Source organism: Brevundimonas sp. AVps31 (genome assembly GCF_058681355.1).
Genome location: NZ_CM178736.1, coordinates 57672 through 115342, shown reverse-complemented (window position 1 = coordinate 115342; position 57671 = coordinate 57672). Strand labels below are relative to the sequence as shown.

The 57671-nt window shown below is 69.9% G+C and carries 36 protein-coding genes and 1 tRNA gene (2 of these 37 cut by a window edge); 21 read left to right on the top strand and 16 right to left on the bottom strand.

What is annotated here, in order from left to right:
* The 3 genes in view from ACW174_RS00425 to ACW174_RS00415 are tightly spaced (each overlapping or abutting the next) and all read left to right on the top strand, a layout consistent with a single transcriptional unit that may run on beyond the window.
* Positions 1–58, top strand: the 3' portion of a protein-coding gene (locus ACW174_RS00425) for a polyprenyl synthetase family protein (RefSeq protein ID WP_492015727.1). It extends 872 nt beyond the left edge of the window; 58 of the gene's 930 nt are visible here — the last part of the coding sequence; its start codon lies off the left edge, out of view; the stop codon is at positions 56–58.
* Complete coding sequence (locus ACW174_RS00420; RefSeq protein WP_492015726.1) at positions 39–959, top strand: ABC transporter ATP-binding protein; 921 nt, start codon at positions 39–41, stop codon at positions 957–959. The genes ACW174_RS00425 and ACW174_RS00420 overlap by 20 nt, the downstream gene beginning before the upstream one ends.
* Positions 956–2017, top strand: coding sequence for an ABC transporter permease (locus ACW174_RS00415; protein ID WP_492015725.1), 1062 nt, complete (start codon positions 956–958; stop codon positions 2015–2017). The genes ACW174_RS00420 and ACW174_RS00415 overlap by 4 nt, the downstream gene beginning before the upstream one ends.
* A 1-nt stretch (position 2018) precedes the next feature.
* Here ACW174_RS00415 and ACW174_RS00410 read toward each other — a convergent pair whose 3' ends face one another.
* Genes ACW174_RS00410 through crtY form a run of 3 tightly spaced genes read right to left on the bottom strand, consistent with a single transcriptional unit; the run spans position 2019 to position 5598 of the window.
* A complete protein-coding gene (locus ACW174_RS00410) occupies positions 2019–2951 on the bottom strand; it encodes a phytoene/squalene synthase family protein (protein ID WP_492015724.1) in 933 nt (310 codons plus the stop codon).
* A complete protein-coding gene (locus ACW174_RS00405) occupies positions 2948–4432 on the bottom strand; it encodes a phytoene desaturase (protein WP_492015723.1) in 1485 nt (494 codons plus the stop codon). Before ACW174_RS00405 ends, ACW174_RS00410 begins: the two co-directional genes overlap by 4 nt.
* Complete coding sequence (crtY, locus tag ACW174_RS00400; protein ID WP_492015722.1) at positions 4429–5598, bottom strand: lycopene beta-cyclase CrtY; 1170 nt, start codon at positions 5596–5598, stop codon at positions 4429–4431. The genes ACW174_RS00405 and crtY overlap by 4 nt, the downstream gene beginning before the upstream one ends.
* A 79-nt stretch (positions 5599–5677) precedes the next feature.
* On the opposite strand from crtY, the gene ACW174_RS00395 reads away from it, so the two are divergent.
* The 3 genes from ACW174_RS00395 (at position 5678) to ACW174_RS00385 (ending at position 7185) form a co-directional block, all read left to right on the top strand.
* A complete protein-coding gene (locus ACW174_RS00395; protein WP_492015721.1) occupies positions 5678–6472 on the top strand; it encodes a fatty acid desaturase in 795 nt (264 codons plus the stop codon).
* A 97-nt stretch (positions 6473–6569) separates the two neighbouring features.
* Complete coding sequence (locus tag ACW174_RS00390; RefSeq protein ID WP_492015720.1) at positions 6570–6845, top strand: hypothetical protein; 276 nt, start codon at positions 6570–6572, stop codon at positions 6843–6845.
* Positions 6838–7185, top strand: coding sequence for a DUF4440 domain-containing protein (locus ACW174_RS00385; protein ID WP_492015719.1), 348 nt, complete (start codon positions 6838–6840; stop codon positions 7183–7185). The genes ACW174_RS00390 and ACW174_RS00385 overlap by 8 nt, the downstream gene beginning before the upstream one ends.
* 141 nt (positions 7186–7326) lie before the next feature.
* Here the strand turns inward: ACW174_RS00385 and ACW174_RS00380 are convergent, their stop codons facing one another.
* On the bottom strand, positions 7327–9180 hold the full coding sequence (locus ACW174_RS00380; protein ID WP_492015718.1) for an ATP-binding protein: 1854 nt from the start codon (positions 9178–9180) through the stop codon (positions 7327–7329).
* 169 nt (positions 9181–9349) lie between these two features.
* On the opposite strand from ACW174_RS00380, the gene ACW174_RS00375 reads away from it, so the two are divergent.
* Positions 9350–9943 (top strand): autotransporter outer membrane beta-barrel domain-containing protein, encoded by a 594-nt coding sequence (locus ACW174_RS00375; RefSeq protein WP_492015717.1) that lies wholly within the window; start codon positions 9350–9352, stop codon positions 9941–9943.
* 284 nt (positions 9944–10227) lie between these two features.
* Here the strand turns inward: ACW174_RS00375 and ACW174_RS00370 are convergent.
* A tRNA-Lys gene (locus tag ACW174_RS00370) sits at positions 10228–10303 on the bottom strand.
* A gap of 173 nt (positions 10304–10476) precedes the next feature.
* On the opposite strand from ACW174_RS00370, the gene ACW174_RS00365 reads away from it, so the two are divergent.
* Both ACW174_RS00365 and ACW174_RS00360 read left to right on the top strand, forming a co-directional pair.
* Positions 10477–11892, top strand: coding sequence for an amino acid permease (locus ACW174_RS00365; RefSeq protein ID WP_492015716.1), 1416 nt, complete (start codon positions 10477–10479; stop codon positions 11890–11892).
* Complete coding sequence (locus ACW174_RS00360) at positions 11892–12245, top strand: Hpt domain-containing protein (RefSeq protein ID WP_492015715.1); 354 nt, start codon at positions 11892–11894, stop codon at positions 12243–12245. The genes ACW174_RS00365 and ACW174_RS00360 overlap by 1 nt, the downstream gene beginning before the upstream one ends.
* 59 nt (positions 12246–12304) lie before the next feature.
* On the opposite strand, the gene ACW174_RS00355 is transcribed toward ACW174_RS00360, so the two are convergent.
* The gene (locus ACW174_RS00355; RefSeq protein ID WP_492015714.1) at positions 12305–12661 is read right to left on the bottom strand and encodes a chorismate mutase; all 357 of its coding nucleotides are present in this window, start codon (positions 12659–12661) and stop codon (positions 12305–12307) included.
* Positions 12633–13457, bottom strand: coding sequence for a ferredoxin--NADP reductase (locus ACW174_RS00350; protein WP_492015713.1), 825 nt, complete (start codon positions 13455–13457; stop codon positions 12633–12635). The genes ACW174_RS00355 and ACW174_RS00350 overlap by 29 nt, the downstream gene beginning before the upstream one ends.
* A 516-nt stretch (positions 13458–13973) precedes the next feature.
* Between ACW174_RS00350 and ACW174_RS00345 the strand changes: the two genes are divergently transcribed.
* The 5 genes from ACW174_RS00345 to ACW174_RS00325 all read left to right on the top strand — a co-directional run bounded on the left by ACW174_RS00345 (position 13974) and on the right by ACW174_RS00325 (position 24617).
* On the top strand, positions 13974–16253 hold the full coding sequence (locus tag ACW174_RS00345) for a S9 family peptidase (RefSeq protein ID WP_492015712.1): 2280 nt from the start codon (positions 13974–13976) through the stop codon (positions 16251–16253).
* A 393-nt stretch (positions 16254–16646) separates the two neighbouring features.
* On the top strand, positions 16647–17948 hold the full coding sequence (locus tag ACW174_RS00340) for an amidase (protein ID WP_492017315.1): 1302 nt from the start codon (positions 16647–16649) through the stop codon (positions 17946–17948).
* A 230-nt stretch (positions 17949–18178) separates the two neighbouring features.
* Positions 18179–18646, top strand: coding sequence for a low affinity iron permease family protein (locus tag ACW174_RS00335; protein WP_492015711.1), 468 nt, complete (start codon positions 18179–18181; stop codon positions 18644–18646).
* The gene (locus tag ACW174_RS00330) at positions 18643–18912 is read left to right on the top strand and encodes a SemiSWEET family sugar transporter (protein ID WP_492015710.1); all 270 of its coding nucleotides are present in this window, start codon (positions 18643–18645) and stop codon (positions 18910–18912) included. The genes ACW174_RS00335 and ACW174_RS00330 overlap by 4 nt, the downstream gene beginning before the upstream one ends.
* 182 nt (positions 18913–19094) lie before the next feature.
* Complete coding sequence (locus ACW174_RS00325; protein WP_492015709.1) at positions 19095–24617, top strand: Calx-beta domain-containing protein; 5523 nt, start codon at positions 19095–19097, stop codon at positions 24615–24617.
* Positions 24618–24639: 22 nt separating this feature from the next.
* Here the strand turns inward: ACW174_RS00325 and cysC are convergent, their stop codons facing one another.
* Both cysC and cysD read right to left on the bottom strand, forming a co-directional pair.
* Positions 24640–26448 carry an adenylyl-sulfate kinase gene (gene cysC, locus ACW174_RS00320; RefSeq protein ID WP_492015708.1) on the bottom strand — a complete coding sequence of 603 codons (1809 nt, stop codon included), beginning with the start codon at positions 26446–26448 and terminating at the stop codon, positions 24640–24642.
* A complete protein-coding gene (cysD, locus tag ACW174_RS00315; protein ID WP_492015707.1) occupies positions 26448–27350 on the bottom strand; it encodes a sulfate adenylyltransferase subunit CysD in 903 nt (300 codons plus the stop codon). The genes cysC and cysD overlap by 1 nt, the downstream gene beginning before the upstream one ends.
* Positions 27351–27442: 92 nt before the next feature.
* Here cysD and ACW174_RS00310 point away from each other — a divergent pair, with 92 nt between their 5' ends.
* The gene (locus ACW174_RS00310; RefSeq protein ID WP_492015706.1) at positions 27443–28345 is read left to right on the top strand and encodes an ROK family protein; all 903 of its coding nucleotides are present in this window, start codon (positions 27443–27445) and stop codon (positions 28343–28345) included.
* A gap of 7 nt (positions 28346–28352) precedes the next feature.
* Here ACW174_RS00310 and ACW174_RS00305 read toward each other — a convergent pair whose 3' ends face one another.
* Positions 28353–29690 (bottom strand): sigma-54-dependent transcriptional regulator, encoded by a 1338-nt coding sequence (locus ACW174_RS00305; RefSeq protein ID WP_492015705.1) that lies wholly within the window; start codon positions 29688–29690, stop codon positions 28353–28355.
* Positions 29687–31507 carry a sensor histidine kinase gene (locus tag ACW174_RS00300; RefSeq protein WP_492015704.1) on the bottom strand — a complete coding sequence of 607 codons (1821 nt, stop codon included), beginning with the start codon at positions 31505–31507 and terminating at the stop codon, positions 29687–29689. Before ACW174_RS00300 ends, ACW174_RS00305 begins: the two co-directional genes overlap by 4 nt.
* Positions 31508–31811: 304 nt before the next feature.
* On the opposite strand from ACW174_RS00300, the gene ACW174_RS00295 reads away from it, so the two are divergent.
* The 5 genes from ACW174_RS00295 (at position 31812) to thrC (ending at position 51854) form a co-directional block, all read left to right on the top strand.
* Positions 31812–33101, top strand: a complete 1290-nt coding sequence (locus ACW174_RS00295) for a dicarboxylate/amino acid:cation symporter (protein WP_492017314.1) — start codon at positions 31812–31814, stop codon at positions 33099–33101.
* Positions 33102–33133: 32 nt separating this feature from the next.
* Entirely contained in the window at positions 33134–36220 is a 3087-nt protein-coding gene (locus ACW174_RS00290) for a TonB-dependent receptor plug domain-containing protein (protein ID WP_492015703.1), read from the top strand.
* Between the two features lie 74 nt (positions 36221–36294).
* Complete coding sequence (locus ACW174_RS00285) at positions 36295–37605, top strand: alpha/beta hydrolase (protein ID WP_492015702.1); 1311 nt, start codon at positions 36295–36297, stop codon at positions 37603–37605.
* Between the two features lie 130 nt (positions 37606–37735).
* The gene (locus tag ACW174_RS00280; RefSeq protein WP_492015701.1) at positions 37736–50422 is read left to right on the top strand and encodes a hypothetical protein; all 12687 of its coding nucleotides are present in this window, start codon (positions 37736–37738) and stop codon (positions 50420–50422) included.
* A gap of 61 nt (positions 50423–50483) precedes the next feature.
* Complete coding sequence (gene thrC, locus ACW174_RS00275; protein ID WP_492015700.1) at positions 50484–51854, top strand: threonine synthase; 1371 nt, start codon at positions 50484–50486, stop codon at positions 51852–51854.
* Here the strand turns inward: thrC and ACW174_RS00270 are convergent.
* Together ACW174_RS00270 and ACW174_RS00265 are read right to left on the bottom strand one after the other, a co-directional pair.
* Positions 51851–52798 carry a homoserine kinase gene (locus ACW174_RS00270; RefSeq protein WP_492015699.1) on the bottom strand — a complete coding sequence of 316 codons (948 nt, stop codon included), beginning with the start codon at positions 52796–52798 and terminating at the stop codon, positions 51851–51853. The two genes, thrC and ACW174_RS00270, sit on opposite strands and share 4 nt — an antisense overlap.
* Before the next feature lie 2 nt (positions 52799–52800).
* Entirely contained in the window at positions 52801–54543 is a 1743-nt protein-coding gene (locus ACW174_RS00265) for an amino acid kinase family protein (protein ID WP_492015698.1), read from the bottom strand.
* A 448-nt stretch (positions 54544–54991) separates the two neighbouring features.
* Between ACW174_RS00265 and ACW174_RS00260 the strand changes: the two genes are divergently transcribed.
* The gene (locus ACW174_RS00260) at positions 54992–55420 is read left to right on the top strand and encodes a DUF2141 domain-containing protein (RefSeq protein WP_492015697.1); all 429 of its coding nucleotides are present in this window, start codon (positions 54992–54994) and stop codon (positions 55418–55420) included.
* Between the two features lie 45 nt (positions 55421–55465).
* Here ACW174_RS00260 and leuB read toward each other — a convergent pair whose 3' ends face one another.
* The 3 genes in view from leuB to leuC are tightly spaced (each overlapping or abutting the next) and all read right to left on the bottom strand, a layout consistent with a single transcriptional unit that may run on beyond the window.
* The gene (leuB, locus tag ACW174_RS00255) at positions 55466–56566 is read right to left on the bottom strand and encodes a 3-isopropylmalate dehydrogenase (RefSeq protein ID WP_492015696.1); all 1101 of its coding nucleotides are present in this window, start codon (positions 56564–56566) and stop codon (positions 55466–55468) included.
* Positions 56566–57150: a 3-isopropylmalate dehydratase small subunit gene (gene leuD / locus ACW174_RS00250; protein ID WP_492015695.1), complete on the bottom strand. Its 585-nt coding sequence runs from the start codon at positions 57148–57150 to the stop codon at positions 56566–56568. The genes leuB and leuD overlap by 1 nt, the downstream gene beginning before the upstream one ends.
* Positions 57143–57671, bottom strand: partial view of a 3-isopropylmalate dehydratase large subunit gene (gene leuC / locus ACW174_RS00245; RefSeq protein ID WP_492015694.1) — the end only. Its footprint extends 929 nt past the window's final position; only the last 529 of its 1458 coding nucleotides appear in the window; its start codon lies beyond the right edge, outside the window; its stop codon occupies positions 57143–57145. Before leuC ends, leuD begins: the two co-directional genes overlap by 8 nt.

The following is a 57671-nucleotide window of genomic DNA, read 5'->3' as shown; positions in this document are numbered from 1 at the left end:
CGACCGCCTGGGCGACTATGTGCGGGGGCTGTTGTTGAATGTCGGCGCCGCTCGCTGACGGCGCGCCGGCGCTCCGGCTCGACCGCATACACGCCGGCTACGGGGACCGGACCGTGCTTGAGGGCCTTAGCCTGACGGTCGCGGCCGGCGAGGCCTATGCGCTGATCGGACCGAACGGCGCCGGAAAGTCCACCGCAGCCCGGGTCGCCTGCGGCCTCCTCGCTCCCCGCTCGGGCGCGGCGACGGTCGCCGGTCGGGGGCGGGGCCGGATCGGCCTGGCCCCGCAGGAGAGCGCCCTGTTCGACCGGCTGACGATCCGCGAGAACCTTGACGCCATGGCGCGACTGGGCGGACTCCGGCGGGCGGCGCGGCCAGCGGCCGTGGACCGCGCGCTGGACCGGGCCGGTTGCGCCGGGCGGGCGGACGAGCGGGTCAGCGCCCTGTCCGGCGGATGGCGACGGCGCGCCAGTCTGGCGGCGGCCCTCGTGTGCGGACCCGGGCTGCTGGTGCTGGACGAGCCGACGGAGGGCGTGGACGCCGCGACCCGCACCGCGCTCGCGCTCGCCGTCAAGACGGCGCTGGCGGAGGGCGCGGGATGCCTGATGATCAGTCACGACGCGGCTTTCGTGGCGGCGGTCGCGACCCGGGTCGGCGTGCTCTCCCGGGGGCGGTTGGTCGCCGAGGGCGCGCCGTCCGACCTGCTGTCCCGAGCCTTCGGCGCCGCCCTGCGGCTGACGGTCCGCTTTCCGGTGCGCCCGCCGCCCGGGCTGGAAGCGCAGATGCAGGACCAGGGGCTTGAGCGCGAGGCTGACACCGTGACCTGGCGACGCGTGGGGGACGACGTCGACCGCGTGTCCGCCGTCCTGGCGGCGCCGGTGCAGGCGGCCGGCGGGGAGTTGTCGATCCGGCGACCGGATCTGGATGATCTGCTCACGCGGCTGACGGGATCGGCGCGATGATCGCCCTGTTCATCGCCCTGGGACGGAGTGTCCTGCGCGATCGCGCGGGCCTCGTCATGACCTTCCTGCTCCCGCCGCTCGTCTTCCTGCTCTTCGCCGCGATTTTCGGGGCGAGCGCCCGCGGCGATGTCGATCTGCGGGTGGCCCTGTACGACGGGGCGACCGAGGCGCGGGGCGCGGCGCTTGCGCGCGGGCTGGGCGAGGCCTTCGGCGAGGGCCTGATCGAGGTCGCCAGCCTCTCCGAGCTCGAGACCGCCGTCCTCGACGGGCGAGCGGACGCGGGCGTGGCGCTTGGGGGCGGCGAACAGGCCGCGCCGTCGGTGGAGGTGCTGACAGCGGCGGGTCGAGAGGTCGCCGCCGCCGCGGTCGCCGGACAGGTCGGAGGCGTGCTCGAGGCGTCGACCGGCCGGGGCAGGGGCGACCCGGTCGCGCGACGCACGGTCGGCCGCGCGGGCGACGTCCAGGTCGTCTATTACGCGGGGGCGGTCAGCATCATGTTCGTCTTTTTCGCCGCCATGCACGGCGCGATGACCGGGCTGGACGAGCGGCGGTCCGGACTACAGGCGCGGCTGTCTTTGCTGGCGGGCGGTCTGGCGCCGCTGGTGGCCGGGCGGTTGCTCTGGCTGACCGCGGTCGGCGTGGTCCAGTCCGCCGTCGTCTTCGCGGTCGCCTTGCCGCGCCTGCCCGCTCTGGAGCCCTGGCAGGGCGCCGCCTGGCTGGCGACTGCGGGTCTGGCCGCCTTCGCGGCCGCCGGGGTGGGTCTGGCGGTGATCGGCGCCTGCCGCACCCGGGAGCAGGCCCAACCCCTCTCGACCTTCCTCGTCCTGCTGCTGGCCGCGCTCGGCGGGTCCATGGCGCCGCGCTTCCTGATGCCCGAGGCCTTCCGCCGACTGGGGTGGGCCACCCCCCACGCCTGGGTGATCGAGGCCTACCAGTCTCTTCTCTGGCGCGGCAGCTTCGGCGCGGCCGTGCTGTCGGCCTGGGCCGTGCTGGCGTTAACGGGCGCCGTCGGGTTCGGGATCGCCCTCACCCTGGAACGACGGCAGATGCGCGCCTAGGTCAGACGTGGGTCCACAGGGCGGGGCGCGGCGGCGGACGGCGCCACGCATCCAGGGTCTTGCTCCAGATGGCGATCAGTCCCCCGCGTCCCAGAAGGACGAGCTTGCCGGTGCGGTCGACCGAGGTCCGGCCGTCCCAGGCCCGGGCGCCGGCCCGGGCGACGTGGCGGCCGATGGCGCGATAGACGCCGCGCGCGGTGGCGATCGCCCAGGCGGAGCGAGGATTCAGATCCCGCAGGCCCCAGCGCGCCGAGGCGTAGAAGGGCTCCGCGGCGGTGACCAGCCGCTGGGCGATGCCGGCGACGGCGTCGCGATGCCGCGGCAGGCCGACCTCGTCGCGCGGGATTCCCGCCTCGTCGAGCCAGTCGCCCGGCAGGTAGACCCGGCCGCCATGGGCGTCTTCGACAACGTCGCGCGCGATGTTGGTGAGCTGGAAGGCGAGGCCGAGGTCCTGGGCGCGGCGGAGCGTCGGGGCGTCGGTGACGCCCATGATCCGGGCCATCATGACCCCGACGACGCCGGCGACGTGGTAGCAATAATCCAGGGTGTCCTCGAACGTGTCGTAGCGGCGGCCCAGCACGTCCATCTCGAAGCCGGTCAGGAGGTCCATGGTCTCGTCGGCGGGGATGGCGTGGCGCAGGGCGACCCGCTGCAAGGCGGCGAAGACCGGTTCGGACTGGGGAACTCCGGCGAGTGCGGAGGCGGTGCGCGTGCGCAACTCGGCGAGTTTCTCGCCGGCCACCACGGGATCGATGCCGACCGCGCCGTGGCCGAGAACCTGGCCGTCGATCTCGTCGTCGCAGTGCCGGCACCAGGCATAGAGCATCCAGGCGTCGTCGCGGATCTCCCGGGGGAACAGTTTCGACGCGGTGGCGAAGCTTTTGGAGCCCTGTTCCATCGACTGGCGGCTGTGGTTCAGGACGGTGTCGGTCATGCGGGGGCCCTGGCGTCTTCGATCATCAGGCCGGCCGTCGCCTTCGCAGAACCGACAACGCCGGGAACCCCCGCGCCCGGATGGGTGCCCGCGCCGACGAAATACAGGTTGGGGATCTGGTCGTCGCGGTTGTGCACCCGGAACCAGGCGCTCTGGGTGAGGATGGGCTCAAGCGAGAAGGCCGAGCCGTTGTGGGCGGCGAGCTGGTCGCGGAAATCGACCGGGGTGAAGATGCGGCAGGTCTCGAGGTCCGCGGTCAGGCCTGGAATGTAGCGCTCCTCCAGATAGGCGAGGATCCGGTCGCGGTATTTCGGGCCCTCGACCGCCCAGTCGAGATCGGCCGAGGCGAGGTGTGGGACGGGGGCCAGCACATAGAAGGCGTCGCAGCCGTCCGGCGCCAGCGAGGGATCGGTGCGGGTCGGGGCGTGCAGATAGAGGGAGAAGTCCTGCGACAGGTCGGGGCCGGAGAAGATTTCGCCGATCAGCTCGCGGTAGCGAGGACCGAACAGGACCGTGTGGTGGCGGATCTCGGGATGGGTCCGTCGCAGGCCGAAATAGATCACGAACAGCGACATCGAGTGTCGCTTGGCCGCGAGCCTGGCGCCCTCCTTGCGGCCGCGGGGCTCGGCGCCGAGCAGGCGCTGGTAGGTGGTCACCACGTCGGCGTTGGAGGCCACCATGTCGAAGGCCAGGGTCTCGCCGCCCACCACCACGCCGGTGGCCCGGCCGTCCGCGACCGTGATCCGCTCGACCGGGCTGGACAGGCGGACCTCGCCGCCGAGGTCCTCCAGCAACCGGACCATGGCCTGGATCAGGGCGCCGGTGCCGCCGCGCGGGAACCAGACGCCCCAGCGGCGCTCCAGCGCGTGGATTAGCGCGTAGATCGAGGACGTGGCGAAGGGGTTGCCGCCCACGAGCAGGGAGTGGAAGCTGAACGCCTGTCGCAGGTGCTCGTCCTGGATGAAGCTGGCGACCTTGTCGTAAACCGACCGCCACGCCTGCAGCCGCATCAGTTCGGGCGCGGCCTTGATCATGCTGGCGAAGTCGAGGAACGGCACGGCCCCGAGCTTCTCATAGCCCTCCTTGAGGAGCTCCTCGGAGTAGGCGAGAAACCGGCGGTAGCCCGCCTTGTCGGCCGGGTTGCGGGCGACGATCTGCCGGTCCAGTTCGGCCTGGTCGTTGACATAGTCGAAGACGTCGCCGTCTTCCCAGCACAGCCGATAGAAGGGCGCGACCGGCAGCAGCTCGACATAGTCGGACAGCTTGCGGCCGCTGAGGGCAAACAGGGCCTCCAGCGCCGACGGGTCGGTGATGACGGTCGGACCGGCGTCGAAGGTGTAGCCCTTGTCCTTGTAGACATAGGCCCGACCGCCCGCCTTGTCGCGGGCCTCGAACACGGTGGTCTGGATGCCGGCGGACTGCAGGCGGATGGCCAGGGCCAGGCCTCCGAAGCCGGACCCGATCACGGCGGCGCGGGTCATGCGCGCCCCCGCTCAACGAGACAGCCGATGGCCGCCGCCAGCGGGACCGGCGGCTTGCCACTGAGAATGCGGACCTTGTCGAAAGCTGTGGATCGCGCGGCGTAAAAGCGCGCGATCAGAGGCTCTGGCAGACGGTAGAACCGTTCCAAAATCCTGTATCTCCGTTCGGGTTGGGCGGCGCGGAACAGCATGCGGTTGAGAAGCCGGTAGAAGCCCCGCGCCTTCCATACGTCCGAGGCGTAGGTTTGGATGCTCGCCGACAGCGTCTGGCCAACGCCCGGGGGCGTCGCGGCGAGCCGATCCGCCAGCCGCACGGCGTCGGGCAGGGAATAGCCGGTCGTGGGATGGAACAGGCCGGCGCGCAGGCCGGACAGGGCGGTGGGCCCGCGACGTCGGAAATGCGCCGCCAGGTCGCCGTCCAGGGCCACCGGGAGAACACCGTGCTCCTCCCGCACGACAGCCTCGATCGTCCAGCCCTGCGCGGCGGCGTAGTCGGTCACGCCGCGCCTGAAAACCTCGTGATCGAGATCGGCGCCGTCGGTGTAGCGGGTATCCTCGATCAACAGTGTGCGCTCGTCGAGGGGCAGGGTGTAGACAAACCGGTAGCCCCCGTCCTGGCTGACCGAGGCGTCCATGATGATCGGTTCGGAAAGGCCGTGCGGCGCGCTCAGCCGCACCTCGAGACCGACGAATTTCTGGAACCCGAGCGACAGGTCCGGCATGGCGAGGGGGCCGCGCCCATCGATCACCGCCCGGGCGTGCAGCCGTCGCCCGTCCGTCAACAGCACGCTGGTCGGGGCGACCGTGGCCGCCGAACCCGTGACGATGCGGCCGGAAAGCGCCTCGGAAAGCACCGCGTTGAAGCGCGCGGACGTCACGCTGCAATAGCCGACGCCGAGGCGACGGAGGTGCCCGGGGAAACGGACGGAATAGCCGGGCCAGCGGTGGGCGATCAGCGGCTCTATCCAGTCCCGTTGCGCGGCGGTCAGGTCCGGTTCGAAGAAGGACCAGGTGTGGTCACCGCCCAGGACGCCCTGCGGCTCGAGAATTCGCACGTCGAGCTCGGGCTGGAGCTGGGCGAGTCGCCACGCCAGAAGCCCATTGGCCAGGCCGCCGCCGACGAGGAGGAGGTCCGGTTCTCGATCAGGGACGGCGTCCGCCTTCATGTTCAAGGGGTCGCACAATGCGACCATGGCGGCAAGCGAACAGGGTGCCGAAGTCGGCGAGGTGCGCTAATGTCGCGCCATGACGCGCGCGCCCTTGACCGAGACCGAGACCCGGCGGCAGACCCGGATCGGGCTTGGGCTCGCGGTCGCGCTCATGAGCAGCTGGCTGCTGATCCATGTCTACGGGGTCTATGGATATCCGTGGTCCGCCTGGAGCCTGATCGTGGCGCCGCTGCTGATCCTGCTGCAGACCTGGTTGTCGGTCGGCCTGTTCATCGTCGCGCATGACGCCATGCACGGGTCGCTCGCGCCCGGCCGTCCGGGCGTCAACACGGCATTCGGCACGCTCGCGCTGGGCCTGTACGCCGGGTTCCGGTTCAAGCGCTTGCGCACCGCGCACCACGCCCACCACGCCGCGCCGGGCACAGCCGCCGACCCGGACTTTCACCCGGGGGAGCCGCGCCGCTTCCTGCCCTGGTTCGTGCGCTTCTTCAGGACCTATTTCGGCTGGCGGGAACTCGCGGTCCTGACGGCGGCGGTGGCGGTGGCGGTCTTCGTCCTGCACGCCCGGATGATCAACCTGCTCGCCTTCTGGGCCCTTCCGGCCCTGCTGTCGGCCCTGCAACTGTTCGTCTTCGGGACCTGGTTGCCGCACCGGGTCTCGGACCGGGCCTTCGAGGACCACCACAACGCCCGCAGCAGCGCGTTCGGGAGCTGGATGTCGCTGGCGACCTGTTTCCACTTCGGCCGACATCTCGAGCATCACCTGGAGCCCGGCGTCCCCTGGTGGCGGCTGGACGCGCTGGCGTCCGCGCGCCAGGCCCGGGCGGCGTCCGCCGTGGACACATCCGGCCCTGACCCGATCCAGTCCTGACCGGGTCTTGTCGGGGACGGCGCTGACCAAGCCGGGCGGCGGCCTGTTCCGAGCGTGAGCGTACGGAACGGCCTGAGCCGGCGGCGATTAGTCCGCCATGAACCTGAAAACCTACTGCGTGACCCTTGTGTCCGACGGCGGCGCCACCCGCGATGTGCGGGTGCCTTCGCCCACCGATGTCCAGGCCGGAGACGCGGCCCGCCCCCTGATGAGCCAGGGTGAGCGCATCCTGTCCATCTCCGAGGTGAAAGGGGACGGCCAGCCGCTGGACGCCGCGCCGCCCCTGTCCCAGGCCGCCGAACTGGCGTCCGAAACTTCCGGCATGGCGGCGGCGCCGCAGCCCGGCGCGCGCGAGGGCGACGCGCATGGATGACGCCCGCCTCTGGGGATCCGAGGAAGGTCTGTGGACCGCCGATCCGGAGCGGTACCGGGAAATCATCGACGACGAATGTCTGATGGTTCTGCCGGACGCCCCCTATGTCTTCAACGGCGCCGACGCCGTCGCCGCGGTCAGCCGGACACCGCGCTGGCCCGAGGTCGCGTTTTCTTCTCAGCGCGTTGCAAGGCCGCAGGAGGGGTTGATCGTGATCGCCTACGCCGTCACGGCGCGGCGGGGCGAGCAGGCCTATTCGGCGAATTGCACCACGACCTATCGCCGCCTCGAGCACGACGTCTGGCGGGTGATCCAGCATCATCAGTCGCCGACGGGGTGAGGTCCGCGGGTCGCGCGATCGCCGATGGGCCAGGCCGAAAGACACTCGCGCTTCGCCAGTTGGCGGCGACTGACGGCGCCGTCCGTCTTTCAGGTGCGAGCGCCGGGGCGGAAGTCCTGACCGACCGCCGGCGCCCGCGCTCTATCCCGGGTTACGATTGGTAGCGGTGGACGGGATCGGGGCGTGCCCGTCTATCGCCGCTCGCTCGTGGCGTGAGGCCAGCCCCGCCTCGATCGCCGACACCAGGGCTGAAAGCTCGATCGGCTTGGTTACGACCTGATCCATACCCGCGGCGTAGCATTCCTCGACCTGGTGGCTCATCGCGTTGCCGGTCACCCCGATGATCACGCCCCCGGCCGCGTCCGAGCCGGCCGCGCCTGTTCTCAGCGCGCGGGTGGCGGCGAGGCCATCCATGACCGGCATCTGGACGTCCATCAGCACCAGATCGAAGGCCTGTTCGGCAAGTCTGCTCACGGCCGCAGCGCCGTCCTCCACTCCCTCGACGCGCCCGCCCAAATGTTCAAGCAGCGCGGTAAGGACGGTCCGGTTGGTCCCGTTGTCATCCGCCACCAGGGCTGTGAAGGACACCGGCTCCAGGTTCTCCGCGCTGCGGGCCGGCGCTTCGTGAGAGACGGCCTCCCTCGTCGCCGGGAGGCAGACCCGGAAGCACGTCCCGGCCCCCAACTCGCTCTCGGCGGTGATTGTCCCGCCCATGAGCGCGGTGAGCTTGGAGCAGATGCTCAGGCCCAGGCCGGAGCCTTCGTGCGCCCGGCGGTAGGATCCGTCAGACTGCTCGAATGGCCTGAATATCCGCTGCAGGTCGCCACGAGGGATGCCTGGCCCGGTGTCACGAACTTCGAACACGAGCCCCTCGTTCGCCTCTTTCACAGACAGGGAAATGTCCCCCCTGTCGGTGAACTTGATGGCGTTTCCGACCAGGTTGTCGAGGACCTGCCTCAACCGTAGGCCGTCGCCGCGGTAGGAGCCTGAGGCGCTCGCGTCGATCTCAACCTCCAGGTTGAGGCGCTTCAGGGCGGCTGAAGCGGCAAAGGCCGCCACGCTGTCCCGAACCAGCCGGGCGGGCTCAAAGACCCCATCGGTCAACTCGAGACGGCCAGCCTCGATGCGCGAGAGATCGAGTACGGCGTTCAAAGTCCCCATGAGACTCTCGCCGGACCGGCGAATGATCGCGATCCGTTCCTTTTGCGCATCCTCCAGAGGGTTCAAATCCATGAGCTGCGCCATGCCGAGTATTCCGTTCAGGGGCGTGCGGACTTCATGACTCATGGTGGCGAGAAAGACGGACTTGGCCTGCGATGCGGCGTCCGCGGCTGATCGGGAGGCCTTCAGAGCCTCGACCAAGGCCGCATTGTCCGACCATGCCTCCGCCCAAGCGGACCAGACCGAACCGACTTGCCGTCCGATCAGCGCCAAAATCGCCACCAGAAGACCGAGCGATCCCACCAATGCCGGGCCGGCGTCGCCGCGGAAATACGGCCACAAAGCCGCAACGACCGCGGTCAGGGGCGGGGCGATCGCAATCATGAACAGACGGGGAAGGGCGGAGAACTGCGCCAGCGCGACGCAGATCGACCAGGCCTGCAACAGCAGAACGACGGCCATGTTGGCCGGGGTGTGCTCCAGCCACAGAACCGCGAGAGGTCCAAGCACGCCCAAGGTGAACCGGGCGGCGACGATCGGCGCCAGCGCGCCGAGTCCGTGGTCTCGGCCTCCGACCGGATCCGGTTTGCGGGCCAGCGCGCGCAACCTTGCCTGGAAGCCCAGATCGGCGGCGATCCCGACCACGCTGCTCGCGACCCCGATTTTCCAGAAGCCTAGCATGGCCAGGACGGCGCCGGCGGCGAGCCAGGCCCCCAGTAGGATCCAGAGCTCGGTCCGCATCGCCGCCAGGGTGACGCGATAGCGGGAGGGCGGAGCCGCGCCGGGCTTCAGCTGCAGCGGCTCGGCAAAGAGCGCAAGTCCGGGTTTGAGCATCAGGGCCTCGGTTTTGATGAGATGCGTAAGACCTTGGTCTTCGCGAAGCCTTTCCAGACAGGGTTACCGGGCGACGCGGTGGCGCCACAGGGTGGGCGCCAAGTTATGTTCGGGACGCTGACGCTCCTTGTTGAGACGCACGGGCATGGCGCAACGGATCGCGATCTGATTGTGGCGGCGTTCTCCGAAGCCGTACACCTCGGACCGGATTAGGGCGGCGGCGGCGTGCGGCGCCCTCGTCAACCTCGCGATCATCGGCGTGGTCCTCTGGGAGGCCGTCCAGCCCCAGGTCCCGCCGATCCTCAGCGCCCGCATCGTGCGGCGCGACGCCATGGTCAGCGAATACTACGCCCGCCTCGACGCGCGTTCGATCTCGCTGGACGGCTTCACCGAGAGCGGGGCGGGTCTGTCCGCCCTGACCTGGGATGCAGTCGAACAGGACAGCGTTTCCGCCAACCTCGGCGTCTCCTGGCGCTGGGTGATCGCGGGCCGCCGCTTCGGGACCCTGCGTCCCTCGGTGCGGCTGGAGTGGTCGCACGAGTTCGAGGACATCGGCGACCAGGGGGTCCGCTACGCCGACTGGGCCGCCAGCCCGACCTATCTGGTCCCGCTGGACGCCTGGTCGCGCGACAACCTGCGGATCGAGCTGGGCAACGACTGGATGGTCAATGATCGCCTGTCCTTCGGCGTCGGCTATCGCGGCGGCTCCGGTGACGCGAGCTCGACCCACGGCGGCGAACTGCGGGTCAAATACGGCTGGTAAGCCCCGGGGCCGGCGGAGCGATCCGCCGGCCCTGTCTGGGTCTCCGGACACAGACAGGGCCGCCCCGGCCTTTGTCGCCGGCTTGCGGATCCGGATGACGCCGCAGACCCTGGCTCAGGCTCCGGTGAACCGGCGGAGATGGTCCGACGCGTCGGCCTATCCGCCACAAGCCCGTTTATCGGCACGGCGTTGCCCGGGTGCGCCCTTGGCAAAAGCTGGCGCCGAAAAACGACATCCCGACGCTGAGGAGGTCGCGCCAAGTCACTGATTTTAAGGGAGGACGATGGTGGGTGATGTAGGGTTCGAACCTACGACCCGCTGATTAAGAGTCAGCTGCTCTACCAACTGAGCTAATCACCCGAACGCATCGTCTGCGCGCTGACGGTCGGCAGGACCGGCGTCGGCGAGGGGCGGGAGATAGAGGCTCGCTTCGCAGAAGGCAAGCGGCTTTTCCGTGTCCGTTTCGGTTTGTCGCAGGACCGGATAGGGTCGCACCGGAATCAGCCGTGCTAAGCGGCGAGGGGAGACGCGACATGGCCTTCTGGAACCGCCGCCGTTCGATCGACGCGATGCTGGCGCCGCATGACGGACCGGCGCTGAAGAAGACGCTGGGCTGGCCGCACCTGATGGCGCTGGGCGTCGGGGCCATCGTCGGGACCGGCATCCTGACGCTGATCGGCGTCGGCGCCGGGCTGGCCGGGCCTGCGGTCCTGATCAGCTTCGGCCTTGCCGGTCTGGTCTGCGCCTGCGCCGCGTTGGCCTATGCAGAGCTGTCGACCATCATGCCCGCCTCGGGCAGCGCCTATACCTACTCCTATGCGGCGCTGGGCGAGATCTTCGCCTGGATCGTCGGGTGGAGCCTGATCCTCGAATACTCGCTGGTCGTCTCCGCCGTGGCCGTGGGCTGGTCGGGCTATGCCGTGCCCTTCCTCGCCGGCTGGGGCATTGACCTGCCGACGGCGCTGACCGTCGGACCGCATGTCGCGGGTGGGCTGATCAATCTGCCGGCGGTCTTCATCATCGCGGTGGTCACTGGCCTGTTGCTGCTGGGCACGCGCGAGAGCGCGACGCTGAACGCCATCCTGGTCGTCATCAAGATCGCGGCCCTGGTGGTGTTCGTGGCCATCGCCCTGCCGAAATTCGATACGGCCAACTTCACCCCCTTCATGCCCAACGGCTTCGGCGCGCCCTTCGTGCAGACGGGCGTAATGGCGGCGGCGGCCATCATCTTCTTCGCCTTCTACGGCTTTGACGCCATCGCCACCGCGGCGGAGGAAACCAAGAAGCCGGAGCGGGACCTGGCCATCGGCATCGTCGGCTCGATGGTGATCTGCACCATCCTGTATATCGCGGTCGCCGCCGCGGCGATCGGCGCGGCCCCGGTCGCCTCCTTCGCCGACAGCCCCGAGCCGCTGGCCCACATCCTGCGCGGTCTGGGACAGGGCGTGGCGGCCCAGTGGATCGCCGCCGCCGCCGTGGTGGCCCTGCCCACCGTGCTGCTGGCCTTCCTGTTCGGCCAGAGCCGGATCTTCCTCGGCATGGCGCGCGACGGGCTGCTGCCGAACCGGCTGGCGAAGATCTCGAACCGGGGCGTGCCGGTGGTGGTGACCCTGTTCACCGCCGTCGTCGTGGCCTTCCTGGCGGGGATCATGCGGCTGGACGAACTGGCGTCGCTGGCCAACGCCGGCACCCTGATGGCCTTCATGGCCGTGGGCGTCAGCCTGATCGTGCTGCGCATCCGGGAGCCGAACCGCGAGCGGAAGTTCAAGGCGCCGCTGTGGTGGCTGGTGGGCGGGATCGCCATCGTCGGCTGCATCACCTTCTTCTTCAGCCTGAAGGGGACGACACAGCTCTACTTCCTGGCCTGGAACGTCCTGGGCCTCATCATCTACCTCGTCTGGTCGTCGCGGAATTCGCGGCTGGCCAAGGGCGAGGAGGTCGAGGGCTGATGGCGCGGCGGGACCTGTCGGGCGCGGTCGACTTCTCCGTGCTGGAGCGGATGACCGGCGGCGACGACGCCATCACGGACGAGGTTCTGGGCCTGTTCGGCCAGCAGGCGGCGATGTGGTCGCCGATGCTGGATGTCCGCGAGGAGGGTTGGCGCGACGCCGTGCACACGATCCGGGGCGCGGCCTCGGGCATCGGGGCGGAGGCGCTGGCGCAGGCCTGCCAGACGGCGGAGGCGGCCCAGAAGGGCGAGGCGCCGCCGATGTTGGAGCGGGTCCGGGATCAGTTGCAGATCGCGCTGGGGGACGTGGCGGCTTACCGGCACGAGATCATGCTGCGGAGCCTGAGGGGGTAGCTGCCGCCGGGGCCCTCCACCACGCTACGCGCGGTCCCCCGCCCCCGGGGGAGGAACGCTTAAGTCCGCGTCTTGTCCCAGACGCTGAACTCGTGGGCGATGCAGCGGTCGACGAGGGTGCGCCAGACGGGTTCGGCGATGTCGGCGGACAGGCCGGCGGGCGCGGCGGCGGCCAGGACCTTGGCGACCACATCCTCGATCCGGGCGTCGTCATGGACGACGTCGCGGCTGGGTTTGATGCGGGCGGCGGCGTGCATGTAACGCTGACGCTCGGCCAGCAGGGTCACCAGCGCGCGGTCGAGGGCGTCGACGCCATGGCGGACCTCGGCCATCGACAGACAGGCCTCCGGCGCGACGCGGGCGTCGATCGCCACGACAGTGGGGGACTCAACCGACAAAGGCGCGCTCCAGAACATAGTCGCCGGGCTCGGCGTTCGAGCCCTCCTTCATGCCCCAGGTCTCGAGCAGTTCGCCCGTTTCCTTGATCATGGCCATCGAGCCGCAGAGCATGACGCGGTCGGTGTTGGGGGAAAAGCCGATCGGCAGGCCGAGGTCGGCGAAGACGTCGCCGGACTTGATGCGGTCGGTGATGCGACCGGGCGTCTCGAACCGTTCGCGGGTCACGGTGGGGTAATAGACCAGCTGCGCCCTGGCCTCGTCGCCGACCAGCGGGTCCCCGTGGATGCCCGAGGTGAAGAAGTCGCGGTAGGCGAGATCGGCCACGTTGCGGACGGTGTGGCAGACGATGACCTGGCCGAAGCGGCTGTAGGTGTCCGGATCACGGGCGACCGAGAGCCAGGGGGCCAGGCCGGTGCCGGTGCCGATCAGCCAGAGGCGTTCGCCGCCGGTCAGGGCGTCCAGCACCAGGGTGCCGGTCGGCTTCTTGCCCATCAGGACCGTGTCGCCCGGCTGGATCTTCTGCAGGCGCGAGGTCAGGGGGCCGTCGGGGACCTTGATGGAGAAGAACTCCAGCTCCTCATCCCAGTGCGGGCTGGCGATGGAGTAGGCGCGCAGGACGGGCTTGCCCGCCACTCCGTCTTTGGCTTCGCTCGGCAGGCCGATCATCACGAACTCGCCCGAGCGGAAGCGGAAATCCTCGGGGCGGCGGATGCGGAAGCTGAACAGCTGATCGGTCCAGTGGCGGACGGTCAGAACCTCGAGCTCATGAAAGGGCGAGGCCTTGGCGGGGGGAGGGGCGACGGCGTCGGTCATTGCGGCGCTTCTTAGGGGGTGAGGCGGCGGGGGGGAAGGGCGGCGGTGTCGCGGGATCGGTCGGGTTGGGTGGAAAGTGCCGAAACCCTGTCTTCCCGAGACTCCCGGGCGCCGATGTCAAAGACCGTGAGAGATGTTGGCATGGGGGTGCGTCAGGATTGGTCGTGTCCTCCCTGCGAGGGGCAGGTTCATCACAACGGGCACGACGGGGGCACAACGAACACAACGGGACCGCGCCCTGTTCACCTGTCGTCTTTTCCCGGGAGACGGCGCGCGGAGCGCGCAATCGGAGTCCAGGATGCATGCGATCGCTCCCGGCGCCGCACCGGACCCGCCGTGTCCGTTGTGCCCCCGTCGTGCTCGTTGTGATCAACCAAAGATCGTCAGGCATCAGGGAAGACAGGGCCCGGCGCCGCGATTCGGCGGGGTTGGACGGTGTCGGGCGTGGCGGGGGGTGACGGGACGGGATTCCGGCTCTAGCGTCCGCCTCCGGTTCAAAACATTCGTGCGGCGTTCATGCGTAATCTTCTGCTGGCCTCCACCCTGTTCGTGGCGACGCTGTCGCCCTTCACCGCCGCGATGGCTCAGGAGGCTTCCGTGACCGCCGCCACCGCCCAGGCGACCGCCGGGAGCGCGATCCTGACGCCCGAGCGGGTGTTCGCCAATCCGTCGCTGGCCGGACCGGTGGCCAAGGGGGTCACCCTGTCGCCGGACGGGGAGCTGGTGGCCTTCCTGCGCTCGCGCGAGGATGACGTGGACGTGCAGGACCTGTGGGCCGCGCCGACGGGCGAGGGTGAGCCGTTCAAGCTGATCGACGCCCGGGCCCTGGTCCCGGACGCGGGCGAGCTGTCGGAGGCCGAGAAGGCGCGGCGCGAGCGGATGCGCATCAGCCAGCGTGGCGTGGTCGAATATTCGTGGGACGACCAGGGCCGCTACATCCTGGCGCCTCTGGAAGGCGACATCTTCCTGGCCGCGCGCGAGGGCGGACAGGTGCGTCGCCTGACCGAGACCGAGGCGGACGAGATCGACGCCAAGGTGTCGCCGAAGGGCAATTTCGTCTCGTACGTCCGGGACCAGGATCTGGTCGTCTATGACCTCGCCTCGAACACCGAGACGGCGATCACCGCGGACGGCGACGGGCTGAAGACCTGGGCCACGGCGGAGTTCATCGCTCAGGAAGAGCTGGATCGCGACACCGGCTACTGGTGGAGCCCGACCGAGCGCTACATCGCCCTGCAGCACACCGACGAAAGCACGGTCGACATCATCCCGCGTCTGGACATCACCGGCGGCGGGGCGACGACGGTGGCGCAGCGCTATCCGCGCGCCGGGCGTCCCAATGCGGTGGTCGAACTGTATGTGCACGATCGCGAGAGCGGCCAGCGCGTGAAGGTCGACCTGGGCGCCAACGCCGACATCTATCTGGCGCGGGTGAACTGGTCGTCGGACGGCGGCGTGCTGTACGTCCAGCGCCTGTCGCGGGACCAGAAGACGCTGGACCTGCTGAGCGTCGATCCGGCCACGGGGGCGTCGCGGGTGATCGCCAGTCAGCGGTCGGACGCCTGGGTTCCGTTGAACAACGACTTCCGCGCCCTTGAGGATGGGACGTTCATCTGGTCGTCGGAGGAGACCGGCTGGAAGCATCTGTATCTGTACAACCGCGACGGTCGCCGCATCCGCGCGATCACCTCGGGCCGGTATCCGGTCAAGGGTCTGTCGGGCGTCAATGCACAGACGGGCGAGGTCTTCTTCACCGCCTCGATGAGGGACGGACGCGAGCTGCCGATCGAACAGCAGCTGTTCCGCGCCTCGCTCCGCCGGACCATGACGCCGGTGGCGGTGACCTCGGCCGGCGGCTGGTGGGGCGCGTCGATGAACAAGACGGGGACGGCCTTCGTCGGCACCTATACCGACCTGAACACCCCGTCGCAGTCGGCCCTGTACCGCGCCGACGGGACGCGCATCCGCTGGATCGAGGAGAACCGTCTGGAGCCGGGGCATCCGGCTTATCCGTTCGCGTCGCGGCGGGGCGAAGTCACCTTCGGCACGCTGGAAAGCCACGGCGAGACCCTGGTCTGGCAGATGACGACGCCGCCCGGGTTCGATCCGACGAAAACCTATCCGGTGGTGATGCAGGTCTATGGCGGACCGTCGGGCGGGGGCGTGAAACGCGGCTGGCAGGGCTCGACCAATCAACTGTTGACCGAGGCTGGCTACATCGTCTTCCGGCTGGACAATCGCGGCGAGGGCGATCGCTCTGCGGCGTTCAAACAGGCGCTGTATCTGCGCATGGGTCAGCCTGAGATGGAGGATCAGGTTCTTGGGGCCAACTATCTGAGATCGCTGCCTTACGTCGATGATGCACGCATCGCCATGATGGGCTGGTCCTACGGAGGCTTCATGACCCTGATGGCCGCGACCGAGCCGCAGATGGGGCTGGCCGGAGCGCTGGCGGGCGCCCCGCCGACGGAGTGGGGCCTGTACGATACGGCCTATACCGAGCGCTACATGTCGACGCCGGAAGCGAACGCGGCGGGCTATGCCGCCTCGGACGTCATACCGCGCCTGCCGAACCTGACCGGACGGCTGCTGCTGATGCACGGGATGGCCGACGACAACGTGATCCTTGAGAACTCGACGCGGGTGATCAACGCGCTGCAGCAGAACAGCCAGCCGTTCGAGCTGATGCTGTACCCGGGGCAGCGGCACGGGGTGCGCGGCAACGAGCGGCAGTTGCAGCAGTGGCGCACGTATCTGGACTTCCTGGACCGGACGATCGGGACGCGGTCGCACTAAGCGGCGCCCCATCCCCTCGAGGGGTAAGGGGTTGGAGATGGGGTGGAGGCAGTGATGATCAGAGTATGGCGCGAGCAACGCGGGCATCAGTGCGACGAAGCCTCTCGCGGCTCATCCGGACGCAGCCTGTCACCCCCCCTCCCAACCCTCTCCCTCGAGGGGAGGGCTTTGGTTGGAGCGGCCGCGGCGCTGCTGCTGACGGCGGGTGGCGCTGCAGCGCAGGCGACCCCCGGAGTCTATGTGACGCGCGAACCGGTCGTCGGCATCCCGCTGCGTCCGCCGCTGACGGCGGAAAACGTCATGGCGCAATATCAGGCTTATGACGGGCGCTCGGGCAGCATGATCCGCTGGAGCGCGCCCGAGGTTCTGGCGCCCATGCTGCCGGGCGCGGTGATGACGGCCACGCCGGACGCGCCGCTAACCGAGATCAGCGGGCGACGACTTGTGCTGAAGGACAATATCGAAACGGCGGACATGCCGACGACCGCGGGCTCGCTGGCGTTGGCGGACAATGCGCCGGGCAGGGATGCGCCGATCGTGACCCGGCTCAGGGCCGCGCGGGTGATCCTGCTGGGCAAGGCCAATCTGTCGGAGTGGGCCAACATCCGCTCGTCGAACTCGATCAGCGGCTGGAGCGCGGTCGGCGGTCAGACCCGCAATCCCTATGACCTGGAACGCACCCCGTGCGGCTCGTCCTCGGGGAGCGCCGTGGCCGTCGCGACGGGCGTGGCCGAATTGGCCATCGGAACGGAGACGGACGGATCGATCACCTGTCCGGCCTCGGTGAACGGGGTGGTGGGGTTCAAGCCGACGGTGGGGCTGGTGTCGCGGACCCATATCGTGCCGATCAGCCATTCGCAGGACACCGCCGGGCCGATCACGACGACGGTCGAGGACGCCGCGCGGGTGCTGACGGTCATCGCCGGGGCGGACCCCCTGGACGCCGCGACGGCGGAGGCCGACGCGCGCAAGGTGGACTATGCGGCGTCTCTGGACGCCGGGTCGCTGCGCGGGGCGCGGATCGGGGTGATGCGGTTCCTGATGCCGTCCTATTCGGAGGAGACGCGGGCCGAGTTCGAGCGGTCGCTGCAGGTGATGCGCGACGCGGGGGCGGTGATCGTGGACGTGACCGAGCCGCCCGCCGACTGGCGCAATATCGGGACCTGGGAGCTGCAGGTGCTGATGACCGAGCTGAAGGTCGACCTGAACGCCTATCTGGCCTCGACCGACCCGGAGCAGGTGAAGACGCGGACGCTGGCCGAGGTGATCGCCTTCAATGACGCCGAGCCGCGCGAGACGGTGCTGTTCGGGCAGGAGCTGTTCCTGCGGGCCGAGGCGACGACGGGGCTGGAAGACCCCGTTTATGTCGAGGCCCGGGCGCGGTCGCTGAGGGCGGCGGGTCCCGAGGGGATCGACCGGATGATGGCGGATCACAATGTGGTCGCCCTGATCGCGCCGACCACCTCGCGCGCCTGGACCAATGACCGCGAGGACGAGGACGACATGCAGGGCTCGGCCAGCCGGCTGGCGGCGGTGGCGGGCTATCCGCATCTGACGGTGCCGATGGGGTTCGACCGGGGCATGCCGGTGGGGCTGAGCGTCATGGCCGGGAAGTGGGAGGACGCGAAGGTTCTGTCGCTGGGGTATGCCTTCGAGCAGCTGACGCAGGCGCGGCGGGCGCCGACGGGGCGCTAGCTCCGGAGGCGGGGGCGGGCCTGCTCTGGGACTGGTGCCTGGGAAGTGGTTAGTGGTTAGTGGCTAGTGGCTGGATAGGCCGGAGAACGGCCGTTCGACGGAGCCTCCCGGGCAGGGAGGAAGCCATCCGCTAATCACTAACCACTAATCACTAGCTCGCGCGGTGTATGGAGCGGCCCTCGTGTCGGCAGCCCGACGCAACCTTCACCATTCGCCTGGATTGAGCCGTCATGGAAAAGCTGTTCGTCAAGTTCGCGACCCTGACCGCGAAGATCGCGGGCAAGCCATGGACCTTCATCGCCTGTCTGGGGATCGTGCTGGCCTGGGCGGTGACGGGGCCGATCTTCCGATTCAGCGAGACCTGGCAGCTGGTGATCAATACCGGCACGACCATCATCACCTTCCTGATGGTCTTCCTGATCCAGAACACCCAGAACCGGGACGGGGCGGCGATGCAGGCCAAGCTGGACGAGCTGGTCTATGCGGTGAAACAGGCGGACTCGCGTTTCATCGGCATCGAACATCTGACCGAGCGCGAACTGGACGCCATCCTGACCGAGGTCGAGGCGCGCGGCATCGCGGTGCATCAGGGCAAGCCGGCCGGACCGATCAGGGGGCGGCGCGGCAAGCGGGTCGAGGACCTTGCACCCGGGCCGGCAAAGGCCGCCGCGGCCTCGCCGAAGGGCAAGGCCTCATGAGCGACCTGATCGCCAACATCGTGGGTACCGGCGCGGCACTCTGTTCGATCACCAGTTTCGCGCCGCAGATGATCAAGATCTGGAAGGAGAAGGACGCCTCGGCGATCTCGTTGAAGACCTATTCGCTGACGGTGACCTGTTTCGTCCTGTGGACCGTCTACGGCGTCATGACCAAGGCCTGGCCGGTGACGATCGCCAACGCCTGCGCCCTGGTGATGGCGTGCGGGGTTCTGGCCATGAAATGGCGGTTCGAACGCGGAACCTGAGGCCGTTCATCAAGATGGCTGTTTGGTGACGGTTTTAAGTCTTAAGAAAGTCTTGATATCGCGTTTGGCGCCGGTCAAAACTCGGAAATTCCAAGGGGATCGTCGCCACGTCCGAGTGGCCCGACCCCGGAGCTTTTTGCGCCGGGCGGCTGATGCACGTCCGGTATTGACCGAGGACGAACATGACCCTGGCCGCCGGCGATATCGCGATCATCTCGATGAACGCGGACACCAACAAGACCTTCTCGTTCGTCAGCCTTGTCGACATCGCACCGGGAGAGGTGATCAAATTCACCGACAACTCGTGGCTGGGCAGCGCCTTCCGCACCGGCGAGGGGACGATCACCTGGACGGCGCCGGCCGGCGGCGTGCCGCGCGGCACGGTCATCACCATCGACACCACCAATACCGTCTCGACGGTCAATGTCGGCACGGTGACCGACAACGGCGACGTCAATTTCTCGACCAGCGGCGACCAGATCATCGCCTATCAGGACGGCAGCGGCAGCCCGAACTTCCTGTACGCGGTCAATAACGAAGGCGCGGGCGTCTGGCAGACCGGGGCCGCGGCGAACAACACCAACGCCTCGGCCCTGCCGACGGGACTGGTGGCCGGCGAGACGGCGGTGGCGCTGAACGAAATCGACAACGCGGCCTATTCGGGCGGAGTGTCCGGCACGCGCGCGGAACTGCTGGCGCTGATCGGCAACACCGCCAACTGGACTTTGAACGACACCACGAACCAGACGCCGCCCGGCAGCTTCAGCGTGGGCGGCAGCATGGCTTTCTCGATCGGCGACGCCTCGGTGACCGAAGGGGACACCGGCGCCCAGACCATGACCTTCACGATCAGCCGCACCAATGGCGCGGGCGCCGCGACGGTGAACTGGGCCACCTCGGACGGCACGGCTACGGCCGGATCGGACTATGTCGCGACCTCCGGCACGGCCAGTTTCGCGGACGGCCAGACGACCACCACCGTCACGGTCACGATCAACGGCGATGCGACCGTCGAGGGCGACGAGACGCTGAACATCACCCTGACCAACCCGTCGACCGGCACGATCGCCGACGGCGCGGGCGTCGGCACGATCCTGAACAACGATGTGCCGGCCGGGGCGGTGACGCCCTTCATCAACGAGTTCCACTACGACAACGCGGGCACCGACGCCGGTGAGTTCATCGAGATCGCGGGCAGCGCGGGCACGAACCTGACGGGCTGGACGCTGGTGCTGTACAATGGCGGCAACGGCCAGTCGTACACGACCATCAATCTGTCGGGCGCCTTCGCTGACCTGCAGAACGGCATGGGCGTGCTGAGCTTCGCCGCCGTGGGCATCCAGAACGGCTCGCCGGACGGCATCGCCCTGGTCAACAGCAGTGGCCAGGTGGTCGAGTTCATCAGCTACGAAGGCGCCATGACCGCCACCAACGGTCCGGCCAGCGGTATGACCAGCGTGGACGTCGGCGCGGGCGTTGAAGAGCCGGGCGACGCCAACGGCACTTCCATCGGCCGGGTCGGCACGGGCGGGCAGAGCAATTTCCAATGGGAAGTGATCACCGGCGCGACCGCCGGCGGGGTCAACGGCGGCCAGACCTTCACCCCGGTGGTGTCGGTCGGTGACGCGACGGTGGCCGAGGGCGACAGCGGCGCCACGATCCTGACCTTCACCGTGACCCGCACGACCAGCGTCGGCGCGGCGACCGTCGACTGGGCGACGAATGATCCTATCGCGGTCGACGGCACGGACGCGCACGCCAGTTCGGACTATGGCCGGGCCAACGGCACCGTGACCTTCGCGGACGGCGAACTGACCGCGACCTTCACCGTGACCGTCTTCGGCGACGTGACTCCGGAACTGACCGAGCATCTGGAAGTCCGCCTGTCGAACGCGACGGGCGGTCTGGTGATCGGCGACGGCACGGGTCTGGGCTATATCACCAACGACGATGCGACCCCGCCGACGGTGTCGGTCGCCGACGTCGCGGTGGTCGAGGGCGACAGCGGCACGGTGACCCTGACCTTCACCGTCACCCGCGCCGACGGCACGGGCGCGTTCAGCGTCGACTACGCCACCAACGACGGCACGGCCACGGCGGGCGAGGACTATACCGCGGGCAGCGGCACGCTGACCTTCGCGGACGGGCAGATGACGCAGACGGTGACCATCACCGTCAGCGGCGATACGGCCTCGGAAGCGACCGAGCGCTTCACCCTGAACCTGTCGAACGCGACCAATGACGCCGTCATCACCGACGGCGTGGCGGTCGGCACGATCACCAACGACGACCTGACGGCGATCTATACGATCCAGGGCGCCGGCCACATCTCGACCTATGTCGGCGAGGAAGTGACCACGACCGGCGTGGTCACCGCCATCGACAACAACGGCTTCTACATCCAGGACCCGAACGGCGACGGAAACCGCGCCACCTCGGACGCCATCTTCATCTCGACCGGCACGGCGCCCGTGGGCATCGTGATCGGCAGCGCGGTGACCGTGGCGGGCGTGGTGCAGGAGTTCGTCGGCGCGGCCGGGAGCCTGAGCATCACCCAGATCGCCGCGGGCGCGAACGGGCTGAACTACTCGGCCAACGGGACCGGCACGGTGCAGATGACCTACATCGGCAACGGCGTGGGCGAGTACACGCCGCCCACCTCGGTGGTGGACGACGACAACTTCACCTCGTTCGATCCGGACGCCGACGGCGCCGACTTCTACGAGTCGATGGAAGGCATGCTGGTCACCGTGCGGGACGCGCAGGCGGTGTCGGACACCGACGCCGGCTCGACCTATGTGGTGGCCAATCAGGGCGCTGACGCGACCGGCATGAACGACCGGGGCGGGATCACCAACTCGGCGGGCGACCAGAACCCCGAGAAGCTGATCATCTACGACGACTCGACCATCTCGGGCGCCTATACGCCGAACCACTCTGTCGGCGACCTTCTGGGCGACGTGACCGGCGTGGTCAGCTATTTCGGCGGGGAATACGAACTGATCGTGCGCGATCCGGTGACCGTGGTGTCGGATGTGACGGCGGGTGAGGAAACCACCGCCCTGGTGCAGGCGGACACGGGCGCCAACGAGCACCTGACCATCGCCAGCTACAATGTCGAAAACCTTGATCCGGGCGACGGCGCGCGGATCGGCGAACTGGCCCGTGACATCGTCATCAACATGGGCACACCGGACATCATCGGCCTGATCGAGGTGCAGGACGGCAACGACGGCACCCTGTCGGGGCAGGCGTCGGCGCAGGCCCTGATCAACCAGATCATCGCCAACGGCGGCCCGACCTATGTCTACGTGGAAGTGCCGCCCGCCTCGGAAGGCTCGTCAGGCGGCGAGCCGGGCGGCAACATCCGCAACGGTTTCCTCTACAATCCGGACCGGGTCGACTACGTCAACGGTTCGGCCGTGGCCCTGCTGGACCCCGCCTTCACCGGCAGCCGCAAGCCGCTGTCGGCGCAGTTCGAGTTCAACGGCGAGATCATCACCGCCCTGTCGATCCACTCGACCTCGCGCATCGGAAGCGATCCCTACATGGGCTCGACCCAGCCGCCCGCGAACGCCGGTGAAGGCGGTCGTCTGGCCCAGTCGCTGGCCATCGAGGCCTATCTGGACCAACTGCGTCTGGTCGATCCCGACGCCCACGTCGTGGTGTCGGGCGACTTCAACGCCTTCTACTTCGAGCAGTCGGTCTCGCTGCTGGAAGACGGCGGTCTGAACAATCTGTGGAGCCTGCTGCCGGCGGAGGAGCGCTATTCCTACGCTTTCGGCGGCAACTCGCAGACGCTGGATCACATGCTGGTCTCGGGCGGCCTGCTGGGCGGCGCGCAGTTCGACGGCATCCACATCAACAGCTTCATCCCGACGCAGGCGAGCGATCACGATGCCCTGCTGGCGCAACTGGTCGTCGTGGGCGCGGGCGCCAACACCGTCACCGGAACGGCGGGCGCCGATACGATGGCGGCGCTGGGCGGCGACGACACCTATGTCGTGAACAACGCCGGCGATGTGGTCGTCGAGGCGGCGAACGGCGGGTTCGACACGGTGCAGGCGTCCGTGTCCTGGACCCTTTCGGACAATGTCGAGACGCTTGTCCTGACCGGGACGGCGTTGAACGGCACGGGCAACGGCCAGGACAACCTCCTGGTCGGCAATGCCCAGAACAACGTCCTGAACGGCGGCGGCGGTGTGGACGAAGTGTCCTATGCCTCTGCAGCCGCAGGGGTGGATGTGCGCCTGAACGGCGGCGTGACCCGCAACGACGGCTTCGGCGGCGTGGACACCCTGATCAGCATCGAGAACATCACGGGGTCCGCGTTCAACGACACCCTGATCGGCTCGAACGGCGTCAATGTGCTGAACGGCGGACTGGGCCGCGACGTGCTGCTGGGGCTGGCGGGCAATGACACCCTCGCGGGCGGTTCGGGCGTGGCCAACGAACTGTACGGCGGTCAGGGCGACGACCTGTACATCGTGACGGCGCAGGACACGATCTTCGAGGCCGCCAATGAGGGCATCGACACCGTCCAGACCAGTCTGGCGACCTTCACCCTCGCGGCCAATGTCGAGAACCTGACCTATATGGGCGGGGCCAACTTCAACGGCATCGGCAACGCTGCGGACAATACCATCCGGGGCAACGGCGGCGCCGACATCCTGAACGGAGCCGACGGCAACGACGTGCTGATCGGCGGCGCGGGCGCGGACATTCTGGTCGGGGGCGCCGGCATCGACACCGTCGACTATTCGACCTCGAGCGGGGCGGTCAGCGTTCGCCTGTCGGGCCAGTTCAGCTTCGACGACGGCTTCGGCGCGCGCGATGTCTATTCCTCGGTCGAGAACGCCATCGGTTCGGCCTTCGCCGACCTGTTGTTCGGTTCGGCGGGCGACAATGTGCTGAATGGCGGCCTGGGCGCCGACATCCTGCTGGGTCTGGACGGCAACGACACCCTGATCGGCGGTGATGGCGCGGCCAACACCCTGCAGGGCGGTCAGGGCGACGACACCTATGTCGTCACCGCCAATGACACGATCACCGAGTTCGCCAACCAAGGCGTCGACACGGTCCGGACCAGCCACGCCAGCTATACGCTGGGCGCCAATCTGGAGAACCTGGCCTACACAGGGTCGGGCGCCTTCAACGGGACGGGCAATGCCTTGAACAACGTCATCACCGGCGGGGCCGGCAATGACACCCTGATCGGCGGGGGCGGCAACGACACCCTGAACGGTGGTCTGGGGTCCGACACCGTGGTGCTTCGCGGGATCGCCGGAGAGTATCAGGTCACCTATATGGGGGGGGACACCTATCAGGTCGTCGACAACGTCAACGGCCGGGACGGCACGACCCTGGTGAGCGGTGTCGAGCAACTGCAGTTCTCGAACATCACCAGCTTCCTGTCGCCCATCACCGCGCCGGCGCTGTCGGAGAAGGCCGGCGGGGCGTTGACCCTGCCGACGCTGGTCGATGACGACTTCCTGCCGGTGATGAAGAGCGGCCACGATCAGCCGCTGGTCCTGCCGGGCGGAGATGACCTCTACCTGTTCGACAAGCATTTCGATGAGGCTCTGGTTCTGCCGACCGCCGACGACGCCCTGGCGTTCATGGTCGATCGCGTGAACCACGACGTCACGGGCGGGCACGGCGATCAGCCGCTGCATCTGCTGCCGGGTGACTATCTGCTGGCCTGAGGATCAGGGCCGGCCGGGGACCTCAGCGTCCCTGTCTGGCTCTGACCAGTTCCATGACGAGATCGGCCGCCTGTTCGGGAGAGCAGGCGGTCGTGTCAATTCGCAGGTCAGGCGCGACGGGCGGCTCATACGGGCTGTCGATGCCGGTGAAGTTGGCGAGGCGGCCCTGCCGGGCCTTGGCGTAGAGCCCCTTCACGTCGCGGGCTTCGGCGGCCTCCAGCGGGGCGTCGACATGGATTTCGATGAACTCGCCGGGCGCCATCAGGGCGCGGGCCATGTCGCGCTCGGCGCGGAAGGGCGAGATGAAGGAGACCAGCACGATCAGGCCGGCGTCGGTCATCAGCCGGGCCACCTCGGCCACGCGCCGGATATTTTCGACCCGGTCGGCGTCGGTGAAGCCTAGATCGCGGTTCAGCCCGCCCCGGACGTTGTCGCCGTCCAGAAGCGTCGAGTGCAGGCCTTGGGCGAACAGACGCTGTTCAACCCGGTTGGCGATGGTCGACTTGCCCGCTCCGGACAGGCCGGTGAACCACAGGACCAGCGGCGTCTGGCCCTTTTGCGCGGCATGGTCAGCGCGGGTCAGGCTCAGGACCTGGGGCTGGATATTGGTCGCGCGACGCAGGGCGAAGCGGATCATGCCCGCGCCTGCTGTGGCCGAGCTCATCCGGTCGATCAGGATGAAACCGCCGAGGTCGCGACTGACGGCGTAGGGTTCGAACGCGACGGCGGTGTCGAGCGACAGGGTGACCAGGCCGATCTCGTTCAGGCCGAGGGTGCGGGCGGCCAGCGCCTCGCCGCTGTCGGGATCGACGCGGTGCTTGATCTCCATGACGCGCGCCGGGACGGTCAGGGCGCCGATCTTCAGGTCATGGGTGCGACCGGGCAGCAGGGGCTGGTCCGACATCCAGACCAGATGGGCCTCGAACTGGTCGGCGACGGCGGGCGGGGCGTCGGGCGAGACCAGCCAGTCGCCGCGTGAGACGTCGACGGGACGGTCCAGCGTCAGGCTGACCGACTGGCCCGCGCACGCGCGCTCCGGGCTGGGGCCGCTGATGGAGGCGACCACGGCCTCGGCGCCGGAGGGCAGGACGCGGACGGGATCGCCGGGACGTATGGCGCCGCTCGCGACCCGGCCGGCGAAGCCGCGATGCTCGCCGTGGCGGATCACGGTCTGGACCGGCAGGCGCAAGGGGCCGTCGACAACGTCCGGGGCGGGCGCCTGCTTCAGCCATTGCGACAGGAGGGGGCCGTCGTACCAGGACAGGGTCGGATCGCGCCGGGTCACGCCGGCCCCGGTCAGGGCGCTGAGCGGCACGGCGGTGACGTCCTCAAGCCCGAGCGTGGCGGCGAAGGCGGCGTAGTCGGCGGCGACGGCGTCGAACGTCTCTTTCGAGCCGCCGACCAGATCCATCTTGTTGACCGCCAGAAGGACGCGGCGAACGCCCATCAACGACAGGATGCGGGTATGGCGGCGCGTCTGGGTCAGGACGCCCTTGCGGACATCGACCAGCACCACGGCCAGATCGGCGGTGGAGGCGGCGGTGGCCATGTTGCGGGTGTACTGCTCATGCCCCGGGGTGTCGGCGAGGATGAACCGGCGGCCCTCGAGGTCGAAGTAGCGGTAGGCGACGTCGATGGTGATGCCCTGTTCCCGCTCCGCCGACAGGCCGTCGACCAGCAGGGAGAGGTCGGGATCGGGGCCCAGCGCGGCCAGCTGATCGGCGGGGACGGCCCCGGCGTCAAGCAGCAGGCGGCCGATCAGGGTGGACTTGCCGTCATCGACGGAGCCGCAGGTGATCAGGCGGACCGGCCCGTGAGTGGATAAGGGCATCAGAAATAGCCCTCGCGCTTCTTGCGCTCCATGGAGGCGGCGGGATCGTGGTCGATGGCGCGGCCCTGACGTTCCGAGACGGTCGCGGCGGCGACCTCGGCGACGACGGCGTCGAGGGTGTCGGCGTCGCTCTCCACCGCGCCGGTCAGGGGCCAGCAGCCCAGGGTGCGGAAGCGCACGCGGCGCCGGGTCGGGGTCTCGCCGGGGCGAAGCGGCAGGCGGGGATCGGCGAGGATGAGGGCGCCGTCCCGCTCGACCACCGGCCGGTCGGCGGCCAGGTAGAGGTCAGGCAGGGCGATCCCCTCGCGCTGGACGTAGCGCCAGACGTCGAGCTCGGTCCAGTTGGAGAGAGGGAAGACGCGCAACGTCTGACCGTCGGTGCGGCGGGTGTTGTACAGGCTCCAGAGTTCCGGGCGCTGGGCGCGCGGGTCCCAGCCGTGGGCGGCGGTGCGGACCGAGACGATCCGCTCCTTGGCGCGGCTCTTTTCCTCGTCGCGCCGGGCGCCGCCGAACGCCGCGTCGAAGCGTCCGGCGTCCAGCGCCTGCTTCAGTCCCTGCGTCTTCCACAGGTCGGTATGAACCGAGGCTCCGTGGTCGAAGGGATTGATCCCGGCGGCCTCGGCGTCCGGGTTGCGGTGGATGATCAGGGTCGTTCCGGGCTGGGCGGCCAGCGCATCGCGGAAGGCGTACATCTCGGCGAACTTCCACATCGTATCGACGTGCAGAAGGGGGAAGGGCAGGGGCGCGGGGGCGAAGGCCTTGCGCGCCAGATGCAGCATGACGGCGGAGTCCTTGCCCGCCGAGAACAGCATGACCGGCCGCTCCGTCTCCGCGACGATCTCGCGGATGATGTGCAGGGCCTCGGCCTCCAGCCCGTCCAGAAGATCGTCGTCTCGCCCCATTCCCTACCAGTGACGGCGGAATCGGGCGGCGCCAAGGGTGCGTCGGCCCCGGGGGCATGGCGGAACGCGGCGTGACGCGGCAGGGTGCCGCCATGACTACGGGAATCGCTTCCCCGCTGATTGCGGGCATCGAACTGGGCGGCACGAAATGTGTCTGCGTGCTGGCGTCCGGGCCGGACGACATTCGCGACGAGGTGCGCCTGCCGACGACCACGCCGGACGAGACGCTGGGCGCCATCCGGGCGGTGCTGGAGCGCTGGGCGGCGGGGCCGGGCTTCGACGCCATCGGACTGGCCAGTTTCGGCCCGGTGGAGCTGGACCCGCAGGCGGAAAAGTACGGCCATGTCACCGAGACGACCAAGCTGGCGTGGCGCTGGGCCGACCTGAATGTGCTGCACCGGGGCTTCGGCGTGCCGGTGGCGCTGGACACCGATGTGAACGGCGCGGCGCTGGCGGAGGGCCGGTGGGGCGCGGCGCGGGGGCTGGACAGCCACGCCTACGCCACGGTGGGGACCGGCATCGGGGTCGGGCTGGTGATCAACGGCAGGACCGTGCGCGGGCTGGGGCATCCGGAGGTCGGTCACCTGAAGGTCGGGCGGTTGCCGGGCGACGACTGGCCGGGCGTCTGCGCCTACCACGGCGACTGCGTCGAAGGGCTGGCGTCGGGTCCGGCGGTGGAGGCGCGCGCCGGCAGGCCCGGCGGCGAACTGACGCCCGATGATCCGGTCTGGGACATGGTGGTGCAGGCGTTGGGCGGGATGGTGCACAACCTGGTTCTGACCGCCTGTCCGCAGCGCATCCTGATCGGCGGCGGTGTGGCGGATGGCCAGCCGTGGCTGTTCGAACGCCTGCGCGCCGCGCTGGTCGAAAGTCTGGCGGGCTACGGGACCGCAGGGGCCATCGCGGCGGATGTGGACGCCTATCTGCAGCCGCCGGGACTGGGCTCGAAGGCCGGACCGATGGGGGCGATCGCGGTGGGGCTGACCGCCCTCTAGCCGCGGTTCAGCGCCGTCGGTGCTCGGACGGCTGGATGCCGTGGCGGGCCATCTTGTCGTACAGGGTCTTGCGCGGGATCTGCAGGCTTTCCGTGACGCGGCGCATGTCGCCGGCGTGGGCGGTCAGGGCTTCGCGGATCAGTTCAGCCTCATAGTCCTGAACCTGTTTCGACAGGCTCCGGTCCGTCTCCAGCCGCTCGGCGGGCGCGGCGATGCCGACCGCGACCTCGCTGGCGTAGTTGGACAGCTCGCGCAGATTGCCCGGCCAGTCGTGCTCCAGCAGGCGGCGGCGGATGGCGTGGTCGATGGTCGGGATGTTCCGGCCCAGACGGCGCGCGGCGCGGTCGAGGAAGCGGGCGAACAGCAGGGGCACGTCCTCGCGCCGCTCGCGCAGGGGCGGGATGCGGACGCGCACGACATTGAGGCGGTAGAAAAGGTCCTCGCGCAGATCGCCGCGGGCGACGGCCTCGGCCGGATCGGCCTTGGTGGCGGCGACGATGCGCAGGTCGAGCGCATGGGCCTCGCCCGCGCCGACGGGCATGATCTCTCGTTCTTCCAGCACCCTCAGGAGCAGCAACTGGGCGGCGCGGGGGGCGAGGTCGATCTCATCGAGGAAGAGGCTGCCCTGATGCGACTGTTCAATCTGGCCCTCGCGGCGGCGCAGGGCGCCGGGGAAGGCGCCGGCGGCGTGCCCGACCAGCTGGGTCTCCAGTCCGGTCTCGGGGAGGGTGGCGCAGGAGACGGCGACGAAGGGCTTCACCCGGCGGCGACCGGCGTTGTGGATGGCGCGGGCCACGGCCTCCTTGCCCGCTCCGGTCTCGCCCTCGATCAGGACATCGACCTCGGCGTCCGCGAGCCGCTGGATGGCGGCGCGCAGGGCGGTGACGGCGCGGCTTTCGCCACTGAGCGGGATCGACCATTCGTCGTCCATCGCCAAGGCGGCGAGGCGGCGGTTGTCCAGCACCAGGGCCCGCTTCTCCAGCGCGCGGTGCAGGGTTTCGAGCAGGCGTTCGGGGGCGAAGGGCTTGGCGAGGAAGTCGTAGGCGCCGCGCTTCATGACATCGACCGCCTCGGCGATGTCGCCGTGGCCGGTCATGACGACGACGGGCAGGTCGGGGTCCATGACGGCGAGGCGGTCGACCAGCTGGCGTCCGTCGAGTCCGGGCATGCGCAGGTCGGTGACCACGACGCCGTCGAAGCGGGCGTCGAGCGCCTTCAGCGCGGTGTCGCCGGAGGGAAATCCGGACACCGCCAGCCCTTCGAGGGACAGGCGTTCGGCGAGGGCGGCGCGGAAGGCGTCGTCGTCCTCGACCAGAGCGATGCGGTTGCACGGTTGGAAACTCATTCGGCCTTGGCCAGTACGATCTTGAAGACGGCGCCGTCACCGGATCGGGCGGTGGAGGGCGCGTGGGACAGTTCGCCGCCGAAGCCCGCGACGATGTCCCGGCTGATGACGAGACCGAGACCGAGGCCGTCGCGCTTGTCGGTGGTGAAGGGGGTGAAGAGGCGGTCGAGGACCTCGGCCGAGACGCCCGGGCCGGTATCGGCGACGCGGACGGTGACCTTGCCCGCGCGCACGGCGACGGAGATGTCGATGACCGGGTCCGACACGCCGTCCAGCGCCTCGATGGCGTTCTGGAGCAGGTTGAGCACGACCTGTTCGAGGCGGTTACGCTCGGCCAGCACCTCGAGGCCTTCGGGTCCCCGGGTGCGTTTGAGGGTGATGCCCTGCTCGCGCAGGCGGGCGCCGACCAGCAGCAGGGCGCCGTCGATGGCGGCGTCCACGCCGACAGCCACGGCGCCGGAGCGGGTCTTGCGCGAGAAGGCGCGGAGCTCGTCGGTGATGGCGCCGACGCGCTGGGTCAGTTCTCCGATGCGGGTCAGGGATCGGGCAGCGGCGGCGGCGTCCTGTCGGCCCAGATAGACGGAGGCCGTGTCGGCGTGGGTGCGGATGGCGGCCAGGGGCTGGTTGATTTCATGCGCCACGCCCGCCGCGATCTGGCCGAGGGTCGCCAGCTTGTTGGCCTGGATCAGTTCGTCCTGCAGGTCCTGACGGCCCTTCTCGAGACGGCGGCGTTCGTCGATCTCGCGGCTGAGCTGGTCATTAGCGTCCCGCAGTTCGGCGGTGCGGGCGTCGACCTGGCGTTCCAGATCGATGCGGGCGGCTTCGTCCTCGGCGGCGCGGGTGCGGGCGCGCTGGCGACGGCGCAGAAGGACCCCGGTCAGGCCGGCCAGCAGGGCGACGCTGAGCAGGGCCAGAACACGGGCGGCCATGATGGCGCGGGCCATGCCGGTCCCCGCCGGGGACAGCAGATGCAACTGCCAGCCGATCTCGGGGATGGGGGCGGAGGCGCGGGCGTAGAGGTCCGGCGGGACGTCGCGGGACAGGCGGATCAGTCCGGGCTGAAGCGCCTCGAAGGGCAGGGCGGAGAGGTCGGCGCGGCCCGCCGTCTGGTCCACCGCCAGCCGCTGACGCCGGTCGGGACGCAGGGCGCCGGTGGTGTGGAAGCGCCAGTCCGAGACGGTGGTGATCAGAACGACGCCGTCGCCGTCGGTGACATAGGTCGGCTCGCCCGAGGTGCGCCAGTCGCTCTCCAGCGCATCGAACTCGACCTTGGCGACGATGACGCCGAGGGGGCGGCCATCGGGGCCGGAAATCCGGCGCGACAGATAGAGGCCGGGCCGGCCGCTGACGGTGCCGAGGGCGAAGAAGCTGGCCTGACCGTCGCGCAGGGCCTCGGAATAATAGGGGCGGAAGCGGTAGTCCGAGCCGACGAAACTGATCGGCTGGTTCCAGTTGCTGGCCGCCAGCGCGACGCCGCGGGTGTCCAGCACATAGATGACGGCGGCGCGGGTTTCGCGCGCCAGACCTTCCAGTTTGCGATTCAGCCGATCGACGGCCGCCGGATCGGGATCCCTGAGCAGAGCCTGAAGGTCCGGATCTTGGGCCAGGACCATCGGCAGGGAGCGATGGCGCTCAAGCTCGCTGCGCAGGACGGCGGCATGGAGGGCGGTGGCGGTGGCGGCCTGCCGCAGGGCGTCGGCGCGGGCGTCCCGCCGGGCGATCTCGCCCGCGAACATCACGGCGGCGACGGCGACGATCAGCCAGAAGACGGCGAAGACGCGCCACTGGTCGTGTGCGGAATCGAGAAATCGGCGCATGCCGGGACTAATGCGGGATTTCGCACAGATGTCGAGAATATGTGTGCGGAAAACCGCTCAAACTTTGATTTTTGCATCTGCGAAATCCCCAGTAAGCTTATAAAAGTCAGTGCGATACACGTTGTCGGCCTTTCGCTTGCGAGGCCGGACCGGGGCTCCCGATAATGGCGCCACGTCATCGCAACAGACGGTGAATCAAACCGGGACCGGCAAGCGGTCTCTTCGGGAGGGTCTTTTGATCCAGATTGCATCCACGCCGGAGGCAGGCGCCGCGCGCAAGCCCTGGTACCGTAGCCTGTACGTCATGGTCCTCGGCGCCATCATCGCCGGGGGGCTGATCGGCCATTTCTTCCCTGAACTGGGCAAGGATCTGAAGCCGCTGGGCGACGCCTTCATCAAGCTGGTGAAGATGATCATCGCCCCGGTGATCTTCCTGACCATCTCGACCGGCATCGCCGGTATGAGCGACCTGAAACGCGTCGGCCGGGTGGCCGGCAAGGCGTTCGCCTATTTCTTCGTCTTCTCGACCCTGGCCCTGATCGTCGGCCTGATCATCGCCAATGTGGTGCAGCCGGGCCGTGGCCTGAACATCGATCCGGCGACGCTGGATTCCGGTGCGGTCGCCCAGTACGCCGCCGCCGCCCATGAATCGACCATCGTCGGCTTCCTGACCGGCATCATCCCGACGACGCTGGTGAGCGCCTTCGTCGAGGGCAACATCCTGCAGACCCTGTTCGTGTCGATCCTGTTCGGCATCTCGCTGGCCATCGTCGGCGCCCCGGCGCAGCCGGTGGTGCGGGCGCTGGATTCGCTGAGCCAGGTGATCTTCCGTCTGGTCGCCATCCTGATGAAGGCCGCGCCGATCGGCGCCTTCGGGGCCTTCGCCTTCACCATCGGGGCCTACGGGGTTGGCGCGATCGCCAATCTGTTCGCCCTGATCGCCACCTTCTACCTGACCGCTCTCGTCTTCGTGCTCGGCGTGCTGGGTCTGGTTTGCCGGGCCAACGGCTTCTCGATCTTCAAGCTGATCGCCTATCTGAAGGAAGAGCTTCTGCTGGTGCTCGGCACCTCGTCGTCGGAAGCGGCCCTGCCCAGCCTGATGCAGAAGCTGGAAGCCGCCGGCGCACCCAAGTCGGTGGTCGGGCTGGTCGTGCCGACGGGCTATTCGTTCAATCTGGACGGCACCAACATCTATATGACCATGGCGGCGCTGTTCATCGCCCAGGCCATGAACATCCATCTGAGCCTTGAGCAGCAGATCCTGCTGCTGCTGGTCGCCATGCTGAGCTCCAAGGGCGCGGCGGGGATCACCGGCGCGGGCTTCATCACCCTGGCCGCGACGCTGGCGGTGGTGCCGACCGTGCCGGTGGCCGGCATGGCGCTGATCCTCGGCATTGACCGCTTCATGAGCGAGTGCCGGGCGCTGACGAACTTCGTGGGCAATGCGGTGGCGACCCTGGTCGTCGCCCGCTGGGAGGGTGAGCTGGACCGCGACGCGCTCCATGCCGCGCTGAAATCAACACCGAAGGCGCTTGCCGCGCCGCCGGATCCGGCCGCCGGGCCGGGGGACAAGGGAAACCTGACAGCCGACTAAAGAAACGGCGGGGTTAAATGGGAGGAACGGGAATGAAGTCGATGCAAAGAGGCGCGCTGCTGGGCGGCGCGGCGGTTCTGGCCCTGCTCACGGCAGGGGCGGCGGCGGCGCAGGACGCGCCGATCCAGACGGCCCCTGAAGAGGCGGCTCCGCAGGACTCGGCCGAGCTGGGCGAGGTCGTGGTCGTCGGGTCGCAAATCCGCGGCGCCTCGACCACCAACGCCCTGCCGGTGGTGGTGGTCGATCAGGAACAGATCAACGCCGTCGGCGCCGTGTCCGGCGATGACCTGCTGCGCTCCATCCCGCAGATGGGCGACGTGCTGTTCGACAGCGCCAACAATCCGCAGACCTCCAACTCGGCGCGCGGCGACGTGAACTCGGTCAACCTGCGCTCGCTGGGCGTGGGCAATACCCTGGTGCTGGTGAACGGTCGCCGGATGGTGCAGCACCCGACCAGCCAGGGCACGTCCGACACCGGCACGGTGCCGGTGCTGAGCTACAATTCCAACGCCATCCCCGTCGCCGGGCTGGAGCGGGTCGAGGTCCTGCTGGACGGCGCGGCGGCCATCTATGGCGCGGACGCCGTGGCCGGCGTGGTCAACACCGTTCTGCAGGACGACTTCGACGGCCTCACTCTCGAAACCCGCTACGGCGGCGCCGAGGGCACCAGCATGCGCGAGCTGGACGTGAACGTGTTCGCGGGCCGCAATTTTGATCGCGGCAATGTCTCGTTGTTCGCCAACTATTCCAGCCGCACCAAGCTGATGGCGGACGAGCAGGATTTCACGTCCACCGACGATCTGCGTCCGTTCTTCGCCGGCTTCCCCGGCTATGAGACCTCGAACGTGCCAGACGGTCGCTCATCCCACACGACCTGGGCCGCGCTGAGCATCGCGCCGGTGACCACGGCGACCCGGCCGAGATCCAACGGCGTGGTGGTGACGACGGCGGCCGGCGCCTTCCATTACCAGCCCGAGAGCTTCGGCTGCGTCGGCGTCGATCTGGGCGCCACCTGTCTGGTCAGCGGCGCGGCCGCCTACAACGGCGTCAACCGCGAGATGCGGTTCGACACCCGCAAGGGCACCACCGTGCGTCCGTCGGTCGAGCGCGCCAATGTCTTCCTGACGGGTCACTACGACCTGACGGACACCATCACCGCCTTTGGCGAAATCTCGTTCTACGCCGCCGAAAGCCGGGCCATCCAGCCGCCGGTCATCAATCTGAACAGTCTGTGGATTCCGGCCACCAACTATTACAACCCGTTCGGCCCGGTGACGCTGAACGGCGCGCCGAACCCGAACCGCCTGCCGAACCTGACCAATGTGCCCGTGGGTGGGCTGGCGGTGCGGCTGGGCAACTACCGCTTCGCGGATACCGGCTTCCAGGAGGTGGTGGTCAAGAACTACCAGTCGCGCTTCCTGGGCGGACTGCGCGGGGAATGGCGCGGCTTCGACTGGGAGACGGCGCTGCTGTACTCCGAGGCCGAGGCCGAGGACATCTCGCCCAACATCAACATGACCGCCCTGCAGGCCCAGCTCGCCCTGTCGACGCCGGACGCCTACAACCCGTTCAACGGCGGGTGCGTGGACACGCCGAGCTTCAACGACTGCAACCCGTCGTCGCAGGCGGCGATCGACGCCATCACCTTCGACATGCGCCGCCTGTCGCGCACCACGCTGGCGCTGGCCGACTTCAAGATGTCGCGCAGCGATCTGTTCGAACTGCCGGGCGGGCCGGTGGGCATGGCCCTGGGCGTCGAGTTCCGTCGCGAGACGCAAAGCGACGACCGTGACGAGAACCTGGACGGCACCTTTACCTTCGTGGACATGGTGACGGGCGAAACCAATGTGTCGAACGTCTCGGCGGTCAGCCCCAACCCGGACACCAAGGGCGATCGCACCGTCTCGGGCGCGTTCGTGGAGTTCGCCATCCCGGTGGTCTCACCGGAGATGAACATCCCGCTGGTGCAGAGCATCGACGTGCAGCTGGCGGGCCGGTTCGAGCATTATTCGGACTTCGGTTCGGTCGGCAAACCCAAGATCGCCGTGGCCTGGGACGTCGTCGACGGCCTGCGTCTTCGCGGGTCCTATTCGGAAGGCTTCCGCGCGCCGAACCTGGAGCAGGTGAACGCGACCCAGTACGCCCGTCTGGCCAGCGCCCCGGACTTCCTCCGCTGCGAGGCGGACATCCGCAACGGCACGATCGCCAACATGACCCAATGCGCCAGAACGGCCAGCGTCTCGCTGCAGATCGCGGGCAACCCGGACCTGAAGCCGGAAGAGAGCACCAACCTGTCCTATGGCGTGGTGTTCCAGCCGACCTTCCTGCCCGAGGTGCTGGGCGACTTCACCTTCACGATCGACCGCTGGAAGATCGAGCAGGAGCAGATCGTCGGCCTGCTGGGCGCCCAGACGGCGCTGGCGCTGGAGTATCTGAACCGGGTGCAGGGCGGGACCAACCCGAACGTGGTGCGCTCGGCCCCGACCCAGGACGACATCGACCTGTTCGACGGCACCGGCCTGACCGCGGTCGGAACGGCCCAAACCATCAGCGACCGGTTCATCAACCTGCTGCCGCAGACGGCGGAAGGCCTGGACTTCGGCTTCTCGTGGGCCAAGCGCCGGACGGCGTGGGGCACCTTCATCTTCCGCGCCAATGCCCAGCAGCTGCTGACCTTCTCGCGCGCGCCGGGCGAGATCGTCGACTCCCTCTACGCCGCCCGTGAGGCAGGGATCATCGACCCCCTGACCCCGCTGCCGGACTCCAGCCAGCTGATCGCGCAGAACGGCCGCCCGGAATGGAAGGTCAACGCCAGCTTTACCTGGCGGCACGGTCCGTGGCGGGTCGGCGCCTCGACCCAGTATGTGAGCGAGGTCTACCAGACCAGCCTGCTGAGCTCGACCGGTCAGGCATGGGAGGTGACCGACCAGATGGTCTTCAACCTGTACGGCCAGTACGAGTTCGAGGACCGGTTCGGGGCCGCGGCGGGAACGGAACTGCGTGTCGGCGTGCGCGACCTGACTGATGAAGGTCCGTCGCTGGCGGACGGCGGCTATCTCGGCTCGGTCCAGCGCCCGTATGGCCGCTACTGGTACGTCGACATCTCGAAGACGTTCTAAGACCGGGCTGACATCCGGCGCGGGTCGATCCTCCCCCGACCCGCGCCGGACCTCTTTTTGCGAGAGAACGATCCATGATGCGACTGGCCGCCCTGTTCGGAGCCCTGATGCTGGCGGCGCCCGTCGCCGCCTGCGCCCAGACCGTCTCGCCTCCGGCCCTGTCGCCGCTGACGGCGGGCGAGCAGACGAGCATCGCCTGTCCCGCCTCGGTGGGGCGTGAGGTCCGGTGCCTGTCGGGCCGGGACGTCAACGGCGCCGGGTACATCATCGCCATGCCGTCGGCGTGGAACCACAGGCTGATCGTCCACGCCCACGGGGGCCCCCGCACCGGGGCGCCGGAGGCGGCGGACTCGCTGGAGGACCTGGACCGGTTCGCGGTCATGGTGAAGCAGGGCTACGCCTGGATCGGATCGACCTACCGCCGGGGCGGATACGGCGTCCGCATGGCCGCCGAGGACGCGGACAACAGCCGCAAGATCTTCTGGGACCAGTTCGGCCGACCCGAGCGGACGATCCTGCACGGCCAGTCGTGGGGCGGGAACGTCGCGGCCAAGGCGGCGGAGCTGTACGGGAAGGACGACGCCGGGCGGCTGAACTATGACGGCGTGTTCCTGACCAACGGCGTTCTGATGGGCGGGACGCGGGCCTATCAGTTCCGGGCCGACCTTCGGGCGGTCTATCAGTTTTACTGCGGCAACCACCCGTCGCGGCAGGACGGCGCCTATCCGGTCTGGCAGGGCCTGCCCGCCAACGCCACCATGACCCGCGCCGAACTGCGTCGCCGGGTGGTCGAGTGCACGGGTGTGGGCCTGTCGCAACGCGAGCGCCGGGCGGACCAGACGCGCAAGCTGCGCGATATCCTGGCCGTGACCGGCGTCGAGGAGGATGAACTGGTCGCGCACCTGAGCTGGGCCACCTTCCTGTTCCAGGACCTGGTGCAGAAGCGGCTGGGCGGACTGAATCCGTTTGATAACAGCCTTACCGTGTATTCGGGCTCGTCGGACGACGTGGCGCTAAACGCCGGGGTCGAGCGATTCACGGCGGATCCGAGGGCGGTCGAACAGCTCGCTTACGACGCCGATCTGTCGGGTCTGATCGTCGCGCCGACGGTGACGATCCATGCCCGTCATGATCCGACCGTGACCTATCTGGCGGATGCCGAATACGCGCGAACCGTTGCCGCTGCCGGCCGTTCAGCCCTTCTGGCGCAGGCGCTGACGGATGAGGACCAGCACAGCAAGCTGGAGGACGGCGGCTATCTGACGGCGCTGGACGCCCTGGAAACCTGGATCACGACCGGGGTCCGCCCGGACCCTGCGGGCTTCCAGCAGGCCTGCCTGGCCAGACGCCCGGCGAAAACGTGTCTTTTTTTAACAACGCCCTAGCGCCCGTATTCCACTGACGCGCGAAATCCCTTGTTCATTGCCCTTGAATAAGGGATTTTACGGACAGGTTATCGGGGGATTTACCATGCGGTCGTTGCGAGCGAACCGATTCACGCGCCTTGCTGTGCTCGTGGATCAACTGACGGCCGGGCTCGAACCCGAACGCATCCCGGCGAAATCCCGGCAGGCCTCCATCACCGAACTGGAAAGCCTGTGGGCTTTGCTGGATGGACATCCCGCCGACGGGGAGGGCGCGCTGGCCGCTGCGCTGTGGGGGCTGCGCCTTCGACTGGTTGAAGCGGGCGAGACCCGGCGTCCCCGCGCCGCGGACGCCGTGCGCAACCGGCGGCTGACCCGCAACCTGCGCCGCATCGCCGCGATCGTCGCCGCCGGCGCCGCCTTCTGGCCCATGGCCGCGGCCGCCGCGACGGATGTTCCCTCCGACGCGCCGGTCATCAGCCTGCCGCTGGGCGTCAATGTCGGCGACACCGTGGTGCACCCCGACACCGGCCTGAACGTCACCGTCACCGCCGTGGTGGCGAACGGCGTCATCGTGACCGGCGACCAGTTCATCCTGACCACCATCACGGTCGGCGCGGTCCTCCCGAGCCCGACCAACCCCTCGGTGTCCTCGGCCATCGCGACCCAGACCATCGTGTCCGGCCGGGTCACCGCGGTGACGCTGGCGAACGGCGAAGTCGTGCCCGCGGTCACCTCGCTGAGCACCAATCCCGGCGGCGGGCCCGCGGGGCCTCTGCCGGTGCCGACCGGCGCAGGCGACAACAATCCCTACACCGACGTGCGCCAGGCGGCGGGCGGCGGGGGCGGACGCGACGGCGCCCTGTTCGTCTCGGCCAATGGCGGCGGCGACGGCACGCGCGGCGACGACATCACGGTGGACGTCCCGGCGAGCTGGGGCGACATCAGCACGGCGTCCAATGATCGCCCCGGCATCATCGTGGCCAGTGTGGGCGGCAACGGCGGCTCCGGCGGCGACGGCTACCTCGGCGCCAGCGGCGCCTCGGGCGGGCGCGGCGGCGCGGGGGGCGACGTCAACCTGACCTCCCACGTCGGCAATATCTCGACCTCGGGTAACGGGGCCCATGGCGTCATGGCCCAGAGCCGGGCAGGCGTGGGCGGCCCCGGCGGCTCGGGCTACGGCTTCTCCAGCGGCGGCGCCGGCGGCAGCGGCAGCAGCGGCGGCAGCGCCACCGTCACCAACCACAGCAACATCACCACCAGCGGGAGGGCGTCGCACGGCGTCTACGCCCAGTCGCTGGGCGGCGGCGCGGGCAGCGGGGGCGGCAGCTACGGCCTGTTCGGCGACGGCGGCGCGGGCAATACCGGCGGCCAAGGCGGCGCGGCGGAAGCGATCAACTATGGCCGTATCACCACGACGGGCGACGGCTCGTCCGGCGTGACGGCGCGCAGCATCGGCGGCATCGGCGGCGACGCCGGCAACGCCGTGGGTCTGGTGACCTTCAGCGACGATGGCGCCGCGGGCGGCAACGGCGGCACGGCCACGGTTCGCGCCATGGCGGGATCCGAGGTCTATACGTCGGGCGCGGCCTCCTACGGCCTGTTCGCCCAGTCGATCGGCGGCGGCGGCGGCGAAGGCGGCTTCAGCGTCGGCCTGGCCTCGCTCGGTTCGGGCGGCGGCACCGGCGGCAACGGCGGCATGGCCCGGGTCTTCGCCGAGGGCGGCAGCTTCATCACCACTACCGGCGAGGCCTCTCACGGCATCTTCGCCCAGTCGATCGGCGGCGGCGGCGGCAATGGCGGCATCAGCGGCGGTCTGGTGGCCATCGGCTCGCGCGGCACCAGCGGCGGCTCCGGTCTGGACGTGACCGTCGAAAGCGGCGCGGTCATCACCACCGGCGTTGAGAACGACCCCACCGGCCTGCTGGGCCTCGACGCTCGCGGCATCTTCGCCCAGTCGATCGGCGGCGGCGGCGGCAACGCCCTGGGCGCCGGAGGTCTCGTGGCCCTCGGCGGCTCCGGCGGCGGCGCGGGCGGCGCGGGCACGGTGACCGTCACCACGACCGGCGACAGCGTCATCACCACCTGGTCGCGCGGCGGCGACGGCATCTTCGCCCAATCGGTCGGCGGCGGCGGCGGCACAGGCTCCACCAGCGGCGGCGTGGCCGCGCTGGGCGGCACCGGCGGCGCGGGCGGCAACGGCAACGTCGTCACCGTCATCAACAACGGTCAGATCACGACTCACGGCGACTATGCGCGCGGCGTCTTCGCCCAGTCGGTCGGCGGCGGCGGCGGCGCGGGCGGCGACGGCGGCGGTCTGGTCGCCTTGGGCGGCAGCGGCTCGGCGGCCAGCACGGGCGCGGCGGTGACCGTGACCAACACCGGCGGCGTCGAAACCTTCGGCAACCGGTCTCACGCCCTGCAGGTCCAGTCGATCGGCGGCGGCGGCGGCGACGGCGGCTCGACCGGCGGCGTCTTCCTGACCATCGGCGGATCGGGCGGCCCGGGCGCCGGCTCCGGTCTGGTGACCGTCAACAATTACAATAACCTGACCACTCACGGCGATGACGCGCACGGCGTCTTCGCCCAGTCGGTCGGGGGCGGTGGCGGCAACGGCGGCTTCGCCGCCTCGGTCAGCGCCTTCGTGGGCGTGGCTATCGGCGGAACCGGGAGTTCGGGCGGCGTCGGCGGCGACGTCGACGTCAACTTCTTCGACCGCAATGTCGTGATCGGCGGCGTGAGCCAGACCGTCTCGCCCGTGATCTACACCCAGGGCGACCGGTCGCGCGGGTTGTTCGCCCAGTCGGTGGGCGGCGGCGGCGGCTCGGGCGGGTTCGCGGTCCAGGTCTCCGGCGGTTACGGCATCGCGGCCAGCGCCGCGGTCGGCGGACAGGGCGGCGCGGGCGGCATGGGCGGCCATGTGACGGTGGACGGCGACGTCACCATCATCACCGAAGGCGATTACTCCGAAGGCCTGTTCGCCCAGTCGGTGGGCGGCGGCGGCGGTTCGGGCGGCTTCGCCGTGTCGATGGCCTTCTCGGGCGGTGAAACCGTCGCGGGCGCCTTCGCGGTCGGCCTGGGCGGCGCGGGCGGCGACGGCGGCCTCGGCGGCGTGGTCGAGGTCAACTCGGGCGGCGCGATCCAGACGGACGGCCAGTTTTCGACGGGTCTGCTGGCCCAGTCGGTCGGCGGCGGCGGCGGCACGGGCGGATTCTCGGTCGCGATCACCGGCTCGGGCGCCGGCGCGGCGTCCGCGGCGGTCTCGGTCGGCGTGGGCGGCTCGGGCGGCCTCGGCGGCGCCGGCGGCATCGTCGACGCCGAGTTCGACGGGACGATTCTGACTCGCGGCCATGACGCGGGCGGCGCCCTGATCCAGTCGGTGGGCGGCGGCGGCGGCGGCGGCGGCTTCAACGTCTCGGCGGCGGTCACCGCCTCCGGCACGGCCTCCTTCGGCGCCTCGGCGGGCGTGGGCGGCTCGGGCGGCGGCGGCGGCATCGGCGGCGGCGTGACGGGTCATATCCGCGGCGGGGTCGAGACCTTCGGCGACCGCTCGGTCGGCGTGACCATCCAGTCGGTCGGCGGCGGCGGCGGTTCGGGCGGCTTCAATGTCGCCGGCTCCATCGGCGCGGCCGGCACCTTCGGCGGCGGCCTGTCCATCGGCCTGGGCGGCTCGGGCGGCGGCGGCGGCGCAGGCGGCATCGTGATCGGCAGCGCGGACACCATCCGGACGCACGGCGACCAGTCGGGCGGCCTGCTGGTCCAGTCGGTGGGCGGCGGCGGCGGTTCGGGCGGCTTCAACGTCAGTGGCTCGATCGGCGGCGGCGGCACCTTCGGCGGCGCGGGCGCCTTCGGTCTGGGCGGCGCGGGCGGCACCGGCGGTGACGGTTTCGGCGTGACCGGCGACGCGTTCGGCGAGGTCTATACGCAGGGCAATCAGTCGGCGGGCGTGGTCATCCAGTCGCTGGGCGGCGGTGGCGGCTCCGGCGGCTTCAACGTGGCCGGCACCATCGGCGGCGGCGGCAGCTATGCGGGCGCCGTCTCGGTCGGCCTGGGCGGCGCGGGCGGCGGCGGCGGCCACGCCGGCACGGTCGACGCGACGGCGGTCGGCATCCTCACCGAGGGCGACCAGTCGGGCGGCTTCCTGGCCCAGTCTGTCGGCGGCGGCGGCGGTTCGGGCGGCTTCAATGTTTCCGGCAACATTGTCGGCTCGGGCGGCGGCGGGGTCGGCCTGTCGGTCGGCCTGGGCGGCGCGGGCGGCACCGGCGGCAACGCGGTTCGCGTGACCGCGACCGTGAACGGCGACGTCACGACCTTGGGCGAGCAGTCTGACGCCATCGTGGCCCAGAGCTTGGGCGGCGGCGGCGGCTCGGGCGCCTTCAACATCTCGGGCGGCATCTCGGCGAACGCGCAGGTTTCGGGCTCGGTCAACGTCGGCATCGGCGGTTCGGGCGGCGGCGGCGGCAATTCCGGCCATGTGACGCTGAACGTCACCGGCACGACCCAGACCGCGGGCCGGGACAGCGACGGCATCCTGGCCCAGTCGGTCGGCGGCGGCGGCGGCTCGGGCGGCTTCAACGTCAGCGCGGGCATCGCGGTGGCGGCCAACGGCGCGGGCACGGTCGGCGTGGGCGTCGGCGGGCAGGGCGGCACGGGCGGCAACGGCGGTGTCGTGAACCTGAACGTCAACGTCGGCGTGGCCGATCCGGACGACGACCTGAGCGCGGTCCTGACCCTGGGCGACTTCGCCCGCGGCGTCACCGCCCAGTCGCTGGGCGGCGGGGGCGGTAACGGCGGCTTCAACATCACCGGCGGCATCGGCATCGCCAAGGACGGCGCAGGCAACATCGGCGTCGGCGTGGGCGGCGGCGGCGGCGACGGCGGCGACGCTGAATCCGTCACAGCGGTCATCAACGGCGATATCGAGACGCAAGGCGACGACGCCTCGGCCCTGCTGGTCCAGTCGGTCGGCGGCGGCGGCGGCTCGGGCGGCTTCAACATCACCGGCGGCATCGCGGGCTCCAAGACGGTGGCCGGCAACCTGCTGGTCGGCGTGGGCGGCTTCGGCGGCGACGGCGGCTTCGCGCGTGACGTCACCACCACCTTCACCGGCGACATCCTGACGCTGGGCGACCGCTCGTTCGGCGCCAGCATCCAGAGCATCGGCGGCGGCGGCGGCGCGGGCGGCTTCAACGTCACCGGCGGCGTCAGCCTGTCGATCGACAGCGGCGGCGGCTCCGGCGTGCTGGGCCTCGGCGTGGGCGGCTTCGGCGGCGACGGCGGCCATTCGGGCAATGTCATCGCCACCCTGACCGGCGACATCATCACCACCGGTGAAGAGGCCCACGGCGCCCTGATCCAGTCGGTCGGCGGCGGCGGCGGCGCGGGCGGCTTCAACGTCACTGGCGGCTTCGCGGCCAGCCAGGGCGTCAACGGCTCGATCGGGGTCGGCCTGGGCGGCTTCGGCGGCGGCGGCGGCTATTCCGGCACGGTCACGGCCAGCCTGACGGGCGACGTCAACACCCTGGGCAACGGTTCTTACGGCGCCCTGATCCAGTCGGTCGGCGGCGGTGGCGGCTCCGGCGGCATGACCATTAACGGCCAGGTCGCGATCAGCGCCGGCAATAGCGCGGCGGTCGCCGCGGGCTTCGGCCTGGGCGGCTTCGGCGGCGACGGCGGCTATAGCCAGTTCGTCAACGCCACGATCATCGGCGACTATCAGACCGAGGGCGACGAGGCGGACGGCGTGACCGTCCAGAGCCTGGGCGGCGGGGGCGGTGCGGGCGGACTGAGCGTCAACGGCTCGATCGCCCTGGGCATGGGCACGGCCGGCACGGTCACCATCGGTATCGGCGGCTTCGGCGGCGGCGGCGGGAATTCCGACACCGCGACCCTGATCCGCACCGGCGACACCTTCACCAGCGGCGCCAACTCGGACGGCATCATCGTCCAGAGCGTCGCCGGCGGCGGCGGTTCGGGCGGCATCAACGTCTCGGGCTCGATCACCGGCACGACCCAGGGCAGCGCGGGCGGCTTCGGCTTCGGCCTGGGCGGCTTCGGCGGCGACGGCGGCACGGCGCTGGGCGCCTCCGCGACGATCACCGGCAATGTCATCGCCAACGGCGTGGGCGCGGACATCGTCCATGATCCGATCGTCCTGACGGGCTTCTTCCCTGCGCTTGAATTCCTCATTCCGGGCTATCGCGAGCGGTCGGACGGCTCGCACGGCGTGCTGGTCCAGTCGGTGGGTGGCGGCGGCGGCCAGGGCGGCCTGAACGTCACCGGCCAGATCAGCCTGACCGTACCGGGCGGCGCCGGGACCAGCCGGACAGCCACGCTCGGCATCGGCGGCTTCGGCGGCCTGGGCGGCGACGCGGGCACGGCGCACCTGACCATCCGGGCCCCGGGCGCGGACCGGGTGCAGGTCGTCTCGGTCGGCGATGACCGGATCGCGGCGGGCGTCCAGTCCATCGGCGGCGGCGGCGGCGCGGGCGGGATCAACATCTCGGGCGGCATCTCGATGGACGGCCAGCTGGTGGCCGGCATCGGCGGCTTCGGCGGCGGCGGCGGCTTCGGCAGCGACGTGACGGCCGATATCGACGCCGACCTCTTCGCCAGCGGCGTGAATTCGCGCGGTCTCCTGGCCCAGTCGGTCGGCGGCGGCGGCGGCGCAGGCGGCATCAACATCTCGGGCGGCTTCACCTCCGACCCGGCGACGACCGAGCCCTCGCTGGTCTTCGGCCTGGGCGGCTCCGGCGGCGCGGGCAACATCAGCGGCGACGTCGAGGTGATCCAGAACGGCCAGGTCCTGGTCGAGGGGACCAATTCGACCGGCATCCTGGTGCAGAGCATCGCCGGAGGCGGCGGCGCGGGCGCCCTGAACGTGGCGGCCAACATCTCCCTGTCGGGCGGCGCCAACACGGCCAATGGCTTCGCCTTCGCCGCGGGCATGGGCGGCAACGGCGGCGCGGGCGCCGACGCGGGCGACGTGACGCTGAACTCGAACGGCGACGTGCTGGTCAATGCGCGTCTGGAAGCCGATCCGGTCACGGGCCTGAACCGGTTCGTGGCGGTCGACTACGCCTCCGGTTCGATGGGCATCGTGGCCCAGTCGATCGGCGGCGGCGGCGGCATGGGCGGCATCAACGCCGTGGGCGCCATCGCGCCCATGGGCCAGCCGGTCGCCATCGGCGTCGGCGGCTTCGGCGGCGCGGGCGGTCACGGCGGCGACGTCACCGTGGTCCGCGGCCTGGACGGCGGCGTGGCGACCCCGCACCTGGTCCGCACCTTCGGCGACGGCTCGACCGGTCTGCTGGCCCAGTCGGTCGGCGGTGGCGGCGGCGCGGCCCAGATCAACCTGGCCCTGGCGCTCACGGTGCGCTCGCCGAACCAGAACCCGGTGGCCGCGACCATCGGCATCGGCGGCAACGGCGGCGACGCGGGCGACGGCGGCATCGTCGATGTCACCCACGTGGGCAATATCTTCACCACCGGCGCCGGCGCGGACGGCCTGCACGCCCAGTCGCTGGGCGGCGGCGGCGGCAGTTCGTTCCTGAACGTCAGCCTCGGCCTGATGCGCAACGCCAACTCGCTGAGCTTCGCCGTCGGCGGACGCGGGGGCGCGGCGGGGATCGGTCAGTCGGTCACCGTCGATCACACGGGCAACATCGGCACCGAGGGCTACAACTCCTCGGGCATCCGGGCCCAATCCATCGGCGGGGGCGGCGGCAACGCCTCGTTCGACCTGGCGATGGGGCCGTTGTCCCAGAACAACGTCACCATGGTGCTGGGCCGCGAGGGCGGCACGGGCGGTGACGGCGGTTATGTCAGGGTCACGGCCGAAGGCGCGATCGAGACCAACGGCGGCCTGTCCTCGGGCATCCTGGCCCAGTCGATCGGCGGCGGCGGCGGCTCCAGCGGGGCCGTCACGCTCGGGGTCTCGCACACCAGCGGCACCGGAGAGGAAGCCCAGAGCTTTAGCGCCGGTGTGGCGGTCGGGCTGGAAGGCGGATCAGGCGCGACCGGCGGCGACGTGGACGTGTTCAACCACGCCCAGATCGTCACCCGTCTGGAAGATTCGCGCGGCATCCTGGCGCAGTCGATCGGCGGCGGCGGCGGGGTCGGCGGCTCGGGCGCCAACGCCATCGTGCGCGCCGCGGGCGCGGCCACCGTGGGCGTCGGCGGCAGCGGCGGCACGGGCGGCGAGGCCGGCGACGTCACCGTCACCAATGATGACCGCATCGCCACCTATGGCGCGAACTCGGACGGGATTCTGGCCCAGGCCATCGGCGGCGGCGGCGGCGTGGGCGGTCACGCCCGGACCGTGGCCTTCCAGATCGGCGGCTCGCCGGGCGCGTCGACCAGCAACACTGTCTCGGTCAATGTCGGCGGCAGCGGCGGCACGGGCGGCGAGGGCGGCGTGGTCGATGTGACCAACACCGGCGTCATCACCACCGAGGGCCTGAACGGCTTCGGCATCCGCGCCCAGTCCATCGGCGGCGGCGGCGGCATCGGCGGCGCGTCGATCAACGCGCGTCTGCAGGGCTCGCGCAACAGCAATGACCTGACGGTGAACGTCGGCGGCGCGGGCGGATCGGGCGGCTTCGGCAGCACGGTCACCGTGCTCAACGAGGGCGCCATCTGGACGACCGGCCGCGACGCGGCGGGGATCAGCGCCAACAGCATCGGCGGCGGCGGCGGCGACGCCGGGCTGGTGCTCGACGTGGTGGCCGGCTTCACCACCACCGAGCAGGTCTCGCACCGGTTGGCCATTCTGGTCGGCGGCTCGGGCGGTTCGGGCGGCACCGGCGGCGACGTCACCGTCATCAACCGTCCGACCGCGGCGGCGGACAGCGGACTGATCATCACCGAGGGCCAGGGCGCCTACGGCATCTTCGCCCAGTCCCTGGGCGGCGGCGGCGGCAACGGCTCGTCCGTGCTGTCGCTGACGGGCATGCGGTCGGGCGCCGACAGCGGCACCTTCACCTTCAGCTACGGCGGCACCGGCGGCACCGGCAACTCGGCGGGCACGGTCATCGTCGACAACGCCGGCGTCATCGACACCACCGGCGACACGGCGCACGGCATCTTCGCCCAGTCGCTGGGCGGCGGCGGCGGCAATGGCGGCATGGCCATCGCCGGCAACCTGATCATCGGCGCCTCGGGCAACGCCCCGCTGATCACGATTGGCGGCTTCGGCGGTTCGGGCGGCGACGGCGGCGCGGTCACCGTGACCAACAGCGGCTCGATCACCACCCGCGGCGCCAACGCCCACGGCATCCAGGCCCAATCGATCGGCGGCGGCGGCGGCAACGCCAACGTCGGCTTCTCGCTGACGGCCGAGCCCGGCAGCATGGTCATCGGCAACGCCGTCTCGGCCCTGATCGGCTCGGTCGCGGGCGGCGCGGGCGGCATCGGCGGCGCGGTCACGGTCAACCACAGCGGCGACATCACCGTTCTGGGCACCGGCTCCATGGCCATCAACGCCGAGAGCATCAACGGCGGCGGCGGCACGCTGGCGCTCGACTTCTCGGGCATCACCGGCCTGCCGGGCGTGCCCTTCGTCGGCGGCAGCACCCCGCCTCCGGCGGCGGATCCGCTGGTGGCGGCCCGCGCCGGCGCCGACGGCGCCAGCGGCATGAACGCGGGCTCGGTCACCGTGAACAGCAGCGGCGCCTTCGGTGTCGGCGGCGATCACGGTGTCGGCGCCTTCATGCAGTCGGTCGGCGGCGGCGGCGGCACGGTCAGCCTGTCGGCCACCCTGGCCGCGCTGAACGATCCGACCGTGCTCCTCCCGGCGGCCCCGCTGGCCTTCCAGATCGATCTGGGCGGCACGGACGGCGTCGATAACGCGGGCGGCGCCATCAACGGCGGTCACTCGGGCGATCTGGTCACCACCGGCGAAGGCGCCCCGGGCGCCCTGTTCCAGAGCATCGGCGGCGGCGGCGGTCGCGGCGTGATGGACCTGACGGCCCCTGGAGGGACCCTGCTGGGCGACGTCGGCGTCAGCTTGGGCGGCGTCAACGGCCTGAACTCGGACGGCGGCGACATCAACCGCACCCAGGTCGGCGGCATCGCCACCGGCGGGGATCTGTCGGCGGCGGCCATCCTGCAGTCGATCGGCGGCGGCGGCGGGTTCGCCGTTGTCTCGATCAGCGGTGCGGGCGCGGCGAACGGCGCGCCGGCGGCTCCGGTCGCTCCGGCGCCCGAAGTCATGCCGGTCCTGTCGGCCAAGACCGGCGGCGATCCGATCCCGGCGACCGTGCCGGGCCTGACCCCCGAGACCGCCCCGATCGTCATCGCGGGTGGACCGCAAGTCCTGCCGACGGTGACGGGCAAGGACGACGTCCTCATCCCGATGGTCCAGCCGGTGCTGTTCGATCCTCTGGCCGCGCCGGGCGACACGGTCGCGACCGTCAGCCTGGGCGCCGTGGGCGGCGCCGGGAACGACGGCGGCCTGGTCATGGCGAACTTCAGCGGCGGCGCCGTCAGCCTGGGCGATCACTCGCCCCTGATGATCGTTCAGTCGATCGGAGCGGGCGGCGGTGCCACCTTCATGAGCGGCGTCAACGCGCCGATCGTGAACCTGGGCGGCACGCTGGGCGCGTCCGGCGACGGCGGCGTCATCGAGTTGACCAACAGCGGCGACCTGCAGACCATGGGAGCCGGGTCGCACGGCATGCTGCTGCAATCCATCGGCGGCGGCGGCGGCGCGGTGTTCGGTGCCTTCGACACTCCGACGGTCAACCTGAGCACGGCCAACAGCGGCAACGGCGGCGCGATCAGACTGAACCACACCGGCAATATCGTGGTCGCCGGCGACGGCTCCTACGGCGTCATCGCCCAGAGCCTGGGCGGCGGCGGCGGCTGGGTCGACGGCGTCTTCGCCGGTACGGCCGGCGGCGCGGGCGCGGGCGGCGCGATCAATCTGAACATCTCCGGCGTGGTCTTCGCGCCGGGCGAGGGTTCGGTCGGCGTCTTCGCCCAGAGCGAGGGCGGCGCGGGCGCGGGTGATATCAACGTCTTCTCGGACAACCTGATCCGGGGCGGTACGGGCGACGGTGTCGGCGTACGGCTCGCGGGCGGCGCGTCCAACCTGATCCGGACCTCCGGCTCGATCTCCGCCATTTCCGGCCTGGCGGTCGACGCCGGGGTCGGCGACGACCGGGTCGAGAACACCGGCCTGATCGTCGGCAACATCGATCTGGGCTCCGGCGTGAATGCCGTGCTGAACGACGTGGGCGGAACCTTCCTGGCCTTCAACAGCATCGACCTGCAGGACGGCGCGGGCAGCAGCGGCGCCTTCACCAACGCCGGCGATTTCGCGATGGGGCTCAGCGCCTCGCGGACGCCGATCGATCTGGCCGGCGGCGAGACCTTCGACAACCTGGACGCCGACGGCGATCCCTCGACCAACCTGTTCTACGGGGCGCGGGTCATCAATACGGTGGCGCTGGACGGGGACTACATCCAGACCGGCACGGGCAATCTGGCCTTCGACGTGGCCTTCGGGCCGTATGCGTCGGACCGCGTGAACGTGACCGGCGACGCGACCGTCGACGGTACGGGCGAGGTGATCCTGACCTGGCTGGAGAACTCCGACCGCGTCACCCTGTTCGCCACGGGCGGCGTGGGCGTGGATAACGGGCTGGAGATCGAAGACACCCTGGCCATGGACTATCGGATCGAGGCGGACGCCGACGGCGTGCACCTGGCGTTCGACACCCACTTCGGTCAGCCCTTCCTGAACCGCAACGGTCAGTATCTGGGCCTGCACATGGACTCGGCCATTTCGCTGGGCGGGTCCTCGGGCGTGGGCCAGTTGATGGCGCTGATCGGCAACCTCCAGGTCGGGGACGAGGATCTTTACGCCTACATCTTCAACGAGTTGAACCCGGAGCCGCTGTTGGCGCCGTCGGTGCTGCAGTTCACCGCGGCCCGCGATTTCGCAGATCAGATCTTCGCCTGCGGCACGGACCTGACCCCGGCCGGCGAGCGCTGCGTCTGGGCCCAGGTCGAGACCAGCGAGTTCAAACGTGAAGGCGACAGCGAGTATTTCGGCATCACCGCCGACTCCGTCGCCCGGTTCCGCACCGGGTTCGAGCAACCGATCAACCTCGCCGGCGGCGGCTGGATGCTGGGCGGCGCCCTGGGCTACGACGACATAGGCCTCAGCTTCGTGGATCACGGACGGGCCGCCTTCAAGGGCGACGGCTTCCACGGGGGCCTCGGCCTGCGTCGCACCGCACCGGACGGCGCGCAGTTCGGCGTGTCCATCAGCGGCGGCTGGCAGGACAACGAGACCCGTCGCCTGAGCAACGTCTTTGAGCCGCTGTTGGGTGAATCCGGCAATGACACCGGCTACCTGCGCGCGGACGCAGAGGTGGCCCGCATCTTCGGCGCGGGCGGCTTCTATGTTCGTCCGGCCCTGCGCGGGTCGGTCACGGCGCTGCATCGCGACGGTTTCGTCGAGGAGGGCATGGCCGGGCTGGGCGTCGAGGGATACGCCGACACCGACGTGGTCGGCACCCTGAACCCCGAGGTCGCCTTCGGCTTCCGTTCGGAATACAGCGAGGCGTCCAGCACTTCGGCGGCGATTACGCTGGGCGGCGTCTTCCACTCGGAAGACGATCTGCTGGCGCCGATGCGGTTGATCGGATCGAACCCGGATGCGCTTCCGGCCCTGATCGCCACCCCGATCGATGATCAGGCATGGCGGGTCGGCGCCGACATCCGGTTCGAGAACAACCACGGCCTCTCGCTGCGCCTGAACTATGTGGGCGAGTACGGGGACAGGGTCGAAAGCCACACCGCAGGCGTCAATGTCCGCATGAAGTTCTAAAGCGACGCCGGCGCGCCTGTCCGTCATTGACGGGCGCGCCGGACTTGCGGACCAATGGGGAATGACCTCCCCCTCCTATGTCAGCACCCGCGGGCGCTCGCCCCTGACCGACTTCGCCGGCACCGTCATCAACGGCATCGCGTCCGACGGCGGCCTGTTCGCGCCGTCGGCCTGGCCGCGACTGGAGCTGGAAGCGCTGACGGCGGGTGAGGCGGACTATGCGACCGTCGCCGAGCGGCTGCTGACGCCGTTCGTCGGCGAATCCCTGCCGCAGGGCGCGCTGGCGGCGGCGACGCGGCGGGTGCAGGACCGCTTCCTGCATCCGGATGTCGTGCCGCTGGTCGAACTGGAGCCCGGACTGCACGTGCTGGAGCTGTTCCATGGCCCCACGGCGGCGTTCAAGGATCTGGCCATGCAACTGGTGGCCGGGATGGCCGAAAGCCTGCTGGCGGTCTCAGGCGAGCGCCTGCTGCTGGTGACCGCGACCAGTGGCGACACGGGCGCGGCGGCGGTAAACGCCTTCGCCGGCGCGGACCGGATCGATCTGGTGGTGCTGCACCCGCTGGGACGGGTGTCGCCGATGCAGCGGCTGCAGATGACCACCACGGCGGCGTCGAATGTCCTGAACCTGGCCGTTCGCGGTGATTTCGATGACTGCCAGCGGCTGGTGAAGGCCTTGCTGGGGGCGAAGGCCCTGAACGCGAACCGACGCGTCAGCTCGGTCAATTCGATCAACTGGGCCCGGCTGTCGGGACAGGCGCCCTATTATGCGGCGGCGGCGTCGAAACTGGCGGAACCGGCGACCTATGTCGTCCCCACCGGCAATTTCGGGGACGCGTTCGCCGGCTGGGTGGCGCGGGCGTGCGGACTGCCGATCCGGGATCTGGTGGCCGCAACCAACCGCAACGACGCGCTCGTGCGGGCCCTGCACACTGGCGTCTATGAGCGGATACAGGCTGAGCCGACCGCCAGCGTCAGCATGGATGTGCAGGCGCCGTCGAACTTCGAGCGGCTGGTGTTCGAGGCCACGGGGCGAGACGCCGACCTGACGCGCGGCCTGTTCGAGGATTTCGCCAAACAGGGGCGGGTGACCCTGCCGGACGATGTGCTGGCCGCCCTGCGGCGCGAAGTGTCGGCGGTGTCTGTCAGCGAGGCCGAGACGGTGGCGGAGATGCAGCGGACCTGGCGCGAGAACGGTCGCGTGATCTGCCCGCACACCGCCGTCGCCCTGCATGCCGCCCGTCGCATCGACCGCACCGGCCCGGTGGTCGCCCTGTCGACGGCGCACCCGGCGAAATTCCCGGACAGTGTCGAGGCCGCCCTGGGCTTTGCGCCCGAACGTCCGCCGCAGCTTGAGGGCCTTGAGGGCCGGACGGAGCGGTTCGAGACGGTGGACGCGACGCTGGAAGCGGTGTTGGGGGCGATCGGCTAGGCCGCCAAACTCTGTTCCGTCCACCAGTCGAGGCGGCGCAGGAAGGGCGCCGGATCCTTGGGCGTGACCAGACGCGTCGGATCGTGGAACAGGCGATCATGCAGCCGGGTCAGGGTGAAGCGCACCGCCGCCACGGCGCCGAGGGCGGGCAGGGCGGCGGCTTCCACCGGGTTGAGCGGGCGCACGGCCTCATATCCCGCGCGGAAGGCGTGGAGCGCGGCGGGCAGAGGCAGGCCGTCGGCGTCAAACCCCCAGGCCGACAGGGCGATGGCCAGGTCGTAGGCCAGCGCATCGGTGCAGGCGAAATAGAAGTCGATCAGGCCGCCGGGCGTGTCGCCCTCGAACAGCAGGTTGTCCGGGAAATAGTCGGCGTGGATCGGTCCGCGCGGCAGGGCGGCGCCGGGATCGGCCCAGGGACCGGTGACCCAGGGCGCCATCCGGTCGAGCAAGGCGCGGTCCGCGGCGTCGGCGCGGGTCTGACAGCGGTCGAACAGGGCGCGGCGGGCCTCGGCGCCCACCGGGTTGGCGCGGGTCAGCGGAAAGTCGGCGGTCGCCAGATGCAGTCGGGCCAGCAGGTCGCCGGCGGCGTGCTGATCCGCGAGCGACGGCGCGCGTTTCCAGGCGCCGGGGAGCCATTCAAGGACGGCGGCGGGGCGCCCGTTCAGGGTTCCGACCGCGTCCCCATCGTCAGCGATCACAGGCCGTGCACAGGGCAGACCCTTGTCCGCCGCATGGGCGGTCAGGCCGAGGCAGAAGGGCAGGGAGGCCGCGTCGGTCCGGCCCTCGAACAGGGTCAGGACGAACCGGCCCCGGTCGGTATCCATGCGGTAGTTGGTGTTCTCCACCCCTTCGGCGATGGGCGTCAGCGATCGCAGGACGCCCAGCCCGTACCGGCGAATGAAGGGCTCGGCGTCGGCCTCTTTGACCGGGGTGAAGACAGCCATGGTCAGACGGCTTTCGACAGGCGGGCGGCGGCGAGGTCAGACAGGTCGGCCAGCAGGCTTTCGGCCGTGGCCCAGCGTCCGGCGCCGCGTCCCCGGCGGCGAACGGCTGACCCGTCGTGCGACACGATCTTCAAGGCGTTGCCCTCTCCCTTCAGTTCCGCGAACAGCGGGTCGAGCGAACTCGACACCAGCCGCACGGAGGCGACCAGCTTGCCGTCTTTCAGCGCGCAGCGACAGAGCTGACGCGACCCGGCGGGCGGCAGGTCAGCGGGGTCCAGCACATCGCGCGGGATGTCGGCCTCATCTGGCATGACGCCGAAGGCTTCGAACGACAGCAGACGGACCTTGGCGAGGGCGTCGAGCCCCTGCAGGTCGGAGGAGGGATCTTCCTCCGCGAAGCCGGCGGCGCGGGCTTCGGAGAGGGCGTGGTCGAAGGCGGCGCCTTCGCCGAGCCGGGCCAGCATGAAGTTGACGGTGCCGTTCAACACCGCCTCGAAGGCTGCGACCGGGGCCGCGTCACGGGCCGAGCGCATGGCCTCGACCATGGGAACGCCGCCGCCGACAGAGGCGGACCAAAGCAGGTTCGCCCCGTTGCGGGCCGCCAGCGCCAGCAGGCCGTCCGGATTGGCGCTGACCGCCTGCTTGTTGGCCGTGGCGACATCGACGCCGCGGGAGAGCGCGGCCTCTATCACCGCATAGCCCGCCGCGGCCTCCGACAGGGCTTCGAGCACGATGTCCGGCTTGCGATCCAGCAGGGCGTCCGGGCTGGAGACCAGCAGAGGGGCGAGGCGAGCATCGGATGCGCCAGGCACGTCGCGCGGTTTGGACGGATCGCGGACCAGGACGCCGACGACCTCCACGCGGGGATCGACCAGCAGGCGGGCCAACGCGCCGCCGCCGACCACGCCGCAGCCGGCCACGGCGACGCGGAGGCGCTGGTGGGCGGGCGCGGGTTTGGGCGGTGCGCCGACCGGGCCGACGACGGTACGGTGGCCGTCCAGATAGTTGCGCACCTCCACCTTCAGCCGGCGGGCTTCGGCGAGGTCGAGGGCGTCCGGCTGGACCAGACCGCCGCCCAGGGCCTTGGCCTCGGCCCAACTGGCCTGATCGTAGCGGCGGGCGTCGGGGTGGACGTTGGGATCGCGGTCGTAGAGGCCGTCCACGTCCTTCACCAGCTGGACGCTGTCCAGATCCAGCTCGGCGGCGAGGAAGAGGGCCGTGAGGTCGGACCCGCCCCGGCCCAGCAGGACCACATCGCCCGCCGGAGACAGGGCCCCGAAGCCGGGGACCACGACCACTTCGTTCTTGAGCAAGGCGCGGTCGAGGGCTGCACGATCCAACGAGACGGGCCGGGCATGCTCACACGGACCCTCCGCGAGAAGGCCGAGTTCGCGGACCGTCAGGGTCGCGGCGCTGAGCCCGACGCGGTCGCAGGCCAAGGCCACGAGGGCGGCGGAGCGCTCCTCACCCTGCACGACGTAGGCGGGCAGGAGGCTGTTGTCGTGGGCGAGACCGAGCGCGCGGGCTTCGGACAGCAGGCGGTCGGTCTCTCCCGCAAGGGCCGAGACGACGGCGACCACGCGACGGCCGCGACGGACCTCGGCGTAGATGTCGGAGGCGACCTTGGGGGCGTCGGCGGGATTGACGAGCACGGAGCTGCCGAACTTCATCACCACCACCTCGGGCGCGGTGGCGGGAAGGGCGGGGGCCGGGGGACGTTTGAGAACGGCGAGCTGGGCGGGCATGGCGGCGGTCTTTCGGAGAGGTCTGGAAAAGAAAAACCCCGCCCGGAGCGATCCGGGCGGGGTTGGGTTTTTGCGTTCCTGAGCTTTGGTGCGCGCTAACCTGTCCCCGCCGGAGGCGTGGTGGTGGTCATACCGGTCATGCCAATGACGCGCACGATCGCGCCGCCGCACGAGGCGGTTGAGGCGAGGGCGAGGCGGGCGTCGAGACGGTTCACGGAGGACCTGCTCAGTTCAAGTTCAGCATGGAGGCTGACGGACAAGGCGGGGGTCCGTCAACCTGCAAGGTGAAAAATTGCGAGACGAAGCCGTGTCCATGGCCTCGGAAGCACAGTTTCACCCTCGTGCGAGCGAAGCCAGCCAGCGCTTCCGCCTGTTGACTCAGAGAACTTTACAACACAAAGTGCTTTTCACGAGGCGGGGCTGGCCTGCCTACGAGAGGAAACCCACCATGAAGACGATCACCGCCGCGGCCGTCGCCGCCCTGTCCTGTCTCGCCGCCGCACCGGCGCTCGCCGACGACGTCACCATCACCCTGACCGGCGTCGAGGCGCGGGGCGGGCAACTGCTGGCCGCGCTTCAAACGCACGACCAGTTCCTGCAACCCGCCGGAGCCTATGGGGACATCATCCGCAACCCGGCGGCGGGCACGCTGACCGTGACCTTCCGCAACGTCCAGCCGGGCGACTATTCCCTGTCGGTGCTGCACGACGTGGACGGGGACGGCCAGATGAAGCTGGAAGGCGGAATGCCGGCGGAAGGCTGGGCCATGGTGCACGGAGAGACCCTGCGCGCGGGTCCGACCTGGGATCAGGTGAAGTTCACTGTGCCGGCGACCGGGGCGACCCGCCTGACCGTGCCGATGCAGTATTTCAAGTGACAGTTGGACGTCCCGCCCTTCGTGAGAGGAGCGGGACGTTCGCCGTCAGGCCCAGTGCATCTGCACGCGATGGGCGGCGGCCCAGTGGATCGCCCGGATGCCGTCGATGACGGCGTTGGCGGCGTCCCGCGTGCCCAGGGTGCCGCCCAGGTCGGCGGTGACCGCTCCGGCCGACAGGACGGCGGCGCAGGCGGCTTCGATGGACCCGGCCTCGTCCTCCAGACCCAGGCTGTGGCGCAACAGCAGGGCGGCGGACAGGATGGTCCCGACCGGGTTGGCCTTGTCCTGACCGGCGATGTCGGGCGCCGAGCCATGGATAGGCTCGAACAGGCCTGGGCCACTGGAGCCCAGCGAGGCCGAGGGCAGCAGGCCGATGGAGCCGCCCAGCACCGAAATCTCGTCCGACAGGATGTCGCCGAACATGTTCTCGGTCAGGATGACGTCGTAGTCGCGCGGCTTGCGGATCAGGTGCATGGCCATGGAGTCGACCAGGGCGTGCTCCAGCTCGATGCGGGGGAACTCCTCGGCGTGGATGCGGGTCACGACCTCGCGCCACAGGCGGCTGGTCTCCATGACGTTGGCCTTGTCGACCGAGGTCACCTTGCCACGCCTTTGCTGGGCGGTGTGGAAGGCGGCGCGGGCGACACGCTCGACCTCGCCGACCGTATAGACGCACAGGTCGGTGGCGCGGTCGGCGGTCCGGGTCTTTTCACCGAAATAGATGCCGCCGGTCAGCTCGCGGAAGACGATCAGATCGACGCCCTCGACGATCTCTTTCTTCAGCGGCGAGCGATGGGCCAGCACCGGCGAGACCTGCAGCGGACGCAGGTTGGCGTACAGGCCCATGGCCTTGCGCAGGCCCAGCAGGCCTTCTTCCGGGCGACGCTTGCCGCCGTCCCATTTCGGTCCGCCGACGGCGCCCAGCAGCACGGCGTCGGCGGCCAGACAGGCGTCGATGGTCTCCTGCGGCAAGGGATCGCCAACGGCGTCGATGCCGGCCCCGCCGATCAGATGTTCGCTGAAGTTGAAGGTGTGACCAAAGAAGTCGCCGATGACCGCCAGCACGGCCTGCGCCGCGTGGGTGACCTCGGGGCCGACGCCGTCACCGGGCAGGACGACGATATTGTAGGTCTTGGAGACGGACATCAGACGGTTTCTTTCTGGCGTTCAAAGGCTTCGATGGCGGGCAGGCGGGCGTGCAGCCAGCCGAGCGTGTCGACCCCGTCCAGCAGGCACTGGCGGGCGAAACTCTCCACCACGAAGGCGACAGGTTCTGCATTGCCGCGCTGGAGGGTGGAGGTTTCCAGATCGATGGTGATCGGCTGGTCCGCGTGGGCGGCGAGGTCGTCCCAGGTCGCCTGATCGACGACGATGGGCAGAAGGCCGTTCTTCAGGGCGTTGGAGGTGAAGATGTCGGCGATGCCGGTCGAGACCACGGCCCGGAAGCCGTAGTCCATCAGGGCCCACGGCGCGTGCTCGCGGGAAGATCCGCAGGCGAAGTTTTTCCCGGCCAGCAGGATGCGGCGCTCGGTCGGGTCGATGCGGTTCAGGACGGCTTCGGGCTTGGGCGCGCCGTCGGCTTCGTAGCGCCAGTCATAGAAGGCCCAGGCGCCCAGACCCTCGCGGCTGGTGGTGCTGAGGAAGCGTCCGGGGATGATCTGGTCGGTGTCGATGTTCGACTGCGACAGGACCACGGCTTTGGAGGTCAGCGTTTTCAATGGCTCAGGCATCTTGGGCTCCTACCGCCTCGCGCGCGGCGCTCGGCTGCTTGAGGAGGGGCGCCTCCACCAGAAAGACGCGAGGATCGGTCAGCACGCCCATGATGGCCGTGGCCGCGGCGGTCGCAGGACTGGCCAGGATGGTGCGCGAGCCGGGACCTTGGCGGCCTTCGAAATTGCGGTTGGAGGTCGAGACGGCCAGCTGGCCGGGCGCCACCATGTCGCCGTTCATGGCCAGACACATTGAACAGCCCGGGATGCGCCACTCCGCGCCCGCGTCGATGAAGACGGTGTGCAGACCCTCGGCCTCGGCGTCGCGGCGGACGGCCTCGGAACCGGGCACCACGAGCATGCGCAGGCCCGGCTTGACCTTGCGGCCGCGCAGAACCTCGGCGGCGGCGCGGAGGTCGGGCAGGCGTCCGTTGGTGCAACTGCCGATGAAGACCACATCGACCGGATGGGCTGTGGTCGCCTCGCCGGCGGTGAAGCCCATATAGGCCAGCGCCTTTTCACCCGAGGCGTCCTTCGGCTGA

Coding starts and splice junctions, on each gene's coding strand:
- ACW174_RS00405 (WP_492015723.1), bottom strand. CDS start 4,432: ATGACCCGCGCCGCCGTGATCGGGTCCGGCTTCGGAGGCCTGGCCCTG.
- ACW174_RS00380 (WP_492015718.1), bottom strand. CDS start 9,180: ATGCTCAAACCCGGACTTGCGCTCTTTGCCGAGCCGCTGCAGCTGAAG.
- ACW174_RS00415 (WP_492015725.1), top strand. CDS start 956: ATGATCGCCCTGTTCATCGCCCTGGGACGGAGTGTCCTGCGCGATCGC.
- ACW174_RS00285 (WP_492015702.1), top strand. CDS start 36,295: ATGATGCGACTGGCCGCCCTGTTCGGAGCCCTGATGCTGGCGGCGCCC.
- ACW174_RS00345 (WP_492015712.1), top strand. CDS start 13,974: ATGCGTAATCTTCTGCTGGCCTCCACCCTGTTCGTGGCGACGCTGTCG.
- ACW174_RS00395 (WP_492015721.1), top strand. CDS start 5,678: ATGACGCGCGCGCCCTTGACCGAGACCGAGACCCGGCGGCAGACCCGG.
- thrC (WP_492015700.1), top strand. CDS start 50,484: ATGACCTCCCCCTCCTATGTCAGCACCCGCGGGCGCTCGCCCCTGACC.
- ACW174_RS00260 (WP_492015697.1), top strand. CDS start 54,992: ATGAAGACGATCACCGCCGCGGCCGTCGCCGCCCTGTCCTGTCTCGCC.
- ACW174_RS00385 (WP_492015719.1), top strand. CDS start 6,838: ATGGATGACGCCCGCCTCTGGGGATCCGAGGAAGGTCTGTGGACCGCC.
- ACW174_RS00290 (WP_492015703.1), top strand. CDS start 33,134: ATGAAGTCGATGCAAAGAGGCGCGCTGCTGGGCGGCGCGGCGGTTCTG.
- cysD (WP_492015707.1), bottom strand. CDS start 27,350: ATGGGGCGAGACGACGATCTTCTGGACGGGCTGGAGGCCGAGGCCCTG.
- ACW174_RS00355 (WP_492015714.1), bottom strand. CDS start 12,661: ATGTTCTGGAGCGCGCCTTTGTCGGTTGAGTCCCCCACTGTCGTGGCG.
- ACW174_RS00360 (WP_492015715.1), top strand. CDS start 11,892: ATGGCGCGGCGGGACCTGTCGGGCGCGGTCGACTTCTCCGTGCTGGAG.
- ACW174_RS00365 (WP_492015716.1), top strand. CDS start 10,477: ATGGCCTTCTGGAACCGCCGCCGTTCGATCGACGCGATGCTGGCGCCG.
- ACW174_RS00340 (WP_492017315.1), top strand. CDS start 16,647: ATGACGGCCACGCCGGACGCGCCGCTAACCGAGATCAGCGGGCGACGA.
- ACW174_RS00305 (WP_492015705.1), bottom strand. CDS start 29,690: ATGAGTTTCCAACCGTGCAACCGCATCGCTCTGGTCGAGGACGACGAC.
- cysC (WP_492015708.1), bottom strand. CDS start 26,448: ATGCCCTTATCCACTCACGGGCCGGTCCGCCTGATCACCTGCGGCTCC.
- leuD (WP_492015695.1), bottom strand. CDS start 57,150: ATGCCTGAGCCATTGAAAACGCTGACCTCCAAAGCCGTGGTCCTGTCG.
- ACW174_RS00390 (WP_492015720.1), top strand. CDS start 6,570: ATGAACCTGAAAACCTACTGCGTGACCCTTGTGTCCGACGGCGGCGCC.
- ACW174_RS00420 (WP_492015726.1), top strand. CDS start 39: ATGTCGGCGCCGCTCGCTGACGGCGCGCCGGCGCTCCGGCTCGACCGC.
- ACW174_RS00295 (WP_492017314.1), top strand. CDS start 31,812: ATGGTCCTCGGCGCCATCATCGCCGGGGGGCTGATCGGCCATTTCTTC.
- leuB (WP_492015696.1), bottom strand. CDS start 56,566: ATGTCCGTCTCCAAGACCTACAATATCGTCGTCCTGCCCGGTGACGGC.
- ACW174_RS00410 (WP_492015724.1), bottom strand. CDS start 2,951: ATGACCGACACCGTCCTGAACCACAGCCGCCAGTCGATGGAACAGGGC.
- ACW174_RS00300 (WP_492015704.1), bottom strand. CDS start 31,507: ATGCGCCGATTTCTCGATTCCGCACACGACCAGTGGCGCGTCTTCGCC.
- ACW174_RS00310 (WP_492015706.1), top strand. CDS start 27,443: ATGACTACGGGAATCGCTTCCCCGCTGATTGCGGGCATCGAACTGGGC.
- ACW174_RS00330 (WP_492015710.1), top strand. CDS start 18,643: ATGAGCGACCTGATCGCCAACATCGTGGGTACCGGCGCGGCACTCTGT.
- ACW174_RS00350 (WP_492015713.1), bottom strand. CDS start 13,457: ATGACCGACGCCGTCGCCCCTCCCCCCGCCAAGGCCTCGCCCTTTCAT.
- ACW174_RS00325 (WP_492015709.1), top strand. CDS start 19,095: ATGACCCTGGCCGCCGGCGATATCGCGATCATCTCGATGAACGCGGAC.
- ACW174_RS00270 (WP_492015699.1), bottom strand. CDS start 52,798: ATGGCTGTCTTCACCCCGGTCAAAGAGGCCGACGCCGAGCCCTTCATT.
- ACW174_RS00335 (WP_492015711.1), top strand. CDS start 18,179: ATGGAAAAGCTGTTCGTCAAGTTCGCGACCCTGACCGCGAAGATCGCG.
- crtY (WP_492015722.1), bottom strand. CDS start 5,598: ATGAAGGCGGACGCCGTCCCTGATCGAGAACCGGACCTCCTCCTCGTC.
- ACW174_RS00265 (WP_492015698.1), bottom strand. CDS start 54,543: ATGCCCGCCCAGCTCGCCGTTCTCAAACGTCCCCCGGCCCCCGCCCTT.